Source organism: Advenella sp. RU8, from assembly GCF_048381675.1.
GTDB lineage: Bacteria > Pseudomonadota > Gammaproteobacteria > Burkholderiales > Burkholderiaceae_B > Advenella.
On record NZ_JBLWIS010000001.1, the window covers coordinates 115,344 to 173,014 of the forward strand.

50 protein-coding genes and 1 tRNA gene (2 of these 51 cut by a window edge) are annotated in these 57,671 nt (G+C 50.2%); 37 read left to right on the forward strand and 14 right to left on the reverse strand.

The window, feature by feature from the left end:
- Nucleotides 1–944: the 3' portion of a LysR substrate-binding domain-containing protein gene (locus ACM5Q9_RS00520; RefSeq protein WP_418142788.1), read on the forward strand. 13 nt of this gene lie to the left of the window's left edge; the window shows 944 of its 957 coding nt (coding positions 14–957); the start codon falls outside the window, past its left edge; it ends in the stop codon at nucleotides 942–944.
- Nucleotides 945–1,613: 669 nt separating this feature from the next.
- On the opposite strand, the gene ACM5Q9_RS00525 is transcribed toward ACM5Q9_RS00520, so the two are convergent.
- From ACM5Q9_RS00525 to ACM5Q9_RS00535, 3 genes are read right to left on the reverse strand one after another with little or no spacing between them, the layout of a single operon-like run.
- Nucleotides 1,614–2,768, reverse strand: a complete 1,155-nt coding sequence (locus tag ACM5Q9_RS00525) for an acyl-CoA dehydrogenase family protein (protein WP_418142789.1) — start codon at nucleotides 2,766–2,768, stop codon at nucleotides 1,614–1,616.
- Nucleotides 2,765–3,520, reverse strand: coding sequence for an enoyl-CoA hydratase-related protein (locus ACM5Q9_RS00530; protein ID WP_418142790.1), 756 nt, complete (start codon nucleotides 3,518–3,520; stop codon nucleotides 2,765–2,767). Before ACM5Q9_RS00530 ends, ACM5Q9_RS00525 begins: the two co-directional genes overlap by 4 nt.
- Nucleotides 3,521–3,574: 54 nt before the next feature.
- Entirely contained in the window at nucleotides 3,575–4,540 is a 966-nt protein-coding gene (locus ACM5Q9_RS00535) for an NAD(P)H-dependent flavin oxidoreductase (RefSeq protein ID WP_418142791.1), read from the reverse strand.
- Between the two features lie 379 nt (nucleotides 4,541–4,919).
- Between ACM5Q9_RS00535 and ACM5Q9_RS00540 the strand changes: the two genes are divergently transcribed.
- The gene (locus tag ACM5Q9_RS00540) at nucleotides 4,920–5,747 is read left to right on the forward strand and encodes an IclR family transcriptional regulator (RefSeq protein WP_418142792.1); all 828 of its coding nucleotides are present in this window, start codon (nucleotides 4,920–4,922) and stop codon (nucleotides 5,745–5,747) included.
- 506 nt (nucleotides 5,748–6,253) lie between these two features.
- Here the strand turns inward: ACM5Q9_RS00540 and ACM5Q9_RS00545 are convergent.
- The 3 genes from ACM5Q9_RS00545 to ACM5Q9_RS00555 form a co-directional block, all read right to left on the reverse strand.
- A complete protein-coding gene (locus ACM5Q9_RS00545) occupies nucleotides 6,254–6,682 on the reverse strand; it encodes a PaaI family thioesterase (RefSeq protein ID WP_418142793.1) in 429 nt (142 codons plus the stop codon).
- Nucleotides 6,683–6,705: 23 nt separating this feature from the next.
- Nucleotides 6,706–7,854 (reverse strand): acyl-CoA dehydrogenase family protein, encoded by a 1,149-nt coding sequence (locus ACM5Q9_RS00550; RefSeq protein WP_418142794.1) that lies wholly within the window; start codon nucleotides 7,852–7,854, stop codon nucleotides 6,706–6,708.
- A gap of 63 nt (nucleotides 7,855–7,917) precedes the next feature.
- Nucleotides 7,918–9,111 (reverse strand): acyl-CoA dehydrogenase family protein, encoded by a 1,194-nt coding sequence (locus ACM5Q9_RS00555; RefSeq protein ID WP_418142795.1) that lies wholly within the window; start codon nucleotides 9,109–9,111, stop codon nucleotides 7,918–7,920.
- Between the two features lie 245 nt (nucleotides 9,112–9,356).
- On the opposite strand from ACM5Q9_RS00555, the gene ACM5Q9_RS00560 reads away from it, so the two are divergent.
- From ACM5Q9_RS00560 to pssA, 6 genes are all read left to right on the forward strand, one after another.
- A complete protein-coding gene (locus tag ACM5Q9_RS00560) occupies nucleotides 9,357–11,447 on the forward strand; it encodes a 3-hydroxyacyl-CoA dehydrogenase NAD-binding domain-containing protein (protein ID WP_418142796.1) in 2,091 nt (696 codons plus the stop codon).
- Between the two features lie 171 nt (nucleotides 11,448–11,618).
- Nucleotides 11,619–12,299 carry a 3-oxoacid CoA-transferase subunit A gene (locus ACM5Q9_RS00565; RefSeq protein ID WP_169294022.1) on the forward strand — a complete coding sequence of 227 codons (681 nt, stop codon included), beginning with the start codon at nucleotides 11,619–11,621 and terminating at the stop codon, nucleotides 12,297–12,299.
- A 13-nt stretch (nucleotides 12,300–12,312) separates the two neighbouring features.
- Complete coding sequence (locus tag ACM5Q9_RS00570; RefSeq protein WP_418142797.1) at nucleotides 12,313–12,948, forward strand: 3-oxoacid CoA-transferase subunit B; 636 nt, start codon at nucleotides 12,313–12,315, stop codon at nucleotides 12,946–12,948.
- Nucleotides 12,949–12,987: 39 nt separating this feature from the next.
- Nucleotides 12,988–14,190, forward strand: a complete 1,203-nt coding sequence (gene pcaF, locus ACM5Q9_RS00575; RefSeq protein WP_418142798.1) for a 3-oxoadipyl-CoA thiolase — start codon at nucleotides 12,988–12,990, stop codon at nucleotides 14,188–14,190.
- Nucleotides 14,191–14,364: 174 nt separating this feature from the next.
- Nucleotides 14,365–15,018: a phosphatidylserine decarboxylase gene (locus ACM5Q9_RS00580; protein WP_418142799.1), complete on the forward strand. Its 654-nt coding sequence runs from the start codon at nucleotides 14,365–14,367 to the stop codon at nucleotides 15,016–15,018.
- 9 nt (nucleotides 15,019–15,027) lie between these two features.
- Nucleotides 15,028–15,777: a CDP-diacylglycerol--serine O-phosphatidyltransferase gene (gene pssA / locus ACM5Q9_RS00585; RefSeq protein ID WP_418142800.1), complete on the forward strand. Its 750-nt coding sequence runs from the start codon at nucleotides 15,028–15,030 to the stop codon at nucleotides 15,775–15,777.
- Nucleotides 15,778–15,902: 125 nt separating this feature from the next.
- Here the strand turns inward: pssA and ACM5Q9_RS00590 are convergent, their stop codons facing one another.
- Complete coding sequence (locus ACM5Q9_RS00590) at nucleotides 15,903–16,424, reverse strand: hypothetical protein (RefSeq protein WP_418142801.1); 522 nt, start codon at nucleotides 16,422–16,424, stop codon at nucleotides 15,903–15,905.
- 238 nt (nucleotides 16,425–16,662) lie between these two features.
- On the opposite strand from ACM5Q9_RS00590, the gene rpsO reads away from it, so the two are divergent.
- Entirely contained in the window at nucleotides 16,663–16,932 is a 270-nt protein-coding gene (gene rpsO / locus ACM5Q9_RS00595; protein WP_418142802.1) for a 30S ribosomal protein S15, read from the forward strand.
- Nucleotides 16,933–17,087: 155 nt separating this feature from the next.
- Nucleotides 17,088–19,241 (forward strand): polyribonucleotide nucleotidyltransferase, encoded by a 2,154-nt coding sequence (pnp, locus tag ACM5Q9_RS00600; RefSeq protein WP_418142803.1) that lies wholly within the window; start codon nucleotides 17,088–17,090, stop codon nucleotides 19,239–19,241.
- A 192-nt stretch (nucleotides 19,242–19,433) separates the two neighbouring features.
- On the opposite strand, the gene gdhA is transcribed toward pnp, so the two are convergent.
- The 3 genes from gdhA to ACM5Q9_RS00615 all read right to left on the reverse strand — a co-directional run bounded on the left by gdhA (nucleotide 19,434) and on the right by ACM5Q9_RS00615 (nucleotide 25,136).
- On the reverse strand, nucleotides 19,434–20,786 hold the full coding sequence (gdhA, locus tag ACM5Q9_RS00605) for an NADP-specific glutamate dehydrogenase (RefSeq protein WP_418142804.1): 1,353 nt from the start codon (nucleotides 20,784–20,786) through the stop codon (nucleotides 19,434–19,436).
- A gap of 261 nt (nucleotides 20,787–21,047) precedes the next feature.
- Entirely contained in the window at nucleotides 21,048–21,452 is a 405-nt protein-coding gene (locus ACM5Q9_RS00610) for a GlcG/HbpS family heme-binding protein (RefSeq protein ID WP_418142805.1), read from the reverse strand.
- A 126-nt stretch (nucleotides 21,453–21,578) separates the two neighbouring features.
- Nucleotides 21,579–25,136 carry an indolepyruvate ferredoxin oxidoreductase family protein gene (locus tag ACM5Q9_RS00615; protein WP_418142806.1) on the reverse strand — a complete coding sequence of 1,186 codons (3,558 nt, stop codon included), beginning with the start codon at nucleotides 25,134–25,136 and terminating at the stop codon, nucleotides 21,579–21,581.
- 192 nt (nucleotides 25,137–25,328) lie between these two features.
- On the opposite strand from ACM5Q9_RS00615, the gene ACM5Q9_RS00620 reads away from it, so the two are divergent.
- Nucleotides 25,329–26,231: a LysR family transcriptional regulator gene (locus tag ACM5Q9_RS00620; protein ID WP_418142807.1), complete on the forward strand. Its 903-nt coding sequence runs from the start codon at nucleotides 25,329–25,331 to the stop codon at nucleotides 26,229–26,231.
- The gene (locus tag ACM5Q9_RS00625; RefSeq protein ID WP_418142808.1) at nucleotides 26,222–26,497 is read left to right on the forward strand and encodes a hypothetical protein; all 276 of its coding nucleotides are present in this window, start codon (nucleotides 26,222–26,224) and stop codon (nucleotides 26,495–26,497) included. The genes ACM5Q9_RS00620 and ACM5Q9_RS00625 overlap by 10 nt, the downstream gene beginning before the upstream one ends.
- 67 nt (nucleotides 26,498–26,564) lie before the next feature.
- Here the strand turns inward: ACM5Q9_RS00625 and ACM5Q9_RS00630 are convergent, their stop codons facing one another.
- The 4 genes from ACM5Q9_RS00630 to ACM5Q9_RS00645 all read right to left on the reverse strand — a co-directional run bounded on the left by ACM5Q9_RS00630 (nucleotide 26,565) and on the right by ACM5Q9_RS00645 (nucleotide 29,849).
- Nucleotides 26,565–26,939: a tautomerase family protein gene (locus ACM5Q9_RS00630; RefSeq protein WP_418142809.1), complete on the reverse strand. Its 375-nt coding sequence runs from the start codon at nucleotides 26,937–26,939 to the stop codon at nucleotides 26,565–26,567.
- A 76-nt stretch (nucleotides 26,940–27,015) separates the two neighbouring features.
- Nucleotides 27,016–28,152 (reverse strand): outer membrane protein assembly factor BamC, encoded by a 1,137-nt coding sequence (gene bamC, locus ACM5Q9_RS00635; RefSeq protein WP_418142810.1) that lies wholly within the window; start codon nucleotides 28,150–28,152, stop codon nucleotides 27,016–27,018.
- Between the two features lie 18 nt (nucleotides 28,153–28,170).
- Nucleotides 28,171–29,073, reverse strand: coding sequence for a 4-hydroxy-tetrahydrodipicolinate synthase (gene dapA / locus ACM5Q9_RS00640; RefSeq protein WP_418142811.1), 903 nt, complete (start codon nucleotides 29,071–29,073; stop codon nucleotides 28,171–28,173).
- A gap of 152 nt (nucleotides 29,074–29,225) precedes the next feature.
- The gene (locus tag ACM5Q9_RS00645) at nucleotides 29,226–29,849 is read right to left on the reverse strand and encodes an L-threonylcarbamoyladenylate synthase (protein WP_418142812.1); all 624 of its coding nucleotides are present in this window, start codon (nucleotides 29,847–29,849) and stop codon (nucleotides 29,226–29,228) included.
- Nucleotides 29,850–29,952: 103 nt separating this feature from the next.
- Here ACM5Q9_RS00645 and ACM5Q9_RS00650 point away from each other — a divergent pair.
- The 25 genes from ACM5Q9_RS00650 to ACM5Q9_RS00770 form a co-directional block, all read left to right on the forward strand.
- Nucleotides 29,953–30,029, forward strand: a tRNA-Arg gene (locus ACM5Q9_RS00650).
- A gap of 321 nt (nucleotides 30,030–30,350) precedes the next feature.
- Nucleotides 30,351–31,706, forward strand: coding sequence for an esterase-like activity of phytase family protein (locus ACM5Q9_RS00655; protein ID WP_418142813.1), 1,356 nt, complete (start codon nucleotides 30,351–30,353; stop codon nucleotides 31,704–31,706).
- Between the two features lie 582 nt (nucleotides 31,707–32,288).
- Nucleotides 32,289–33,782 carry a copper-containing nitrite reductase gene (gene nirK, locus ACM5Q9_RS00660; protein WP_418142814.1) on the forward strand — a complete coding sequence of 498 codons (1,494 nt, stop codon included), beginning with the start codon at nucleotides 32,289–32,291 and terminating at the stop codon, nucleotides 33,780–33,782.
- 185 nt (nucleotides 33,783–33,967) lie between these two features.
- Nucleotides 33,968–34,852: a formylglycine-generating enzyme family protein gene (locus ACM5Q9_RS00665; protein WP_418142815.1), complete on the forward strand. Its 885-nt coding sequence runs from the start codon at nucleotides 33,968–33,970 to the stop codon at nucleotides 34,850–34,852.
- A gap of 487 nt (nucleotides 34,853–35,339) precedes the next feature.
- Nucleotides 35,340–36,689 (forward strand): porin, encoded by a 1,350-nt coding sequence (locus ACM5Q9_RS00670; protein WP_418142816.1) that lies wholly within the window; start codon nucleotides 35,340–35,342, stop codon nucleotides 36,687–36,689.
- A 667-nt stretch (nucleotides 36,690–37,356) separates the two neighbouring features.
- Nucleotides 37,357–37,716, forward strand: coding sequence for an NADH-quinone oxidoreductase subunit A (locus ACM5Q9_RS00675; RefSeq protein ID WP_169294040.1), 360 nt, complete (start codon nucleotides 37,357–37,359; stop codon nucleotides 37,714–37,716).
- A 21-nt stretch (nucleotides 37,717–37,737) separates the two neighbouring features.
- Entirely contained in the window at nucleotides 37,738–38,223 is a 486-nt protein-coding gene (locus ACM5Q9_RS00680; RefSeq protein WP_169294041.1) for a NuoB/complex I 20 kDa subunit family protein, read from the forward strand.
- Nucleotides 38,224–38,255: 32 nt separating this feature from the next.
- Complete coding sequence (locus ACM5Q9_RS00685) at nucleotides 38,256–38,864, forward strand: NADH-quinone oxidoreductase subunit C (protein ID WP_418142817.1); 609 nt, start codon at nucleotides 38,256–38,258, stop codon at nucleotides 38,862–38,864.
- A 2-nt stretch (nucleotides 38,865–38,866) separates the two neighbouring features.
- Nucleotides 38,867–40,123, forward strand: coding sequence for an NADH-quinone oxidoreductase subunit D (locus ACM5Q9_RS00690; protein WP_418142818.1), 1,257 nt, complete (start codon nucleotides 38,867–38,869; stop codon nucleotides 40,121–40,123).
- A 26-nt stretch (nucleotides 40,124–40,149) separates the two neighbouring features.
- The gene (gene nuoE / locus ACM5Q9_RS00695; protein WP_418142819.1) at nucleotides 40,150–40,641 is read left to right on the forward strand and encodes an NADH-quinone oxidoreductase subunit NuoE; all 492 of its coding nucleotides are present in this window, start codon (nucleotides 40,150–40,152) and stop codon (nucleotides 40,639–40,641) included.
- The gene (gene nuoF, locus ACM5Q9_RS00700; RefSeq protein ID WP_418142820.1) at nucleotides 40,638–41,996 is read left to right on the forward strand and encodes an NADH-quinone oxidoreductase subunit NuoF; all 1,359 of its coding nucleotides are present in this window, start codon (nucleotides 40,638–40,640) and stop codon (nucleotides 41,994–41,996) included. Before nuoE ends, nuoF begins: the two co-directional genes overlap by 4 nt.
- Nucleotides 41,997–42,005: 9 nt before the next feature.
- Nucleotides 42,006–44,315 carry an NADH-quinone oxidoreductase subunit NuoG gene (nuoG, locus tag ACM5Q9_RS00705; RefSeq protein ID WP_418142821.1) on the forward strand — a complete coding sequence of 770 codons (2,310 nt, stop codon included), beginning with the start codon at nucleotides 42,006–42,008 and terminating at the stop codon, nucleotides 44,313–44,315.
- Nucleotides 44,315–45,409, forward strand: coding sequence for an NADH-quinone oxidoreductase subunit NuoH (nuoH, locus tag ACM5Q9_RS00710; RefSeq protein ID WP_169294047.1), 1,095 nt, complete (start codon nucleotides 44,315–44,317; stop codon nucleotides 45,407–45,409). Before nuoG ends, nuoH begins: the two co-directional genes overlap by 1 nt.
- Before the next feature lie 14 nt (nucleotides 45,410–45,423).
- The gene (nuoI, locus tag ACM5Q9_RS00715; protein WP_169294048.1) at nucleotides 45,424–45,912 is read left to right on the forward strand and encodes an NADH-quinone oxidoreductase subunit NuoI; all 489 of its coding nucleotides are present in this window, start codon (nucleotides 45,424–45,426) and stop codon (nucleotides 45,910–45,912) included.
- Nucleotides 45,913–45,930: 18 nt separating this feature from the next.
- On the forward strand, nucleotides 45,931–46,557 hold the full coding sequence (locus ACM5Q9_RS00720) for an NADH-quinone oxidoreductase subunit J (RefSeq protein WP_418142822.1): 627 nt from the start codon (nucleotides 45,931–45,933) through the stop codon (nucleotides 46,555–46,557).
- Nucleotides 46,554–46,880, forward strand: a complete 327-nt coding sequence (gene nuoK / locus ACM5Q9_RS00725) for an NADH-quinone oxidoreductase subunit NuoK (RefSeq protein WP_200235295.1) — start codon at nucleotides 46,554–46,556, stop codon at nucleotides 46,878–46,880. Before ACM5Q9_RS00720 ends, nuoK begins: the two co-directional genes overlap by 4 nt.
- Nucleotides 46,881–46,893: 13 nt before the next feature.
- Nucleotides 46,894–48,903: an NADH-quinone oxidoreductase subunit L gene (gene nuoL / locus ACM5Q9_RS00730; protein ID WP_418142823.1), complete on the forward strand. Its 2,010-nt coding sequence runs from the start codon at nucleotides 46,894–46,896 to the stop codon at nucleotides 48,901–48,903.
- Nucleotides 48,904–48,913: 10 nt separating this feature from the next.
- A complete protein-coding gene (locus tag ACM5Q9_RS00735; protein ID WP_418142824.1) occupies nucleotides 48,914–50,395 on the forward strand; it encodes an NADH-quinone oxidoreductase subunit M in 1,482 nt (493 codons plus the stop codon).
- 9 nt (nucleotides 50,396–50,404) lie between these two features.
- Entirely contained in the window at nucleotides 50,405–51,889 is a 1,485-nt protein-coding gene (nuoN, locus tag ACM5Q9_RS00740) for an NADH-quinone oxidoreductase subunit NuoN (RefSeq protein WP_418142825.1), read from the forward strand.
- Nucleotides 51,890–51,899: 10 nt separating this feature from the next.
- Nucleotides 51,900–52,403 (forward strand): DUF2818 family protein, encoded by a 504-nt coding sequence (locus tag ACM5Q9_RS00745; protein ID WP_418142826.1) that lies wholly within the window; start codon nucleotides 51,900–51,902, stop codon nucleotides 52,401–52,403.
- A gap of 160 nt (nucleotides 52,404–52,563) precedes the next feature.
- Complete coding sequence (locus ACM5Q9_RS00750) at nucleotides 52,564–53,229, forward strand: hypothetical protein (protein ID WP_418142827.1); 666 nt, start codon at nucleotides 52,564–52,566, stop codon at nucleotides 53,227–53,229.
- A gap of 15 nt (nucleotides 53,230–53,244) precedes the next feature.
- Nucleotides 53,245–55,770, forward strand: coding sequence for a trimethylamine-N-oxide reductase TorA (gene torA / locus ACM5Q9_RS00755; protein ID WP_418142828.1), 2,526 nt, complete (start codon nucleotides 53,245–53,247; stop codon nucleotides 55,768–55,770).
- Between the two features lie 89 nt (nucleotides 55,771–55,859).
- Nucleotides 55,860–56,546, forward strand: coding sequence for a molecular chaperone TorD (gene torD, locus ACM5Q9_RS00760; RefSeq protein ID WP_418142829.1), 687 nt, complete (start codon nucleotides 55,860–55,862; stop codon nucleotides 56,544–56,546).
- Nucleotides 56,547–56,588: 42 nt separating this feature from the next.
- Nucleotides 56,589–57,233 carry a heme ABC exporter ATP-binding protein CcmA gene (ccmA, locus tag ACM5Q9_RS00765; RefSeq protein ID WP_418142830.1) on the forward strand — a complete coding sequence of 215 codons (645 nt, stop codon included), beginning with the start codon at nucleotides 56,589–56,591 and terminating at the stop codon, nucleotides 57,231–57,233.
- Nucleotides 57,230–57,671: the 5' portion of a heme exporter protein CcmB gene (locus tag ACM5Q9_RS00770; RefSeq protein ID WP_418142831.1), read on the forward strand. The gene runs 224 nt beyond the window's last position; the window shows 442 of its 666 coding nt (coding positions 1–442); the start codon lies at nucleotides 57,230–57,232; its stop codon lies beyond the right edge, outside the window. The genes ccmA and ACM5Q9_RS00770 overlap by 4 nt, the downstream gene beginning before the upstream one ends.

A 57,671-nucleotide genomic window follows, 5' to 3' on the forward strand; every position in this document is an offset into this window, starting at 1 on the left:
GTCTGGATGCCTTGCATTTGCTGGATGCAATCGATAGGCATGGTTCGTTTGCCGGTGCTGCCAAGGAGTTGTTCCGGGTGCCTTCCGCTGTTTCTTATACGGTACAGAAGCTGGAAGAAAACCTGGACGTTAAATTGTTTGAACGCAGTGGTCCTAAAATCAGCCTGACCCGTGCTGGCAGTGAGTTGTTGAAAGAGGGGAGGGTGCTCATGCAAGCGGCAGCCGAGCTTGAGAACAGGGTGCAGCGCGTTGCCAGCGGATGGGAAACCGAGTTGCGAATTGGTATCAATACCATGTTTTCTTCGCTTTGCCTGAAGGATGACTTGCAGGCTTTTCATCAGGAAACCAGCCAAACGGGTATTCGGATTTCCGAAGAGGTGCTGTCTGGTACGTGGGAATCCCTTCAGGATGGGCGGACCGATATTTTTATTGGTGTCACGATTGATAACATTACAATAAGTGGCGGGTTCCATACGCATTTGATTGGGCAGATGCCATTTGGTTTTGTGGTGTCACCCAGCCATCCGCTGGCGCAACTTGATCGTCCATTGACGCAGGCTGATTTGCTGGCCCACCATGCCATTGTGGTGTCCGATTCTGCCAGAAGGTTGCCTGCCCGAACAGTAGGTGTGCTTTCGGGTCAGTCCAGTATTACGGTGCCTAATTTGTTAAGTAAGTTTGAGTATCAGTTGGCAGGCCTTGGGTTTGGGTTTTTGCCAGCGCCTTATGTCGAAGAGGCGGTACGGCAGCGCTTGCTGGTTGAAAAGGAAGTGAATATTCCGAAGCCAATTGAGACTTTTTATGTTGCGTGGCGAAATGAGTCGCCAGGGAAGGCATTGGCTTGGTGGCAGAAAAGGCTGACAAGGCCCGATTTGTTTGAGCGTATGGTGGCTTTTACCAGAATGCAGTTGTATAAACGGCCGCAGCTTTTTCAGATTGCTTGACGGATTTTTAATTGGTTGTTGTTTTTTTTGATGGTTTTGGGTTCTTGGCTGGCGGCGCGCAATCACCCTGCAGCTTTGCTCCGACGCCGCTGCGCGCCGAAGTCGCTGCATCTGCAGGATGATTGCGCTTTTTATGTTTCATAGGTATGAGTTCTATTAGCCACCGGTACTATAAACAAGCAAATTTCAGTATAAAAATGGCTGTGTGCATAATTTCCTAAAACTGGCAAAAGGTGTGGAGAGTGCTGTCCCCTGCAGCGACTTCGGCGCGTAGCGGCGTCGGAGCAAAGGGGACAGCACTTTCCGCACCGCTATAAAAATAGAATTCAGAAAAATATTCGCCAAGAAATTATTCAATCAGCCCGTTGCTATATGCAACCATCCTGTCGCTTCGTTTGAATGTTTGATTGTTTTATGCAACCACCCTGTCGCTTCGTTTGAATGTTTGATTGTTTTATGCAACCACCCCGTCAGGCTTCGCCTGCCACCCCTCCACAGAGGGGAATGGAAAACGCAGTCTGGACATGAAGTCACAGACTGCGCATCAACATCTAATCAGGTTAATGTATCTAGTCAGGTTAATGTATCTAGTCAGGTTAATGTATCTAGTCAGATTAATGGCTCTAACCAGGTTAATGCCTCTAACCAGATGAATGCATCCAATCAGACTCAGATAGAATCATTCCTGATCAAATCCTTGGCAATAATCACTTGCTGGATCTGTGAAGTACCTTCATACAATCTGAACAAACGAACATCGCGGTAGAAACGTTCGATGCCATATTCAGATACATAACCGGCACCACCAAAAATCTGAACGGCACGGTCGGCTACGCGGCAGCACATTTCGGTAGAGAAATACTTGGCACAAGAAGCCAATGCAGAAACATTCTCACCGGCATCACGACGACGGGCGGCATCAAGAATCATGCACTCGGCAGCGTAAATTTCGGCTTTGCTGTCTGCCAGCATGCCTTGAATCAATTGGAAATTGGCAATAGGCTGACCAAATTGCTTACGGTCTTTTGCATAATTCAGGGCATCGCGCAGCATGCGTTTGGCGGCACCGGTTGCAATAGAAGAAATATGCAGGCGGCCTTTATCCAGCACCTTCATCGCTGTTTTAAAACCAACGCCTTCCACGCCACCAATCAGTTGGCTGGCAGGAATACGGCAGTTTTCAAAAATCACGTCACAAGTATGTGCGCCTTTCTGGCCCATTTTCTTGTCGATTTTGCCTAATGACAAGCCGGGGGTGTTGGCTTCAACGATAAAGGCGGAAATGCCACCAGCGCCTTTGATTTCGTTGGAAGTACGTGCCATGACCGTGAAAATACCGGCATGGGGAGCGTTGGTAATATAGCGTTTGGTGCCGTTCAGTACGTAAAAATCACCATCACGAACCGCAGTGGTGCGCAGGGAGCCTGCATCGGAACCTGCTTCAGGCTCGGTCAGGGCAAATGAACCAATGAGTTCACCGGCTGCCATGCGAGGCAGGTACTTTTCTTTCTGCTCTGGTGTGCCGTCGATAATAATACCAGAGCCGCCAATGCCGTTATTGGTACCGATGAAAGAACGGAAAGCAGGAGAAGTTTGGCCCAGTTCAAAGCCAATGCGCACTTCCTCTTCCATTGTCAAACCCAGGCCACCGTACTCTTCGGGCAAGGTCAGGCCAAAAAGGCCCAGTTCTTTCATTTGCTCAATGATTTCCGCGGGGATTTGATCAGTTTCCGCGACTTGCTCCTCGGCTGGGACGAGTACTTCGTTAATAAAGCGACGAAGGCTGTCCTCTAATAATGTCTGGGTTTCTTGATCTCTAATCATGATTTCAACTTCTCTGGTTTAGTAAAAAACTGCTGGAATGCTGCTTGTGCCTCGTCAGAAACAAGGCATTTGATGAAAGCCTCACGTTCGCAGTCAAGGGTTTCGTTAATCAACGGGATTAAAGTCCTTTTTAACAGGGACTTGGTGGTTTTTAATGACAACAAAGACTGTGCAGCCATCGTACTTGCTATTTTACTTGCTTTAGCCAGGGTTTCGCCCGGAGGAACAAGCTCATTAATGAATTTGCTCTCAAAGGCCTCTTGGGCGCTAAAGGGCTGGCCGAGATACAGCCACTCGTTGGCTTTGCGGATACCGACATACTGTGCCAATAATACACTGGAAGCGCCTTCCGGACACAATCCCAGCGGGACAAACGGAATCCGGAAAGTCGTGTCGCTGGCGGCAATAATAAAATCACAGTGCATCAGCATGGTAACACCAATGCCGATGGCTGCGCCTTCCACAGCGGCAATCACGGGGATATCTGTTTTGACCAGCGCTTTCAGGAAACGCAGACCAGGACTTTCTCCTGCGGGTTTGCTTTGGAAATCACGCAGGTCATTGCCAGCCGTAAAGTATTGCTGTGCGCCTTGCAGGATAATCGCATGCAAGTCATTGCGTCCGGTAGCGGATGCAAATGCCTCGGTAAGGGCGTCATAGGTTGCCGAGTCCAGGGCATTGCGCCGCTCGGGGCGATTAATGGTAATCGTCAGCACCTTATTGTGCTCGGATAACAGAACAGTTGGGCTCATGGGTTCTCCGCCAGGGGTATGGATGACAGTCTCGCGAACGGGTTGTTCATAAGATTACAGTTCTGCCATGATGCGCTGCCGGGCGGCCGCATATTCTTGTTGCATGTTCTTAACGATGTCAGCAGTGCTCTCAATTGAGTCAATACTGCCTACGCCCTGGCCGGCGCCCCAGATGTCTTTCCAGGGCTTGACCCGGGTAGAACCAAAGTTGGTGGCCAGTTTTTCTTCTTCGGTCAGGTTTTCGGGGTTCAGGCCTGCGGCAATAATGCTGGGGGTAAGATAGTTGCCAGGAATGCCGGTAAAAAACGGGGTGTATAAAATATCTTTGGCCGCAGACTCGACGATCATTTTTTTGTAGCGCTCATCGGCATTGGCTTCATGGCTGGCAATAAAGCGGGTGCCAATATAGGCGAAGTCAGCGCCCAGGGCACGGGCGGCCAGAATGCTGCTGCCATTGGTAATTGAACCGGATAGCGCAATCGGGCCATCAAAAAATTTGCGTACTTCGGGCAAAATCGCAAAAGGACTTAATTTCCCGGCATGTCCTCCCGCACCGCTAGCCACCAGGATAAGGCCGTCTACACCGGCTTCCAGGGCTTTTTCCGCGTGGCGGATTGTGGTTACGTCGTGGAAAACCAGACCGCCCCATTCATGCACATGCTTAACCACGTCATCGGGCGCCCTTAGGCTGGTAATGATCATGGGAACCTTGTGCTTGGCACAGGTTTGCATGTCGCTGTCCAGCCGGTCATTTGACGCGTGAATAATTTGGTTGATGGCGAAAGGCGCTACTTTGCGTTCGGGCTCTTTGGTTCGCACATCATCAAGGGTTTCGGTGATTTGTGCCAGCCAGTCATCAAGCAGTTCTGCTGGGCGGGCGTTTAAGGCAGGCATAGACCCAATGACACCACTTTTACATTGTTCAATGACCAGTGTGGGGCTTGAAACGATGAACATGGGCGAGCAAATAACGGGGAGTGTCATTTGTTGGTGAAGTTTTTCAACGATGGGGTTTGTCATTAGGTATGCCTCAAAATAAAGTTGTTGTTTTGCAATGCGGTATAGAATAGGGTATGGGAAACCAGGATAACTGTTGGCTAGCCGGCCACGGAATACTGTTTTTTTCACCTAATCAACTATTCTGATAGCTGATTTTAACGGTTTATATCACCCTACGCTAATCAGATTTCATGAATGCCATAATCGGGTGAGATGAAGTTGAAAGGGTGTGCCGGTTTTTCCGTAACTATCCATAATTCCGCATGGCAAAATATATTTTCATTATTGTTACTGTGTGGTAGCATGCATTAAAAAATTACAGGGCACCGGCAAGCGGTTCAAATTTGTGTTTTTCCGTGTTTGCCAAGGCCAATTGTTTCCTGATTATAAATAAAAGAACATGACATTATCCAAACTTTCCAACAGCTCAGTCAGCCTGACTGATTCCGTTATACAAAAATATAAAGATGACCGCCATTTTGTGACTGCCCTGGCCCGTGGCCTTGAGGTCCTGGCCTGTTTCCGTTCGGGCAACAAGGTGCTCAGCAACCAGGAAATTGCCCTGCGCTGCGGTTTGCCCAAGTCAACGGTTTCACGGCTTACTTCCACGCTGATTAAACTGGGTTATTTAACCCAGGATGAAACCAGTGGCAAATATCGTCTGGGCATGGCGACTTTGTCGTTAGGGGTGGGTATGCTGGCCAAACTGGATATTCGCCAGTTGGCGCGTCCGCTGATGCAAGAGGTGGCTGATTTTTCCCAGGGTATGGTAACGCTGGGCGCGCGTGACCGGCTTTCAATGCTGTATATAGAAAATTGTCGCAGCCGCTCGGCGCTTACGCTAAGTCTTGATGTGGGGGCCCGCATTCCAATTGCCACGTCATCGATGGGAAGGGCGTATTTGGCTGAGTCTAGCCAGGCCGAGCGTAACGAGATTATAGAGCGTGTGCAAGAGCTGGATGAGCAGTCAAGTGAAGCGATTATTGCCGGGATTAACCAGGCAATGCAAGATTATGAGCGCTTGGGGTGCACGTGTTCTTTTGGCGATTGGTTAAAAGACGTGAATGCGATTGCTGTGGGTGTGAATTTGGGTCCCAATTATCCCATTATGGCGCTTAGCTGTGGCGGGCCGTCTTTTAGCTTGTCTGCTGATTTCCTGCTTGAAGAAGTCCGTCCGCGGCTGCAGGGAATTGTGCAGCGGCTGAAAGAATCCATGGGGCAGGTGTAGGGGGCTTCAAGCCAGGGCTTCGTTGCCACACTCCTGCGTGGTAACGCCTGGTTTCTTAATAAACAGCGCGGGGATTCATCTTGCAGGTTTGCTCCGACGCCGCTACGCGCCGAAGTCGCCGCACCTGCAAGATGAATCCCCGCTTTGTCAGTTTCAAGAAGGCTGACTCACAGATCAATTTCTTTTTTGGCTGTAATCCAGTTCCCGTGCTATGCGTGTGAACTCCCTAGGCATTTCAGAATAGGCAGTGCGGCTTAAGATAAATTTTCTTCTGAACTCTGAAGTAACGCAAGTGCGCCAAGCACCACCCCCACTGCAGCGACTTCGGCGCGAAGCGGCGTCGGAGCAAAGTGGGGGTGGTGCTTGGCGCACGTTGTTTGCAACGAGTTTGATTTATGTATGCCCGAGTGAGAGTCAACTGATTATGAGTTCCCACGCTAAAGCATTGGAACTAGTGGGCTCTCACGCTGGAGCATGGGAGCTACCGGTACGAGACGCTGAATCGCTTAAGCTGGGCGCTTTTCAATCAGTGAAAACACCCCGCTGGCATTAAACACATTCTTGCCTTCAACCGTTAGCGCACAGCTGGCAAAAATCATCCGTTTGCCGGCACGATGAATCTTGACCCGTGCCTCCACCCAATCGCCTTCCCTGGCCGGTGACATAAACTCGCTGTTTAACGTCACCGTCACAAAAGACACCGGATGGTCATAATGGGCCAAAATCGCATCACCGAAAGCATTATCGGCAATCGTCATCATCGTGCCACCATGGGCTACCCCGATCTTATTCAAATGCTCATGAGTCAGGCGGACACCTAAAACAGTATGCTTGCCATTCTCATCAACCTGTTCGAAATAAGGACCCGTCAAATCTGAAAAAGGGCTGTTCCTGTTCAACAAACGGAACCCGCTGGGAATATCGTGATTGCTCATGGTGTTATTAGTATGTAAAAAAGTTAATTCAAAGGGACATCAAGCATATCACTATAGCGTTGCATATGGAAATCGTGATCGCCAAACATCGTGTTAATCAAATTAACACGCTTGTAAAAATGCGCCACATTCAGCTCATCGGTCACCCCCATGCCGCCATGCATCTGCACCGCTTCCTGGCTAACCTTGCGAGCCAGCTGACTAATATAAGCCTTCGCACCTGATGCCTTGAAAATCCGGTGCTGCAGGCTTTCGTTTTGCATCTCAATCGCAGCCAGCAGCGCCATTGAATTGGCCTGTTCAGCGGCAATTGCCATATCTGCCATGCGGTGCTGCAAGGCCTGGAAAGTGCCAATCGCCACGCCAAACTGCTTGCGGGTTTTCAGATACTCAAGGGTGGCATCATTCAAAGCTTTAATTAATCCAACCAGTTCGGCGCACAAGGCCACGTTGGTTTGGGCAATTGCATCCATAATCGCGGGCAGGGCCTGTCCTTCTTCTCCCAGCAGGGCACTGGCGGGTACTTCGGCATTGTCCAGAACGATATCGGCGGCATAATGGCCGTCATGGGTTTTATACTTTTTCAGTGTCACGCCGGGGGTGGCCGGATCCAGCAGGAAAACGCTAATCCCTTGCTCATCGCCGGTTGCGCCACTGGTGCGGGCTGATACCAACAGCTGGCTCGCGCTGGGAGCGTCAATAACCATGGCTTTGTGTCCGTTCAGCACCCAGCCATTGGCCGACTTCGTGGCGGTAGTGGACACCATTTTTTCCAGGTAACGGAAGCCGGGTTCGTAATGGCCAAAGGCATAGGTGACGGAACCGTCGGCAATCCCGGCAATGAGTGTTTCTTTTTGCTCCGCTGTGCCTAGCGCGTTAATCAGGCCGCCTGAAAGCACGACGGTGCTTACATAAGGCTCTAAAATCAGACCGGGTGCCAGGGCTTTCATGACCAGATAAGTATCCAGCGGCGTGCCGTTCAGGCCACCCAGGTCTTCATGAAATGGCAGGGCTAAAATACCCAGCTCGGCGTAGGTATTCCAGGCATTGCGGTCATAGGCCTCGTCACTGGCGACCAGTTTTCTTCTTGCTTCAAAAGCATAGTCTTTGTTAATAAACCGGCTGATGGTATCTTCCAGCGCCAGCTGTTCTTCTGTGAAATTAAAATCCATGGAAAAGCTCCAGATATTCGTTTACTAAGTTCAGGTAAGTGGGTTCAATATTGCCGTTATGCCTTACAGGCCAAGAATCATCCGGCAAATAATGGATTTTTGCACTTCACTTGAGCCGCCATAAATGGTTGTTTTGCGTACGTTGAACGAATTGCCCGTTAAATGATAAAAATCGGCCGGGAATGCGCTGCTGATATCTTCGTGGGAAGCGTCCAGAATATGGGCAGGTGCGTAATTGCCCAGGGCCAATGAGGCCAGCTCAGCGATGTCCTGCTGGATTTCCGAGCCTTTTACCTTAAGAATGGATGCCTCAGGGCCGGGCGTGTGCTGCTTGCCATCGGCCGAGACCACTTTCAGGTTGGTGATTTCCAGCGCCATCAGGTCCAGTTCAATCTGGGCCAGGCGATCACGGAAACGAGGGTCTTCAATTAGTGGCTTGCCATTGTTGCCAGGCTGTTTGCGGGCCATTTCCTTAACGCGGGCAAGGGCAGCCTTGGAGCGACCTACCCGGGCGATATTGGTACGTTCATGGCCCAGCAGGAATTTGGCGTATGTCCAGCCCTGGTTTTCTTCACCCACCAAATTGGATACGGGTACCCGTACATTTTCAAACCACACCTCGTTCACTTCGTGGCCATCGTCTAGCATAATGATGGGGCGCACGGTAATGCCGGGGGTTTTCATGTCGATCAGCAAAAAGGAAATGCCCGCCTGTTTGCGTACTTCAGGGTCGGTACGAACCAGACAGAAAATCCAGTCGGCGTGCTGGGCCAGGGTGGTCCAGGTTTTTTGGCCATTCACGATATAGTGATCGCCATCGCGTACGGCAGTGGTTTTCAAAGAGGCCAGATCCGAGCCGGCGCCGGGTTCGGAATAGCCCTGGCACCACCAGTCTTCGCCTGAAATAATGCGGGGCAGGAAACGGTCCTTGATTTCCTGTGAGGCATATTTCTGGATAACCGGTGCTACCATTTTCAGTCCGAAAGACAGCTGTTCAGGCGCACCGTAAGTAGCGCATTCTTCTTCAAAAATATGACGTTGCACGGCATCCCAGCCAGTACCACCATATTCAACCGGCCAGGCGGGTGCACCCCATCCCTGACGGTATAAGGTTTTTTGCCATTCCACCCGTTCCTGTTTGCCTAGCGGTTCGCAGTTGAAGATTTTTGCCCTGATGCTGTCACTGACGTTATTTTTCAGGAAAGTCCTGACTTCTTCCCGGAACGCGAGCTGTTCCGCATTGAAATTGATATCCATGGTTATATCTCTGTAGTGTTTAAGAAGAATAGTTAATTCTGCATTGCAAAATGAAAATCTTTAAAATGGAATTATGATACCTTGAATTCGCGCTCATTAAAAGCATCGTGTTTTAACCGACATATGATTAAGAATAAGGTATTTGGCGAATAATATGGTGTATTATTATTGGAATCCGTTATTTCCGCATTGCGGAATTGTTAATAACAAAGTAGTTTGAATAGCCCTTTGGAGCCAGATTAAGAATGAGTCACGCAACTTATGAAATTAAAGATCGTGTAGCTTTAATTACGTTTCAGAACCCTCCCGTCAATGGCATGAGCTACGCGCTCAGGAAAAGCCTGGTTGTTTTTGTTGATCAGGCCGAAGCGGACAGCGGGGTTGATGCCATTGTGATTACCGGTTCCGCACGCGCGTTTTCGGGCGGTGCCGATGTGACCGAGTTTGGCACACCCAAGGTTTTGCAGCAACCCATTCTGCGCGTGGTGATTGAAGTACTTGAAAATGTGACCAAGCCGGTTGTGGCCGCCATTGACGGCGTTTGCCTGGGTGGTGGCCTGGAGCTGGCCCTGGGTGCCCACTACCGTGTGGCCGCAGCCCATGCGCAAATCGGTCTTCCCGAAGTGAAGCTGGGCCTGTTGCCTGGCGCGGGTGGCACACAACGCCTGCCACGCGTGGTCGGGCTGGAAAAAGCCTTGCACATGATTACCACCGGGCAAATCATCAAGGCCAAGGCTTTGGCCGATACCGCTTTGCTTGATAAAGTGGTTGAAACTGACGTGGTTGGTGCTGCCATTGAGTTCGCCAAAGAAGTGGTTGCACAAAACCTGCCGCTCAAGCGTGTGCGTGATATTGAAATCAGTCCCGAGGGTGCCCGTGAAATCCTGGATGCCGCCCGTGAGAAGCTTGAAAATGGCAAAAAAGGCCAAATCGCTCCGCTGAAATGCCTGGATACCGTACAAGCCAGTGTTTTCATGTCATTCGATGAAGGCCTGAAATACGAGCGTGAATTGTTCCTGCAACTCATGAGCTCTCCCGAGTCTGCGGCCATGCGTCATATTTTCAGTGCCGAACGTGCGGCCACCAAGATTCCTGATGTGCCGGCCGATACCCTGTTGCGCAAGGTTGAAAAAGTGGGTGTGATTGGTGCCGGTACCATGGGTGGCGGCATCAGCATGAACTTCCTGAACGTCGGTATTCCGGTGGTGTTGCTTGAGCAGAAACAGGACGCCCTGGACCGTGGTGTGGCCACGATTCGCCGCAACTACGAAAACACCATGAAAAAAGGGCGTATTACGGCAGCGCAGGTTGAAGAAAGAATGGCATTGCTGTCAACCACCCTCAGCTACGATGATTTTGCCGATGTCGACCTGGCGATTGAAGCGGTATTTGAAAACATGGATGTCAAAAAAGCCGTATTTTCAGAGCTGGACCGTGTCATGAAAAAAGGCGCGATCCTGGCTTCCAATACGTCTACCCTGGATCTTAATGTGATTGCCGGCTTTACCAGTCGCCCCGAAGACGTCATTGGACTGCACTTTTTCAGTCCTGCCAATGTCATGAAATTGCTGGAAATCGTGCGTGGTGAAAAAACCGCTAAAGATGTGCTGGCCACTTCGATTGCATTGGGCAAGAAAATCGGTAAAAAACCGGTGGTGTCGGGTGTTTGTGACGGCTTCATCGGCAACCGCATGCTGTATGCCTACCGTGATGCGGCCGACAACGCCATGCTGGCTGGTGCCTCACCTTCACAAATTGATAAAGCCCTTGAGAACTTCGGTTTTGCCATGGGTCCATACCGCGTGGCTGACTTGGCTGGCCTTGATATTGGCTGGGCCGTGCGCAAGCGTCGTGCCGAGGCCAACCCCGAGGCCTATGTGCCTGTTGTGGCAGACCGTATTTGTGAAGCGGGTCGCTTTGGTCAGAAAACAGGTGCTGGCTGGTATAAGTATGAAACCGGTAACCGCACCCCTATCGTTGACCCAATGGTAGAAAACATCGTCAAGGAATTCCGCGAAGCCCGTGGCATCACACCGCGTGAAGTCAGTGACCAGGAAATTGTTAACCGCTGTGTGTATGCGCTGGTTAATGAAGGTGCCAAGATTTTGGAAGAGGGCATTGCCCTACGTGCTTCCGATATTGATATCGTTTACCTGAATGGTTATGGTTTCCCTGCCCATCGTGGCGGCCCAATGCATTATGCCCAGCAGGTTGGCCTGTTTAATGTGGTTCGTGCCATCAAGCGCTTTGCCGCCGCTTCAGAATCCGAGGCTAAATTCTGGCAGATTTCTCCATTACTGGAAAAACATGCGGAATCCAACGAGCCCCTGAAATAAGCAACTTGTACAGCGGGATACGTTAAAATTAACGATCTCAAAGACAAGTTGAAGATCCTGAATGGCAGGTTGTCTGCCATTCAGGTTTGAAATCTATGGCGTAAAAAATTTTATGCTGTCTTTGTGCTGATTGATCACATTTACATTAGTCGCAAACTTAAGGCTTTAGATATGATAAATAAAATTTGTGGCAGCGTTGAAGAAGCTGTCGCGGACGTGTTTGACGGAGCAACCGTGCTGATTGGCGGTTTTGGTGGGGCTGGTCATCCTACTGAATTGATTCACGCCCTGATTGACCAGGGAGCCCGTGACCTGACTGTAGTCAATAACAATGCGGGTAATTTCGAAACCGGTCTGGCAGCCCTGATTAAGGCAGATCGTGTTCGTAAAATCATCTGCTCATTTCCGAAGTCATCCAATTCGAATGTTTTCAATGAAAAATACAAGGCAGGTAAAATCGAGCTTGAATGTGTGCCTCAGGGTACCATCGCCGAGCGCCTGCACGCAGCCGGTGCTGGCTTGGGCGGTTTCTATACCCGCACCAGCTATGGCACCGATTTAGCCAAAGGCAAGGAAACCCGTGAAATCAATGGTCAGCACTATGTGTTTGAATATCCCATTCACGGTGATTTTGCATTTGTCCTGGCCGAAAAGGGTGACCGCTGGGGTAACCTGGTCTATCGCAAGGCTGCGCGAAATTTTGGTCCGGTCATGTGCCAGGCTGCCAAAACCACGATTGTTCAGGTCAAGCAAATTGTTGAACTGGGCGAACTGGATCCCGAGCATATTATTACGCCCGGCATTTTCGTGAACCGTGTGGTTCAGGTTGAAAATCCTCATATCTCTAGCTAAGGAAAATAATAAAATGGAAAAAATCACACGCGAGCAAATGGCTGAACGCCTGGCAAAAGATATTCCTCCTGGCAGCTACGTTAACTTGGGTATTGGCATTCCCGTCCTGGTGGCCAATTACCTTAATCCAGAAGACGAAGTGCTGCTGCACAGCGAGAATGGTATTCTTGGAATGGGCCCAAACCCGCCAAAAGGTGAGGAAGATTTTGAACTGATTAATGCCGGCAAACAGCCGGTTACCCTGTTAACGGGCGGTTCTTTCTTCCATCACGTGGATTCTTTCGCCATCATGCGTGGCGGTCACCTTGACTTATGTATCATGGGTGGCATGCAGGTTGCTGCCAACGGTGACCTGGCCAACTGGTCCTTGGGCCGTCCCGGTGAGCCACCAGCAGTGGGTGGTGCCATGGACTTGGCGGTAGGTGCCAAGAAAGTGTTTATCCTGATGGAACACAACTCCAAAGACGGTTCTCCCAAAATCCTTGAAAAATGCACGTTGCCGGTAACGGGTCTGGGTGTGGTAAGCCGCATTTATACCGATATCGCGGTACTTGAAATTACCCCAGAGGGCGTAAAGGTCATCGAAAAACTGGTTGATATCAGTGATGAAGATTTGCAAGCCCGTACAGGCGCGAAACTCATTTTCTAATTATTTTTAATTTTTTCTCTTTTTCCGGAAATCAGCAAAATGACTAATGCTTATATTTGTGATGCCATTCGTACCCCCATCGGCCGTTACGCCGGTGGTTTGTCTACCGTTCGTACCGATGACCTGGCAGCATTGCCCATCAAGGCTCTGGTAGAACGTAATCCATCAGTCAACTGGGCTGAGCTGGACGATATTATTTATGGTTGTGCCAACCAGGCTGGTGAAGATAACCGTAACGTAGCCCGCATGGCTGGTTTGCTGGCAGGTTTGCCGGTCGAAGTGCCCGGTGCAACGATCAACCGTTTGTGCGCCTCCAGTCTTGATGCGATTGGTACCGCTGCCCGTGCCATCAAATCCGGTGAAGTTGACCTGATGATTGCCGGTGGTGTAGAAAGCATGTCTCGCGCTCCATTCGTGATGGGCAAGGCCGAAACTGCCTTTTCACGTTCAGCCAAAATTGAAGACACCACGATTGGCTGGCGTTTTGTCAATCCTAAAATGAAAGAGCAGTACGGTATTGACTCCATGCCTGAAACTGCTGAAAACGTGGCTGATGAGTTCAAGGTTTCACGTGAAGACCAAGACGCTTTTGCCCTGCGTAGCCAGGAACGTGCCGCCCGCGCGATTGCCGAAGGTGCTTTCAAGGAAGAAATCATTCCGGTTAGCGTAGCACAGAAAAAAGGCGATCCTAAAATCGTTGACACCGACGAGCATCCCCGTGCAACCACTGCCGAGACATTGGCTAAACTGAAAGGTGTAGTGCGTCAGGGTGGTTCCGTTACTGCCGGTAACGCATCAGGTGTTAATGACGGTTCTTGCGCTGTGTTGTTGGCTTCTGATGAAGCGGTCAAGAAATACGGCCTGACACCCAAAGCACGTGTGGTTGCCATGGCAACGGCAGGTGTTGCACCTCGCATTATGGGTTTTGGTCCTGCGCCTGCTATTCGTAAAGTATTGGACAAAGCCGGCCTTACGCTTGACCAAATGGATGTGATTGAGTTGAATGAAGCGTTTGCCGCACAGGCATTGGCTGTGACTCGTGACCTGGGTCTGCCTGATGATGCCGCGCATGTCAACCCTAATGGTGGTGCGATTGCCTTGGGTCACCCCCTGGGTGCATCAGGTGCCCGTCTGGTAACCACTGCCATGTACCAATTGCAGCGCACAGGTGGCCGCTATGCCTTGTGCACTATGTGTATTGGTGTTGGCCAGGGTGCCGCCGTTATTATCGAACGCGTTTAATGGTGGTATGGCAGGCCAGATTCGCGATCAGCGGGCCAGTCTGCCAACATTAGTGTTCAATAATCAAGAAACCCAATCCTGTGTTATATACGGGCTTGGGTTTTTTGTTTGTACGCGACGCATTTATTTTTATTACAATGGGCAATTATTATTTGCCTTGCTTAAAAAAATCGAATGAACAAACCTCATTACCCTCATCCATTTATCGCCAAAGAGGGTTGGCCTTTTCTGGCAATCTCAGTGGTTGCCGCATTGATTGTTTCCCTTTGGTCATTTGCGGTATCTATCCCGTTCTGGATCATTGCCCTGTTTGTGTTGCAGTTTTTTCGCGACCCCCAGCGGGTTGCTCCTGAAGGAGATAATCTGGTGCTGTCTCCTGCCGATGGCCGTATTGTGGCCGTCGAAGAGGTGTATGATATTTATGCGCAGCGCGATGCCATCAAAATCAGTGTTTTCATGAATGTGTTCAATGTGCATTCCAATCGTTCACCGGTCGATGGCACGGTTAAAAAAGTGCAGTATTTTTCAGGCAAGTTTTTCAATGCCGCCCTTGATAAGGCTTCTTTGGAAAATGAACGCAATGCCATGGTGCTTGAAACCCCTGGCAAACATACTGTTACCGCTGTACAGGTGGCTGGCCTGGTTGCCAAGCGCATTTTATGTTATGCGCAGGCTGGCAACGAACTTAAGCGTGGCCAGCGTTATGGTTTTATCCGTTTTGGTTCCCGGGTAGACGTTTACCTGCCTTTGGGTTCCCGTCCAAGAGTTGTTATTGGTGATAAAGTCAGTGCCACCAGCACGGCCTTGGCCGAATTACCTGCTGAATAGTAAAACATCATGAATGATCTTCATCGCCGTCGCAGCGTTTACCTGCTGCCCAACGCTTTTACCACCGCCAATTTATTTGCCGGGTTTTATGCCATTGTGCAGGCCATGAATGGCCAATTTGAGGTGGCGGCCATTGCCATTTTTGCTGCGATGGTGCTTGATGCCATGGATGGCCGGGTGGCCAGGATGACCAATACGCAATCGTCCTTTGGCGAGCAATATGACTCGATGTCCGATATTGTGTCTTTTGGGGTGGCGCCCGCCTTGGTCATGTACGAGTACCTGCTGCAGGATATTGGTCGATGGGGCTGGATTGCCGCCTTTATTTACGTGGCCGGAGCGGCTATCCGTCTGGCCCGTTTTAATACCAATATCGCGGTGGTGGACAGCCGCTTTTTCCAGGGCTTGCCCAGTCCTTCGGCTGCCGCGCTGGTAGCGGGGTTTGTCTGGCTGTCGGTGGATAATAAAATTCCCAATTATGAATTCCAGGCCTGGATTGCCTTTGTGATTACGACTTATACCGGTATCACCATGGTGTCGAATGCGCCGTTTTTCAGTGGCAAGTCCATGTCACTAGAGAGAAAGCTGTCGCCCGCTTCGGTTATGTTGGCGGTCGTATTGGTTTTTGCGATTGTGTCTGTGAATCCGCCCGTTGTCCTGTTTGGCCTTTTTATTATTTATGGCCTGTCGGGTTGGGGCGTATGGTTTATTCGCTGGCGTAAAATTCGCCAGCATTACAATAGTCGTCAGGCACCCTGAAGTCACCTTGGTGTTGTAAATTTTTTGCGGTTTGTCTTTGCGGGGCCGCAAGTTTGCTGTTTATTAACCGCTGCAATCTTATTCCATTTAAATGGATCGGGTGCAGCGGTTTTTTAATGCCGGGTTTAATCAACGTCCCACCAGCGCTCATAGCGCGGGTCGGGGCCGGAGTGATAGTGGGTGACCGCATCGCCATTACGGCCGAAATATACAAACATCACGGAATTCCAGGCATTGCTTTGTTTGTAGCGGTAAGTCCAGACCAGTTCATTTTTTTCGCCCAGGCCAGCCCGGTCAATTTCAGCGGGTGGGCCAAATTCGCAGGCAACATCGTTTTGTGTCCAGCGGCCTTCGTTAAGCCGCTTGAAATGACTGTCGGTAAGGAGCGACTGGACTTTGTCGATATTGCCATTCTGGTCTACATTGGCACCGTAGGCATATTGTCCTTGGGGTTGCTGGCTCCAGACCAGTCTTTGGCGGCCATCAGGCAGGGTGCAGCGGTAAGTAGGGGTACCCATTTGGTTTTCAACCTGGGCAATAGGGCTGTTGGGCGGGATGTCCCGGTAGGTAGTGCAGGCCGAGAGTGTCAGCAAGGAGCCGGCCAGCAGCGCCAGTTTAAGTCGCTTATGTTGTGCCAGAGTAAACATTTTTATTTCCTTTTGGGAGCCAAAGATAAATTGGGCATTATTTATCGGAATAAGATATAATAGCAAACTTGTCTTGTTTTTATTCTGTAAAAAGTCATGAAATACATGCATTTACCTGTTTTTGCATAGGTTCAGGTGTTGGTAGCTCATGCCTTAATAATAACAAGCATTATCAAATTTTCTTTTATTTTCACGGTAATGCCCCTCAGTATTACCGCATGTCCAAGAGGAACATATTATGTCAGTAGCAGATATCAAAAAATCAGAAATCGTTTCAGAATTTGCCCGCAAGGCAGGCGATACAGGTTCTCCTGAAGTTCAGGTTGCCCTGTTAACCGCCCGTATCAACGAGTTGACCGGTCACTTCAAAACACACATGAAAGACCATCACTCACGTCGCGGTTTGTTGCGTATGGTTAGCCGTCGTCGTAAATTGCTCGATTACCTGAAAGGCCGTAACCCTGATTCTTACCGCGCCCTGATCGAAAAGCTCGGTCTGCGTAAGTGATTTCCGGGGTTTTTGCCCAAGGATAAAACCGTGCACAGTACTTTTATGGTACTGTGCACGGTTTTTTTATTGTTGTTTATTTGTCAAATTTGAATGCATGGGATCATGGTGCATTTTTGTAGTGAACCGGCAAATAATTATTGTAAGGAATACAAATGTTTAATAAAGTGACTAAGTCATTTCAGTATGGTGCCCACACAGTCGTTTTGGAAACGGGTGAAATCGCCCGCCAATCATCCGGTGCCGTTATTGCATCTATGGGTGATACTGTTGTGCTGGCCACTGTAGTGGCTGCCAAACAGGCAAAAGCAGGTCAGGACTTCTTTCCCCTAACGGTAGATTATGTAGAAAAAACCTATGCAGCCGGCCGCATTCCGGGTGGTTTTTTCAAACGCGAAGGCAAACCCTCCGAAAAAGAAACCCTGACTTCCCGCCTGATCGACCGTCCATTGCGTCCACTGTTCCCCGAGGGCTTTTATAACGACGTCCAGGTTATCATTCATGTTCTGTCGGTAGATCCTGAAATTGATCCCGATATTGTTGCCATGATTGGTGCATCGGCTGCTCTGTCTATTTCCGGTATTCCTTTCAATGGCCCTATTGGTGCCGCCCGGGTTGCCTATATCAATGGCCAGTATGTATTAAGCCCAACCGCAGCCCAATTAGAGCACTCTGAGATGGACCTGGTGGTTGCCGGTACCGAAACTGCGGTGCTTATGGTTGAGTCAGAAGCTAAGCAACTTAGTGAAGAAGTCATGCTGGGTGGTGTGGTGTTCGGTCATGAGCAAATGCAAGCGGCTATCAATGCAATTCATGAGCTGGTTGAAGAAGCCGGCAAGCCTGAATGGGATTGGGAACCTGCCCCTAAAAACGAACCGTTAATTGCTGCGGTTACCGCATTGGCTTCAGAGGGCCTGAAAGCCGCTTACGAAATTCGCCAAAAGCAGGAACGCACCAGCAAACTGAAAGAAGTGTATGCCAGCGTGAAACAAGCACTGGTAGAGCAGGCTGCTGAAAAAGGTGAAGACGCGCCTGATATGGTTGCCGTAGAAAACATCTTGTTTGACTTGGAATCAGCCTTGGTTCGTGGTCAAATCCTGAATGGTGAGCCCCGCATCGACGGCCGTGATACTCGTACCGTGCGTCCCATCAGCATCCGTCTGGGCGTATTGCCCCGTACTCATGGTAGCGCCTTGTTTACCCGTGGTGAGACACAGGCCCTGGTAGTGGCTACGCTGGGTACCAAGCAAGACGAGCAAATCATTGATTCTGTCATGGGTGAATACCGTGACCGTTTCATGTTGCACTACAATATGCCTCCGTTTGCAACGGGTGAAACCGGTCGTTTCGGTTCTCCCAAACGTCGTGAAATCGGCCATGGTCGCCTGGCCAAACGTGCCCTGGTTGCCACATTGCCTAAACACGAAGATTTCCAGTACACCATTCGCGTCGTATCTGAAATTACCGAGTCTAACGGTTCCTCATCCATGGCTTCCGTGTGTGGTGGCTCTTTGGCCATGATGGACGCCGGTGTGCCAGTACAGGATCACGTGGCCGGCGTTGCCATGGGCCTGATCAAAGATGGCGGCAAGTTTGCCGTGTTGACCGATATCCTGGGTGATGAAGATCACCTTGGCGATATGGACTTCAAAGTGGCCGGTACCCAGAACGGTATTACCGCTTTGCAAATGGATATCAAGATCCAGGGCATTACCAAGGAAATCATGCAAGTTGCACTGGCCCAGGCCCGTGAAGGCCGCCTGCATATCCTGGGTAAAATGAACGAAGCCCTTACCGGCTCACGTACCGAACTGTCCAGCTTTGCACCACGCATGCTGACCATGAAAATCAATCCTGATAAAATCCGTGACGTTATTGGTAAAGGTGGTGCAACCATCCGCGCCCTGACCGAAGAAACCGGTTGCCAGATTGATATCAGCGATGAAGGTGATGTGGTTATTTCCAGCGCAGACCTTGAGAAGGCCAAAGAAGCCGAACGCCGTATTGCTGAATTGACCGCTGTGGTTGAAGTTGGCCAGGTGTATGAAGGTACTGTTCAGCGCTTGCTGGATTTTGGTGGTATTGTACAAATCCTGCCAGGTCGCGATGGCTTGCTGCACATCTCTGAGATTGCCAATTACCGTATTGCCAATATCAATGATGTTCTTACCGTTGGTCAAAAAGTCAAAGTTAAAGTAATCGAAGCCGACGACCGTGGTCGTTTGCGCTTGTCTGCTAAAGCTTTAGGCGGTCTTGAAGGCCTGGAAGGTTCTGTTGCACCAACAGAAGCACCTGCCGAAGGCGAATAAGTAAGCTGATTAGCCAGGCGGCTCGCTTATCCTAGTTACTCGTTCCCACGGAGCGTGGGAACGAGTAAACGAGTAACGAGTAGTCCTGAACAATAGGCTGAAAGCCAGCTTGCCATATAAAAAAACGCTATCCGGTGAAGGATAGCGTTTTTTTGTTTAGCTGGATGTATTAATAAGCGATAGTGCGCTTTATTAAAGAACGCCCTGGTCAATCATGGCGTCAGCCACTTTGCGGAAACCGGCAATGTTGGCACCCAGCACCAGGTTGTGGGGTTGGCCAAATTCCATCGCAGTTTCGGAAGCGGTGAGGTAAATGTTTTTCATGATCGTTTTCAGGCGAACATCTACTTCCTCAAAGCTCCATTGAACCATGCTGGCGTTCTGGGCCATTTCAAGCTGGCTGGTGGCAACACCACCTGCGTTGGCAGCCTTGCCGGGTGCGTACAGGATTCTTGCGTTCAGGAACTCTTCAACAGCTTCTGGGGTAGAAGGCATATTGGCGCCTTCGGCAACCAGGATGCAGCCGTTTTTAAGCAGTTCACGGGCATCAGCCTGGTTCAGTTCGTTCTGGGTTGCGCAAGGGAAGGCCAGGTCGCAGGGAACAGACCAGACTGCATTGCGGCCTGCAGGGTAACTGCCAACCGGAGTGTAAACCGCATCGGGGTGGATCTGGGTGTATTTGGACAGGCAGGCGCCTTCAACTTCTTTAAGCTGTTTAAGGGTTTCCAGATTGATGCCTGATTTGTGGTAAATAAAGCCACGCGAGTCGCTGCAAGTAACCGGCAGGGCGCCGTTTTGGTACAGTTTTTCGATGGTGTAGATGGCAACGTTACCGGCACCTGATACCACGCAGGTTTTGCCTTCAAGGGCTTGGCCTGTGGCTGTAAGCATATTTTGGGCAAAATAAACGGTGCCGTAACCGGTGGCTTCGGTGCGGGCTAATGAACCGCCCCATGGAATTTTTTTACCGGTGAAAACGCCTTCGTAGCGACCAGTGAGTCGTTTGTATTGGCCAAACAAATAACCAATTTCACGACCGCCAACCCCAATATCACCGGCGGGAACGTCGGTGGTGGGGCCAATGTGGCGATAAAGTTCATTCATGAAAGACTGGCAGAAACGCATGATTTCGTTATTGGACTTGCCTTTGGGGTCGAAGTCACTGCCACCCTTGCCGCCGCCAATAGCGAGGCCGGTTAATGAGTTTTTGAAAATCTGCTCGAAGCCGAGGAACTTGATGATGCCACTGGAAACGCTGGGGTGAAAGCGCAAGCCGCCTTTGTAAGGGCCGATGGCAGAGTTGAATTCGATACGATAACCCTTGTTGACCTGTACTTTGCCCTGATCGTCGATCCAGGCGACCCGGAACATGAATTGACGCTCGGGTTCAACGATGCGCTCGATAATGTTGTGCTCGAGGTATTTGCTTTCTTTGGCAAACAGGGGCTCAAGGGAGTCCAGGACCTCTTCAACAGCTTGATAGAATTCAGGCTGTCCAGGACTGGATTTTTGCAGTTTCTTTAAAGTTTGTGCTTTATATGACATGATTGCGGCGATGTGTGAGTTTTTAGAATAAATAATATTTTTTGTGCGTTTATTATAAAAAAAAATGCTGCTGCATGGTTGATAATTGTGCATTGCGGTAACGAAAAAGAAACATGTTTATGCAAGCAGGTTGTTTTAACGCAAAAAAAGCCTTGTCCCGCTTTGGGCTTCCCTCAAAAGCTGGCAAAGTGCCGGGTTGTTTTTTTGGGAGGCCTACTTCAGGCAAGGCTGTTTTGCAATAAATGGCAGCAATATCAAGGATTATGACAGGGCATCTATGCCAGCTTTGGCTATTTCGGCGTCTTCGCTGGCCTTTACGCCTGAAACCCCAACGGCACCAATAAACGCACCGCTAATGACTATTGGCACACCGCCTTCAAGCATGCCATCCAGTACAGGAACCGACAAAAAAGCAGTGCGGCCATGATTAATGACTTCTTCATAGCCTTTGGACTCGCGGCATCCCAGGGCGGCGGTTTTGGCTTTGGCCGGTGCAATATGGGCTGAAATGGGCGCTGCGCCGTCAAGGCGTTCAAGTCCCAGCAAATGCCCACCATCATCCACAATTGCAATCGTTACCGGCCAGTTGTTTTTTTGCGCATGGGCAACGGCTGCCGTCATTATTCTCTTTACGTCAGCGTGTTCAAGTACGGGTTTGGTTTTCATGATCGTCCTTTGCGGTGGGCAGGTGATTGCCTGCGGGGCGTTATTTACAGGGTATGACCGTTATATTATAGGGAGCTTTACCCAAAACCGGAAATGTTGCCAGTTATGGGTAAAACTGTTTTTTTGCTAAGCCACTTTGCCAAGTGATGCCGTGGCATAGTCTTTTAGCAATTGCGCTTTTTTGGCGGCTGCCTTGCGAATATTGTCCTCTTTGATATGGCCATAGCCACGAATGTCATCGGGAAGCCGGGCCAGTGCAATGGCAATATCCAGATTGTTTTCATTCAGGCTGGTTGCAAATTCGCGCAGCATGTCCAGATAGTCTTCTATCAGCTGCCTTTCCATTTTGCGTTCTTCGGTGTTACCGAAAGGGTCCAGTTTGCTGCCACGCAAGCCTTTGAAGTGTTGCAACAAGCCAAACGCCTTCATCATCCATAGCCCATATTTTTTCTTGATCAAGTGGCCATGGCGGTCTTTTTGGCTGAAGGCCGGTGGCGCCAGATGGAATTGCAGCTGGTAATCCTTGCCGGGTTCGCCTTCAAATTCATGGCGCAGTTTGTTCAGGAACGCCGGGTCGGCATACAGCCGGGCCACTTCGTATTCATCCTTGTAACTCATTAATTTGGCCAGGTTGCGGGCAACGGCTTCAGTCAGTTGTTGCGATCCCTGGCCAAGTCCCTGTTCCAGCTTGCGAATATGGCCAACCGCTTCGGTAAAGCGGCGGGCGTATTTTTTGTTCTGGTAGTGGGTCAGGTGGGTTTCAAGACGGTCAAGCAACTTGTCCAGGCTTTCGGGCATATTCACTAATACACCCGGTTCCTTGTCTTGCTGGCCGTTAAGCGGCAGGGAGGCCGTACCATGATGAGCCAGGTAACGGCCCCATTCAAAGGCATCCAGGTTTTTTTGTACGGCCACACCGTTCAGTTCGATGGCACGCAGGATATTTTCTTGCTTGAGCGGAATTTTGCCTTTTTGCCAGGCGTATCCCATCAGCAATGGGTTGGCAAAAATCGCATCGCCCAGCAACATGACAGCGTAGCCATTGGCATCCAGGAATTCGCAATGATCCTGGCCCAGGATTTCAGTCAGTTCATGGGTGGTGGTAGCGGTAGGGTAGCGCCATTTCGGGTCCTTGAACAGCTCGGCAGTAGGTGATTTGGCGCTGTTAATGGTGGCAAAAGTAATGCCGTTACGGGTTTTTGAGGTGATTTCCTTGGAAGCGGCCACAATCGCATCGCAGGCAATGATCAGGTCTGCTTCGCCCATGCCGATGCGGGTGGAATGCAGATCAGAGGGCTGGTTGCCGATCTGGATATGGCTGACTACGGCACCGCCTTTTTGTGCCAGGCCGGTTACGTCAAGCACGTTAACCCCTTTTCCTTCAATATGGGCTGCCATGCCTAGCAAGGCACCAATCGTTACTACCCCGGTGCCTCCTACACCCGGTACCAGAATATTACAGGGGCGTTCAAGACGAAGTTCGGCGGGCAGGGGAATGCTGCCCGCTTTCTTTTCTAGGTTGGGCAGGTTGATGACTGGCTTGCGTACCTGCGCACCTTCGGCAGTTACAAAGCTGGGGCAAAAGCCCTTAAGACAGGAGAAATCTTTGTTGCAGCTGGATTGGTTGATACGGCGCTTGGTGCCCATGGGGGTGTCGTGTGGCTCAACCGACAGGCAGTTGGACTGTACGCTGCAATCACCGCAACCCTCGCAAACCGCTTCATTAATGAAAACACGGCGGGCCGGATCGGGGTAGGTGTGGCGTTTGCGGCGACGGCGTTTTTCAGTCGCACAGGTCTGGTCATAAATAAGTGCTGTGGTGCCAACCGTGTCGCGCAGCGCAATCTGGACCTCGTCAAGTTGGTCGCGATGGTAAACCGCCGGGTTTTTCTGCATGACGACGCCTTTGTATTTTTCCGGCTCATCGCTCACGATAACCACGCGCGTAATACCTTCGGCCACCAGTTGGTCATTGATTTGCGGTACGCTAAGGGTACCGTCGATGGGCTGGCCACCGGTCATGGCCACGGCATCGTTGTACAGGATTTTATAAGTGATATTGGCCTTGGCGGCAATAGAGGCGCGTATGGCCAGGATGCCAGAGTGGAAATAAGTGCCATCACCCAAGTTAGCAAAAATATGTTGGGTGTCGGTAAAGGATTTTTGTCCGATCCAGGCCACGCCTTCACCGCCCATTTGCGAGAAGGTGTTGGTTTCGCGGTCCATCCAGATGGTCATGTAATGGCAACCAATCCCGGCCACCGCACGCGAGCCCTCGGGGACCCGGGTAGACGTATTGTGCGGGCAACCAGAGCAAAACCAGGGCTTACGCTCAACCACCACCGACAGGCGCTGGTTTTCTTTTTCCTTGGCTTCTATCACGGCAATACGTGCCTTGATGCGTGCCTGGACGGCTTCGGGCAAGGGGTGTTTTTCCAGGCGCTTGGCAATGGCCTTGGCAATAATGGAAGGTGACAGTTCGTGGTTGGGTGGTAATAGCCATTTGCCACGGGGCACTGACCATTCCCCACCGCCGTCATCGCGGGCATCAAATTTGCCGTACACGTCGGGACGGACATCATCGCGCCAGTTATACAGTTCTTCTTTCAGGGCGTATTCCATGATCTGGCGTTTTTCTTCCACGACCAGGATCTCTTCAAGCCCTTCGGCAAAATTGCGTGCGCCATGGGCTTCAAGTGGCCATACACAGCCTACTTTATACAGTCGTATGCCAATCGCGGCGCAGGTTTCATCATCCAGCCCCAGGTCTACCAGGGCCTGGCGCACATCCAGATAAGCCTTGCCCGCCGTCATAATGCCAAAACGGGCATTGGGTGAATCAATCACGATTTTGTCCAGCTTATTGGCCCGTACATAGGCCAGAGCGGCATACCATTTGTAATTGTTTAGGCGTGCTTCCTGCTCTAGCGGGGTGTCGGGCCAGCGTATGTTCAATCCGCCAGGGGGCAGCTCAAAATCACTGGGAATCACGGTTTGGATGCGGTCAGGGTCAATATCAACCGAAGAACTGGATTCAATCACGTCGGTGACGCATTTCAGGCTGACCCACAGGCCTGAATAGCGGCTCATGGCCCAGCCGTGAAGACCAAAATCCAGGTATTCCTGCACATTGGACGGATATAGCACCGGTATGCCGGCCGCCTGCAAGTCGTGTTCGGACTGGTAGGCAACGGTGGAGGATTTGGCAGCGTGGTCATCGCCGGCGATCAGCAAGACCCCGCCATATTGGGCTGTGCCGGCGTTATTGGCATGCTTGAAAACGTCCATGGAACGGTCAAGGCCTGGCCCCTTGCCATACCACATGGCAAAGACGCCCTGTTTTTTCGCCTCGGGGAAAAGGTTCAGCTGTTGCGAGCCCCAGATAGAGGTGGCCGCCAGTTCCTCATTGACACCGGGCTGGAACACAATATCGTTTTTATCCAGGTACTTTTGCGCTTTCCACAGGGATAAATCCACATTGCCCAGCGGAGAGCCCCGGTAGCCCGAGATAAAACCGCCGGTATTCAGTCCGGCTTTCATGTCCCGGCTTTTTTGAAGCATGGGCAGTCTGACCAGTGCCTGGGTTCCGCTCATGTAAACCCGGCCTTTTTCAAGGGTATATTTGTCATCCAGGGTAATGGAATCAAGTGCCGCTTGAGCCGCTTTGGATAGGGGGGCATTCATTGTGTTTGTCTCCAGAATCTTTGTCTGTGAATTATTTCTATAATGATCAGCCAAAAACGCATTGCATGTTTATACATACAATACCCCTTGTGGAGGTAAAAAGCGAATTGCACTGATGCTTGATGCAAAGTTTATCTTTTTTACCGGGTATCGTAAAATTAAAAAAATCATTAACAGGTATCTGAAAAACAAATGTCAAAGCAGGTAACAATCAGACAGTTCCGGTATTTTGCGGCAGCGGCCCGTACGGGGCGGTTTTCCATGGCCGCCGCCGAGGAGCACGTGTCGCAATCGGCCATTACCAGTGCGGTGCTTAGTCTTGAAGCGCATCTTAAAGTACCGCTGTTTGACCGTTTGCAGCACGGGGTTGCCTTAACGGCGGCCGGGCATGATTTTTACCGTCACGTGCGTTTTGTACTGGATGCTTTTGATGAGGCCCTGCATCAGCCCGGCCGGCAAAATGACGGGGTTTCCGGTGTGTTGCGAGTGGCTGCTTCTTATACTGTATTGGGATATTTTTTGCCTGAACTGGTGTTGCGCTTTAAAAAAGCCAATCCAGGGGTTCAGTTTGACCTGGTGGATATGGAGCTGGCTCAGATGGAGCAGGCGGTGTTGAACGGTGATATAGACATGGCGGTGGGTTTAACCTCCAATCTTAAGGATATTGGCCGTTTTGAGCACCAGGTTTTGTTGCGTTCGGCCCGTAAATTGTGGGTTTCCCCTTCACATCCGTTGGGCATGCGTGCTTCGGTTACACTACAGGAAATAGCTCCATACCCTTATATCCTGATTTTGGTGGATAATGCGGAAGAGTCTGGCTTGCGGTTCTGGCGCCAGCACCGGCTTGAGCCCAATGTGGTGCTGAAAACCCGTTCCATGGAGGCCGTGCGCGGATTTGTTGCACAGGGGCTGGGGGTCACGATTCTGTCTGAAATGGTGTACCGGCCCTGGTCCCTGGAGGGGAAGAAAATCAATGCCGTGCCCATTGAAGGTGGTGTGCCGGTGATGGAGGTCGGCATGTTCTGGCACAAATCAGTGCCTTTATGCGAAACGGCACAGGCCTTTAAACATTTTTTGGTGTACGCATGTCATTAGTCAAGTTCAAAAGTAAGTTGAAAACATTGAAAAGCAGGCTGGGAAAGCTGTTGTTTGCCATGGGCAGTGCGCCTATGGGCGTGGCGTTGTTGTTGTGGCTGCCGCTTTGGTTTGTGCTGGATAATTTCCTGGTCGCTGGTATGGTGGCCATTTTTGTTTCATTTTTATTGGCCATGAGCGTTAGCCTGTACCGGCTGAATACGGAAAAGCGGGAAGAGGGTGAGCAGGATGCAGACGTTACCACGCGGGAGCATGGGAACGAGTAATTTATTTGCTCCTATGCTCTCGCGCAGGAGCAGGAATGGTTATTTGCCAGTCGTGTGATGAAAGCGTTTACCGGCCTGCCGCTTTGGCACTAATGCCACCGGCCACACCCATGTTTTCTTTGGGTACATCAATAGCCATCACCCGGATTTCTTCTTGCGAAATACCCAGACTTTCACTGGCTGCCTGGCTTAAGGCGGCAATCAGGGCGGCTTTCAAGGCTTCGGTCCTTCCTTCAATCAGGTGCACCTGAATGGTGGCAAAAGCCTTGCCTTCCTGGCCGGCAACCATGACTTCATGGGGTTGGAAGTCCTGAAGGGTAATGCGGATGCTGGCCTCGGGGGCGCCAATGCTTTCCTGTACCGCCTTGTTGGCGTTTTTCAAGAGCGCCTGTTTTTGTTCCGTGCTGTGACCGGCAAGAATTTGTGCGTGAATAAATGGCATGATTTTCCTTTGGTGTTGGGCAAAAAATTCCCCTTGGCAGGCAAGGGGAAGGAATGTAAAACTGATTAAAAACGAATTAATTCATTTTTTGGGCAATCACCGTCAGGATGCGGCGCGCCGTATTGCTGTTGTCGGGATTTCCGTTTTGGTCGCGTACGGTCACCAATGATTGGGCACCCTGATTGTTGACTTCAATGGTGTAAGGCAGCGGGGTCAGGTTGCCTTTATCACCCCATAAACGGCTAATGAAATTGGCTTCCTGGCGTTTTTCTCCGGTATCGGTATCCAGGTAGCGAATGACGTAAGTGCCGTTTGTGGCATTTGAGTTTTCAATTTTGAAGCCCGAGGCAGACAAGGCATTGCCTACCCGACGCCATGCCAGGTCTTGAGGTTCGTTAACCGACAAGGCTGCGGAACCTTCAACTAAACTGGCGATCCTGGGTTGGCTGACTGCAGGTGCCGCGGCTGCGGACTGTCTGATTTGTTGTTCGGCCCGGGCTTTATCAGCACCCAGATAAACCATCAAGCGAGACATCATGGCCGCGTTCAGGCCTGGGTCTTCGTTGGCAGGCAACCATTTGAATTGGGTGCCATCGCGGTCCATTTGGGTTTCTACCATGCGTTCATGGTTAATGTAAACTTCGGTTTTGCCATTAACGCGCTCAATACGGGTAGTAAAGCGCTCACGCTCGCCACTGTCTGATACCGCGTCTACAATAGAACCCAGTGCGCGACGCAAGAAATTGCCAGGAATCTTGGCACGGTTTTCGGCCCAGTCGGTTTGAATAATACCGGCTTTAGGATTGTCACGGTTAATGGTAAAGCCTTCGTCTGTCCAGAAACCAACCAGCTTGGGATAGATGACATTAGGATCCTGATTGATTTCCAGCCAACGCAGGTCTCCGTTGCGGCGCACTTCCATGCCATCAATGGCAGGCAGTACGTTAGCACCTTTGGCGTTTGCAGCATTGGCGGCTGCAAGCGATTTATTATAGGAGGCTGCCGAAGCAACACCACCTGGTGCCGTGTATTGGGGTTTGATATCGGCACTGGACAGATCGGGTGGAATGCTTAACGGGTCTCCGCGAACGGTGCTTTTGTAATCAACCTGTTCTCCATCTCCCATGATTTCAGAAACGGCGTTACATCCGGCAAGCAGGGTTGCGGCTGCAATTAAACCCGATGCTGTAAGATGGCGTGCATTGATGCGCATAAATCTTGATCCTTGATATTAAATAAGGCCCAGGCTTTCAAGGGCTTGGGTAACCGGAATCTTGTTTTGTTCACTGAGCCCGCACAGGGGGAGACGATAGCCCAATTGTGACAAACCAAGCTGGGCAACCGCCCATTTAACGGGAATGGGGTTGGCTTCAATGAAGAGTACTTTGCTTAATTGAGCCAGTTTGGCATTGAGGGCACGTGTTGTGGGTACATCACCCTGGCGGGCGGCAACGCACAGCTCGTGCATGAGTTTTGGGGTGACATTGGCAGTGACCGAAATATTACCATTGGCGCCCAGCAAAATAAGGGCGGCGGCGGTTGGGTCATCACCACTGAAAACCTGGAAGTGATCGGGCTTGTTGGCCAGCAGCAGGGCGCCACGCGCAATGTCGCCAGTGGCATCTTTGATGCCGATAATGTTTTGTACATTGGCCAAACGCAGAATGGTTTCGTTGCTCAGGTCGGCAACAGTGCGACCGGGTACGTTGTACAGAATGATGGGTAACCCGCCTTCCTGTGCAATGGCGCTGAAGTGCAGGAAAAGTCCTTCCTGAGTAGGCTTGTTGTAGTAGGGAACCACCGAAAGGCCAGCATGTGCACCTACTTTTTTGGCCTGCTTGGTCAGGTAAATCGCTTCATCGGTTGCGTTGGCCCCCACACCGGCAATAATTGGAATGCGGCCGGCTGCATGTTCGACAGCGATGCGAATAAGCTCGGTGTGCTCTTCAAAATCCACAGTTGGCGATTCGCCAGAAGTACCCACTACAACCAGCCCGTCAGAGCCTTCCTGTACATGCCAGTCGATCAGCTTCTTGTAGGCTTCATAGTCAATCTTGCCGTTGGGCAACATGGGGGTAATTAGTGCAGGAATGCTGCCTGTAAAAATAGGATATGAAGAACTGTCGACTGCCATAATTAAAAAGTCCTGAACAGGGATGAATATAAACCACTAAGCATAACGCTTTTTTGCCAATAGTTTAATAGAATTACAGAAGATGAATGGGAAAATTGTTGAAAAAAAACACAAACAAAGGTTTTGCCGGTGTTTTACCGGCTTTTTTCTGATTACAGTCCCAGGCTGGCGGGATTGCCGGAGCCTATTCGTACCACTTCAGGGGTGCCTGAAGACAGGTCGATCACGGTAGTTGGCGTACCAGGGCAGCTGCCGCTGTCAATCACGCCCGCCAGCTCGTGGCCGTAATGGGCCATGATTTCTTCGGGGTCATTCAATGGTTCGGTTTCGTCTTTGGGAATAAAGGTGGTGGATAGCAAGGGTGAGCCAACCGCCTCGATCAGGGCCAGTGTAATGGGGTGGTCGGGCACGCGAATGCCAATGGTTTTGCGTGAAGGGTGAGACACCCGGCGTGGCACGTCTTTAGTCGCTTCCAGGATAAAGGTCCAGGGGCCGGGTGTGGCCGCTTTCAGCAAGCGGTATTGCTGGTTATCGACTCGGGCAAAATGGCCGATTTCAGCCAGGTCACGGCAAAGCAGGGTAAGGTGATGACGTTCGTCAAGGCCGCGAATGCGTCGTAAATGTGCGGCGGCGTCCTTGTCGTCAAGGCGGGCCAGGATGGCGTAGCTGGAATCGGTGGGCACCGCGATAAGCCCACCATCGTTAATCATTTGTGCCGCTTGTTTCAGCAGGCGGATTTGCGGGTTTTGTGGATGAACATCAAATAAAATTGCCATATCAGACCCTCTTGGTTGGAATTATCAGTGATAAATTTATGGGTTATTGTAGCTAAATTAATGCAAATATTATTTACTCGGGTTAGAATAGCGGGCTTGTGTTGTCTCCGTAGCTCAACTGGATAGAGCACCCGCCTTCTAAGCGGGGGGTTGTGAGTTCGATTCTCGCCGGAGGCACCATAAATATTCAATAGAAATATTCAAACAAACATAAAAAATTCAGTACGGCATGTTGGCGATATGCCCCTGCTTTAATGGGTTTCACGCCGTTTGAATTTGCATTATGCCGAATTAGGCCTGCTTTGTATATGTCAGCCATCTTCAAAATATAACAAGCTGTTTTATAAGCCTGGCAGGCTAACGCTTACAGCAACAGGCACATAAACAGGCACGGCAAATCAAATAATAAAAATTACCAGCATCTGCCTGGATTCTTTAATATACCAGTCATAAAGCTTGGCTATCCTTCCCGTACCTTGTAAACAACTCAAAGGAATTATTGTGAAGAAGCCATTTCGTTTATCTATATTAAGCCTGGTCTTAAGCGCTATTTCTTTTTCTGCCCATGCGCAGCAGGAAATGCCTGCCGTACTGGAAGGTCATGCCGTTTTGCCAGCCAACAGTGTGATCCAGGCCCCCGAGAACGCACCCCAAGACCTGAAAGTAGCCGGAAAATATACCACCCGCGCCCGTATTGAAGAGCTGGGCAGTGTCATGGGCAAGTCCAAGGACCGTGAGACTGGTCATAAAGTGCCATTCAAGGGTCAGCCTTTGCAGGGTCATTCGGGCATTCAGGTCATGGACGATGGCAGTGTATGGATTGTGACGGACAACGGTTTTGGCAACAAGGCCAACTCGCTGGACTCCATGCTGTACGCTAACCAGTACACGATCGACTGGAAAACCGGAGAGTTCAAACATCTGCAAACGGTATTCCTGAGCGATCCCGACAAGAAAGTGCCTTTCCGTATCGTTCATGAGGATACCAAAGAACGTTACCTGACCGGTTCCGACTTTGATCTGGAAAGCATGCAAATTATTGGCGACCATATCTGGTTTGGTGAAGAGTTTGGTCCTTTCCTGATCAAGGCCGACAAAGCCGGGAAAGTACTGGCTGTCTATGAAACTGAGGTGGATGGAAAAAAAATCCAGTCGCCTGACAACTACCTGGTTGCCACGCCCGGCGCACCCGGAGAAACCTATAAAACCGTTAACCTGAAGCGCTCCAAGGGCTATGAAGGCATGGCTGCCTCGGTGGATGGCAAATTCCTGTACCCGCTGATGGAAGGCCCGGTTTGGGATGAGAACACCAAAGACTGGGAAAAGTCCGGCGATAAAACCGCTTTGCGCGTACTTGAATTTGATGTGGGGGCAGAAAAATGGACGGGCCGTTCATGGCTTTACCCGTTGGAGGCCAGCCACCACGCGATTGGCGACTTCAACATGATTGATGCCACCACTGCCCTTATTATTGAGCGTGACAATGGCGAGGGTACGCCCGACAAGGCCTGTAAAGACGGTGAAGATACAAGCAAATGCTTTTCTGATTTGCCCAAGTTCAAGCGGGTCTATAAGGTTGAGTTCAGCCCCGAAACCGCCGGCAAGGACGTACGTAAAATTGCCTATATTGATTTGCTGAATATTCAGGACCCTAATAAACTTGCGCGCAAGCCCCTGACCAATGGGGTGCTGCAATTCCCGTTCTTTACCATTGAAAACGTGGATGTGATTGATGGAGAGCGTATTGTGGTGGGTAATGATAATAACTATCCGTACTCTTCAAGCCGCGAGCCCAACCAGCAGGATGATAATGAATTGATTTTGCTGAATGTAAAAGAATTGTTGCAAGCCAAATAATTATTTGCACGATAACGGGTAGGCAGGGCATTGGACAGTTAATGCCTGTGCCTGCTGTTTAAGGGGCCAGGTGAAAACCTGGCCTTTTTCATGTGGCGTTTTTTGACTTTTCCGATCCTTATGTTTCAGCTTGTATCTTGTGGGGTTTTTCATGGATAAAACATGGCTTTTTCTGCCTACAATCTATATTATCGTGGTTGTACACCTTAAAAACGGCTGAGTGCTTTTTTTCAAAAATTTATCTATTTATAATCAAAGTGTTATACGGTCTTTTATTATTTTAATAATATCAGAGAGACTGCAAAACCCGATTCCTTCATAATTTTTTTATTGCATTTGAAAATTTTGTATCTAAAACAACACAGGATTAGTCATTAAAGCATTTTTAAAATCAACACAGATCAAGAAGTTCTTAAAAGGTACATGTTAAATATATCTTATAAGGTGGGTATTTGATTTAAATCAGAAGTTGATCAGGTTTAACCCGTAGAATTTCCATTAACGGATGCCCGAATATGAATAACGGGAAATTATTCACCAGGGCGCTACCCGGAAATTTTATTTTTTATCCAGGAGAAGTCTATGAAAGTGAATAAATTGGTTGCCGCCGTCTCTATGGCCTTAAGCATGGGCCTGGTGTCAGGTGCCGTGATGGCTAAAGAGGGTAATGTTGTTAATGTTGCTTTAGAGCAGCCCGCCTCCGAAGCGATCAAGAAATTGCCCATTGAAAAGGCGGTGCGTGTAGCGCCCCCAATGGTGCCGCCTCCAATTACCCGCAAACACCCTGCACGGGTGGTGGTTGAAATGGAAACCGTTGAAAAAGTCATGAAAATGGCCGATGGTGTAGACTACATGTACTGGACATTTGACAGTACCGTGCCGGGAACATTCCTGCGCGTGCGTGAGGGTGATACCGTTGAGTTCCACCTGTCCAACCACCCCAGCTCTAAAATGCCGCACAATATTGACTTGCATGCAGTAACCGGTCCTGGCGGCGGTGCAGCTTCTTCATTGACAGCGCCTGGGCATACCTCTGTGTTCAGTTTCAAAACCCTTAATCCCGGCTTATATGTTTACCACTGCGCCACCTCGCCTGTGGGCATGCACATTGCCAACGGTATGTACGGTCTCATTCTGGTAGAGCCGAAAGAGGGCTTGCCTAAAGTGGATCGCGAATACTATGTCATGCAGGGTGATTTCTATACCAAGGGTGGTTATGGTGAGCCTGGCCTGCAACCTTTTGACATGAAAAAAGCTATTGACGAAAACGCTGACTATGTCGTATTCAACGGTTCAGTTGGTGCATTGGCCGGTGAAAATGCCCTGAAAGCGGAAGTGGGTGAAAATATCCGCCTGTTCGTGGGTAACGGTGGCCCCAACCTGGTGTCTTCTTTCCATGTGATTGGCGAGATCTTCGATAAGGTCCATGTAGAAGGCGGCGATCTGGTTAACGAGAATATCCAGACCACCCTGGTGCCTGCAGGTGGCGCCACTATGGTTGAATTCAAGCTGGACGTGCCCGGTGACCTGGTCATGGTAGACCACTCCATCTTCCGTGCCTTTAATAAAGGTGCTTTGGGTAACATCAAGGTAACCGGCCCTGAAAACAAGGAAATTTATTCCGGCAAACAGATGGATGCGGTGTATCTGCCAGAGGGTTCTGCCATTCAGTCCGTGAGTACCGGTGCGGCGCCAGTGCCTGCCGTAGCACAGAACCTGGACGAGAAAATCAAGTTTGGCCAACGTGTTTATGAGGCCAACTGTCAGGCTTGTCACCAGGCGGGTGGTGTTGGTATTGCCGGCGCATTCCCTCCGCTTGCGGGCTCTGATTACTTGAATGCTGACCATAAACGTGCCGCCAACGTGATTGTGCACGGCTTGTCTGGTGAAATTACCGTTAACGGTAACAAGTGGAACAGCGTGATGCCGGCCATGTTGCTTAGTGATAACGATGTGGCCAACGTAGTTACCTATGTATTGAACAGTTGGGGTAACAAAGGTGGTGAAATTTCACCCGAAGATGTGGCCGAGCAACGCAAGGCAGCACCTGTGCAAGCCGTACCTGGTGCACACTAAGCGTATTGCCATAATGCGTGCAAAGCATCAATGGGGATTATAAGGCATAGGTGATCTATAAGGGCTTATAAGAAGACAGTATTCATAAGCTTAAGATATGTGCCATCTTCCCCAGTTAGTACACACTGTCTTCGGTGCCCAGCATTGAAGGCAGTGTTTTATTTATTATTTATAAAGAGCAAGCTATGACAATAATCTATTGCCAGCAGGCTTACCAAAATGCAAATGCCAGACGTGGCCACAAGAACCATACGCGCAAACCGGTTCTGGCCGCTATTGCAGCCGCCTTGTGTGCCATGGTTATGCCAGTGCAGGCGGTTGAAATGGCCAGATTGCCTCAGGGTGAATATCGTCCTTTATATTCCAGTCAGGCCAGTCCGCTGGAATGGGTTAAGGCATTCCGCTTGGACACTACACCGGTTACTAACCTAGAGTTTGCCGAATTTATCAAAAAAAACCCGCAATGGTCACCCGATAAAATCCAGAAAATGTTTGCTGAAGACGGTTACCTGAAGCATTGGGTAAAGGAAAATGATCAATGGGTGCCTAAAACCATTGATGCGCAAAGCCCGGTTAGTAACGTATCCTGGTTTGCGGCCCAAGCCTACTGCAAGGCCCAGGGTAAGCGCCTGCCAACCATTGCCGAATGGGAATATGCTGCACGAGCCTCTGAAGCCAAGGTGGATGCCACCAAAGACAAAGACTTTACCCAAAAAATCCTGAACTGGTATGCCAAGCCTGCGACCGCCAGCTTGCCTGCCATTAAGCAGGATAAGCCCAATTATTGGGGTATTTATGATATGCATGGCCTTATTTGGGAATGGACCCAAGATTTCAACGCCACGGTATCCAGCAAACTGCAGACTTCTAATGTTGAAAATGTAGAGGTGGATGGTCGTACCGTTACCCTTGACCTGGGGGCGTTCTGTGGTGCCGGCGCCGAAGGGGTGGCAGACCCCAGCGATTACGCCGCCTTCATGCGCTATGGTTTCAGGTCCAGCCTGAAAGCACCATTTACCCTGGATACATTAGGCTTCAGATGTGCCATGGACGGGGCCGAAACCCCATAGGGCCCTGATAAGCAATGGCAACAAGCCGTTTGCAGGTCTGTTTATGACATTCGCCGCCCGCATTGCCGGGCGGTTTTGTATTAAAACAACGGAAGTGTTATATTTTAACAACATGGAAAATGCGAGCCGCCTGATGTAGCCGTGTTGTAAACAACATAAGGTGCATTAACAATTGCAGTGCCGCCCAATCGGCAGTACAGTAAAGATTCATGCGGTTTCGGACGTATGTATTAAAGTGTTTAGTTGGGTGAGCTTAACAGTTTCGAAGGGAAAATGGCTTGCTTGATAATCGGTCTGTTGCATCAGCTTTGTTGCTCGGTACCAACATAAAAACCACAAAAAAGGGTTTTTATGAAGAAGTTGGTAGCCAGAAAGTCAAAAATTTGGTGCAATAACTACAACTTCCCTTCGCGGAGTTTTATAGAGCGGTAGAACATAATGTCTTGATCGCTGCTCTGATCACTCAAAATCTACGGAGATTTAACAAATGAAAAAGACTTTGCTAACTGCAGCTCTAGTTGCTGGCTTTGCTAGCGCAGCTCACGCAGAATCATCAGTAACACTGTACGGTGTAGTTGACGGTGGTGTTGGTTACAGCCAAACAAAAACTACCCTTGATGGTAATTTTTATGACCGTAATGGTGATTATGTTGGTAGTTTTTCCGGTTCTGCAAAAACAAGCAAAACTGGCGTAACATCAGGTAATCAGTCTGGTAACCGTTGGGGCCTGAAAGGTGTTGAGGATCTGGGTAACGGCACCAGCGCAATTTTCCAACTGGAAAGCGGTTTCGATCTGGGTAATGGTCGTTCAGGACAAGGTGGTCGTTTGTTCGGTCGTAAAGCTATCCTGGGTCTGACAGGCGAAAGCTGGGGTACTCTGACATTGGGTCGTCAGTACAACGTGGGTGATGACTTCCTGGCTTCTATCGATCCGTTCGGTACAGGTTTTGGTCAGGCAGGTGCTACTAACGTATTGGGTGCAAGCTGGTCAGGTCGTTATGACTCATCTATCAAGTACATGACACCTAACTTCAGTGGCTTCCAAGCTGCTCTTATGTGGTCTGGTTCTAACAGCAAAGATGATGTTGAGTATACAGTTAGTAATAGACTTGGTGCTACAGTCGACTCTGATGAGCTTAAGGTTAAAACCCGTAACAACCTGATCTCTTTGGGTCTTGCTTATAACAATGGTCCAATCCAAGCTGGTTTGGTATGGGATCACCAAAAAGCAAAAACCACAGTTAATGGTAATTCAGCAAGCAGTACTGTTAATGCATGGAACTTAGGCTTTGCTTATGACTTCGACGTTGTTAAGCTGCACTTGGGTCTGGGTCAACAAAAAGATGGTCTGATTCGCGACAGTGATGGTAGTTCAGGTGCCTATAACGATTTCGCTGAAGACTATGGTATCCTTGATTTCGGTAATTCCGTTGGTAAAGGCTACAGACAAACACATTGGTTAGTTGGTTTGTCAGCACCTGTTGGCGAAAATGGTAAAGTACTGTTCTCTTACACCGGTGCTCATGGTAAGAATCTGTTTGCTGATGCAAACGGTTTTGCATGGGAAGGCCGTCGTGTGTCAGGAGACTTTGACTTTGTTGGCGAAGGCAAACTGCGTTCAAACGTATTTAGCCTGGGTTATACACATAACCTGTCCAAACGTACTAACATCTATGCGGTTGCGTCTTATGGTACATACAAAACCACAGCTGATGGTAGTGTGATTGCTAACGTAGAAGGCCGTCGTGGTAGCTGGAGTCGTGAAGTTGGTAGTGCTGATGCTACGTACAAAGCAAAAGCAACTCAAATCAACGTTGGTATCCGTCACCGCTTCTAATCAATCGCATGGCTTGACCATGTAATTGAAAAGCTTAAAAACCACCTGTTTATGCGGGTGGTTTTTTTATGCTTGTTCGGTTTTTTTTGGGGGGGGCTTCAGGTTCTAGATGGGTAGCGTGCAATCACCTGGTAGCTTTGCTCTGACGCCGCTACGCGCCGAAGTTGCTGCATCTGCCAGGTGATTACACTTTTAAAGATTCAGGGGTTGCAATTCTATTTTAGAACGGCGTGCTGTGCTAGGCGCTGGCTTGGCTTTTGGTTAGAGGGTGCTTGCTGCACTGCTCCAAAATAGAACATACCTACCTGCGGGCCCCAATCGCTTGAATAAACCGGCCGGCCATGTTTTACTACGCAAAAGGCATCAATCCCATGCGCAAAACAGGGGTTAAAAAAATGTTTTTGAGCTTGAGGATGATATCAGCATTGCCACCGGTCATCCTAATCGTGACAGAGGAGTACGGATAATAGGAATTGGCAGATAAAATCAGGGTGTAAATAAAATTACTTGCTGTGTCAAGAAAATTTGCAAATATCCCTCATAATAAGAAAAAAACATGAAATATGTCGTTTTCCCTAAGTGATTGGGTATCAACCTGCCGATGAAATGATACAATCAGAAGGTTTAAGAAATTTAATCAAGTTTTCAATTTAGGTGGCTGCGTAACATGAATTTAGCTGAATATTTTCCAGTATTGCTGTTTATTCTCGTTGCGGGTGGTTTGGGTTCATTTCTGTTGCTGGCGGGGCGTTTTCTGGGCCCCAACCGGCCAGACCCTGAAAAAAATTCACCCTACGAGTGCGGATTTGAGGCCTTCGAAGATGCGCGCATGAAATTTGACGTGCGTTACTATCTTGTCGCCATCCTGTTTATTCTGTTCGATCTTGAAATCGCCTATCTTTTCCCATGGGCTATTGCCAACGGGCATGTCGGTCTGGTTGGTTTCTGGACCGTCATTGTGTTCCTGGCAGTCCTCACTGCCGGTTTTGTTTACGAATGGAAAAAGGGTGCACTTGACTGGGATTAATCCAAGTGGTGTGTAAAAACTATGTCTGATCAAAATGTATTAAATAAACAGGGCTTTCTGGTTACCAGTGCAGATGCCGTTATCAACTGGGCCAAAACCGGTTCCATGTGGCCAGCAACCTTCGGGCTGGCCTGTTGTGCGGTTGAGATGATGCACGCCGGTGCCGCCCGGTATGACCTTGACCAATTCGGTATCATTTTCCGCCCCAGTCCCCGTCAATCCGACGTCATGATCGTGGCCGGTACCCTTTGCAATAAAATGGCAGCTCCCCTGCGCAAAGTTTATGACCAAATGGCCGAACCCCGCTGGGTTGTTTCCATGGGCTCCTGTGCTAATGGTGGTGGCTATTACCACTATTCCTACTCAGTCGTTCGGGGCTGCGATCGTATCGTGCCGGTTGATATCTACGTTCCGGGCTGTCCGCCAACAGCAGAAGCCCTTATCTACGGCATGTTGCAACTGCAGAATAAAATCCGCCATACCAACACCATTGCGCGTGAAGCGTAAGATGTTGGCAAGCTAAGGTTCACGAAAATCCTATGTCTCGTTTACAAACTTTAAAACAAAATGTGCTTGCCCATCTGGGCGATCAGCTGAACCTGATCGAAGCCCATGGTGAGCTCACCCTGGAAATCCCGGCTAACAAATGGCAGGAAACCTGTACGCGTCTGCGTGATACCCCTGAACTGGGTTTTGAAACCGCCATAGACCTTGCCGGTGTCGACTACTTAACCTGGGGTGCTCCGGCTGTTAACGCTGCTGAAGCCTTTCCTTCACGCTTTGCGGTAGCCGTCCAGTTGCTGTCCTTAAGCAATAACTGGCGTCTGCGCATTCGTGCCTGGGTGCCCAACAACGAATTTCCCGTGCTGCCTTCTTTGGTCAGCGTCTGGCCCAGCCTGAACTGGTTCGAGCGTGAAGCTTTTGACCTCTTCGGTATCGTATTTGAAGGCCACCCCGACCTGCGTCGTATTCTTACCGACTACGGTTTCATCGGCCATCCATTCCGTAAAGACTTCCCCGTTTCCGGTCACGTTGAAATGCGTTACGACGAAGAAGCCAAGCGTGTCATTTACCAGCCGGTTACCATAGAACCCCGTGAAATCACGCCAAGGGTCATTCGTGAAGAAGGTTACGGAGTAGGACGTTAAAAATGTCAGAAATTAAAAACTATACCCTTAACTTCGGTCCCCAGCACCCGGCAGCCCACGGTGTGCTCCGTCTTATTCTTGAATTGAACGGCGAGGTTATCCAGCGGGCCGACCCGCATATTGGCCTGTTGCACCGTGCAACCGAAAAACTGGCCGAACAGAAAACCTATTTGCAGGCCTTGCCATACATGGATCGCCTGGATTACGTTTCCATGATGTGCAATGAGCATGCCTATGTTATGGCCATCGAGAAAATGTTGGGTATCGAAGTGCCACTGCGTGCACAGTATATCCGCGTCATGTTTGATGAAATTACCCGCATCCTGAATCACCTCATGAGCGTGGGTACCCATGCTCTTGACGTGGGTGCCATGGCCGTTATGCTGTACGCGTTCCGTGAGCGTGAAGACCTGATGGACTGCTACGAAGCCGTCTCAGGTGCCCGTATGCACGCAGCGTATTATCGTCCTGGTGGCGTGTATCGTGATTTGCCCGATACCATGCCTAAAAACACCATGGATACTAAATACCGCAGCAAGCGCGAAATCAATCAAATGAACGAAGACCGCGAAGGTTCGCTGCTGGACTTCATCGAGGCTTTCACCAAGCGCTTTCCGGGCTGTGTCGACGAATATGAAACACTGCTGACTGATAACCGTATCTGGAAACAGCGTCTGGTAGGTATCGGTGTGGTTGAGCCTGAACGCGCCAAGGCCCTGGGCTTTACCGGCCCCATGCTGCGTGGTTCCGGGGTTGAATGGGATTTGCGTAAAAAACAACCCTACGAAGTTTACGATCGCCTGGATTTTGATATTCCGGTTGGCGTCAATGGCGACTGTTACGACCGTTATCTGGTACGTGTGGCTGAAATGCGTGAAAGTAACCGCATTATTGCCCAGTGCGTGCACTGGCTGCGTAACAACCCAGGCCCGGTCATTACCGAAAACCATAAAATTGCCCCGCCCAAGCGCGAAAGCATGAAGACCAACATGGAAGAGCTGATTCACCATTTCAAGCTGTTCTCTGAGGGCTTCCAGGTGCCGGCTGGCGAGGTTTATTCTTCGGTAGAGCACCCTAAAGGCGAGTTTGGTATTTACATGGTGTCCGATGGCGCCAACAAACCTTATCGCCTTAAAATCCGTGCTCCCGGTTTTGTCCACCTGCAATCTCTTGATGAAATGTCTCGTGGCCATATGCTGGCTGATGCCGTAACCATTATCGGTACACAAGATATCGTGTTCGGTGAAATTGATCGCTAATACTGGCGAATAACTGGATAGTAAAAATGTTGCTTTCTGAACAGGCTTATACAAAGATTGATAAAGAGCTGGCAAAATATCCCGCCGATCAGCGTTCGTCTGCCATCATGTCTTCCCTTCGCATTGCACAAGAAGAGAACGGCTGGTTGTCAAGCGATCTGGTCGCCGAAGTAGCCCGCTATATCGGGGTGGAACCCATTGCAGTCCAAGAGGTTGCCACCTTTTACAATATGTTCGAGATGAAACCCGTGGGCAAATTCAAGATCACGGTCTGTACCAATTTGCCTTGTGCCTTGCGTGATGGCGTGAAAACCGCCGAATACCTCAAGGAAAAACTGGGCATCGGTTTTAATGAAACCACTCCCGATGGCGCCATTACCCTGAAAGAGGGCGAGTGCATGGGCGCTTGTGGCGATTCACCCGTTTTGCTGGTCAATAACCACCATATGTGCGTGCGCATGTCGCAAGAAAAAATTGATGAAATGCTGGCCGAGATGAGCAAGGAGGCACAGGCATGAGTTTTCTGGATAAATACTCCCACGGCTTGATTGCCAATCCTGGCAATGACCTGGCCAACAGCATGGCATTGCATGGCCGCCATATCAAACCGCAAATCCTTGATGGCATCAACGGCGAAAACTGGCGCCTTGAGGATTATGTCAAGCGCGGTGGCTACGAAGCCCTGCGTAAAATCCTTACAACCGGCCTGAGCCAGGAAGACGTGATTGCTGAAATCAAGGCATCCGGCCTGCGTGGTCGTGGTGGTGCGGGTTTCCCGACCGGTCTTAAATGGAGTTTCATGCCCCGTTCCTTCCCGGGCCAGAAGTACCTGGTTTGTAACTCGGACGAAGGCGAGCCTGGCACTTTTAAAGACCGCGATATCCTGCGCTTTAATCCGCATGCGGTTATTGAAGGCATGGCCATTGGTGCATATGCCATGGGCATTTCCGTTGGGTATAACTACATCCACGGCGAAATTTTTGAAATTTACCAACGCTTTGAAGAAGCGCTTGAAGAAGCCCGCAAGGCAGGCTTCCTGGGAGACAATATCCTGGGTTCAAACTTCAGCTTCCAATTGCATGCTCATCATGGCTATGGTGCCTATATTTGCGGTGAAGAAACAGCCTTGCTGGAATCCCTGGAAGGCAAGAAAGGGCAGCCACGCTTCAAACCGCCATTCCCGGCCAGTTTTGGCCTGTATGGCAAGCCAACCACCATTAACAATACCGAAACTTTCGCGGCCGTGCCTTGGATTATCCGTAACGGCGGGCAGCAATACCTCGAAGTAGGCAAGCCTAATAATGGTGGTACCAAACTGTTTTCCATCACGGGCGACGTAGAGCGTCCGGGTACCTACGAAATTCCCCTAGGCACGCCATTTGCCACCCTGCTTGAACTGGCGGGCGGCATGCGTAATGGCCGCAAGCTGAAAGCGGTTATTCCCGGCGGCTCCAGTGCGCCCGTCCTGCCTGCGGACATCATGATGGATTGCACCATGGATTATGACTCCATTTCCAAAGCCGGCTCAATGCTGGGCTCGGGTGCGGTTACCGTCATGGATGAATCCCGTTGCATGGTCAAGTCATTGCTTCGACTGTCTTACTTCTATTATGAAGAAAGTTGTGGGCAGTGCACGCCATGCCGCGAAGGTACCGGCTGGTTGTACCGCATCGTCAACCGCATCGAAAACGGTCAGGGCCGTCCTGAAGACCTGGACATGCTTGACACGGTTGCCGGCAACATCATGGGACGCACAATTTGTGCATTGGGCGACGCGGCAGCCATGCCCGTACGCGGTTTCTTAAAGCATTATCGCGACGAGTTCGCGCACCACATCGAGCATAAGCAATGTGTGGTTCCTCACTATCTGTAGGTCAAAGCAATGGTTGAACTTACCATAGACGGCAAACCCGTATCAGTGCCTGAAGGCAGCATGGTTATGCATGCCGCCCAGGAACTGGGGGTCTACGTGCCGCATTTCTGTTATCACAAAAAACTGTCTATTGCAGCCAGCTGCCGCATGTGCCTGGTTGAAGTGGAAAAAGCGCCCAAGGCATTGCCGGCATGTGCAACACCGGTTACGCAGGGCATGGTTGTCCATACCTGTTCCGCCAAGGCGGTTGCCGCACAAAAAGCGGTGATGGAATTCCTGCTGATCAACCATCCACTTGATTGCCCCATTTGCGATCAGGGCGGAGAGTGCCAGCTGCAGGACTTGTCCGTAGGTTATGGCCAGTCCGAATCCCGTTATAAAGAAGAAAAACGGGTTGTTTTCCATAAAGACGTCGGTCCCTTGATTTCCGCCGAAGAAATGAGCCGCTGCATTCACTGCACGCGTTGTGTCCGTTTCGGTCAGGAAGTGGGCGGCATCATGGAACTGGGCATGGTTGGCCGTGGTGAGCATTCTGAAATCACCACTTTCGTTGGTCACTCCATTGATTCCGAACTGTCTGGCAACATGATTGATGTCTGCCCGGTTGGCGCGCTGACGTCCAAGCCTTTCCGTTACTCTGCGCGTACCTGGGAACTGGCCCGCCGCCGTTCAGTCAGCCCGCACGACAGCGTTGGTAGCAACCTGGTCGTACAGGTCAAGGGCGATAACGTCAAGCGTGTGGTTCCGTTCGAGAACGAAGAAGTCAACGAATGCTGGATTACCGACAAAGACCGCTGGTCTTATGAAGGCCTGAACAGCGAAGACCGCCTGCAAACCCCCATGATCAAGGGTGACGACAATGTATGGCGCGAGGCTTCCTGGAATGACGCGTTAACGGCAGCGGCACAAACACTGGGTCGTATCAACGAAACCCAGGGAATCGGCCAGATTGGTGCTTTGGCAACCGAGTATTCAACCGTTGAAGAGCTGGCTTTGCTGGGTCGGCTGGTGCGTGGCCTGGGATCTGAAAACATTGATTTCCGCCTGCGCCAGAATGATGCCGGTTTTGAGGCTGCCTTGAACGGTATGCCATGGTTGGGTATGCCGATTGCCGAACTCAACAACCTTGATCGTGTCCTGGTGGTGGGTTCATCACTGCGTAAAGATCATCCTTTGTTTGCACAGCGTCTGCGCCAGGCTGCCAAGAAGGGCACACAAATTGTTTTCATTGACAGCTTTGGTGATAACCCGCTGTTCCCGGTTGCCGCGCGTATTACGGTAGCGCCAAGCCAGTTGGCCGCAACATTGGCCAAGGTAGGCAATGCACTGGTTGCCCAAAAAGAGGGCGCGCAGGCCGATGAGAAAGATCCTGTGCAGAAGATTGCCGCGATCCTGGCAAGTGGCAGTAATAGTGCTGTCCTGCTGGGCAACACGGCTGTTTCAGCTCCCGATGCTTCCAATATTGCCGCTTACGCCCAGGCAGTTGCCAATGGCATTGGTGGCAAGCTGGGCTTCCTGACCGCTGGTGCCAATACGGTAGGTGGTTATCTGGCTGGTGCAGTGGCGGGTGAAAACGGCATGAATTTGCCCAAAATGCTGCAAAATCCGCTTAAAGCATTCATTGTGTTGCATGCTGAGCCAAAACTTGATTGCGATAATGGCATCAAGGTTCAGGCAATGCTGGCCAATGCATTTTCAATTGCCTTGACACCCTTCAAGTCTGCAGCCCAAGACTGGGCCCGGATCATGTTGCCGGTGGCACCGTTCACTGAAACCTCCGGTACTTTTGTCAATGCAGAAGGCCGTGCCCAAAGCTTCAAGGGTGTGGTCGCCGGAAAAGGCCAAAGCCGTCCGGGCTGGAAAGTGCTGCGTGTACTGGGCAATATCCTGAAACTGTCAGACTTTGACGACGAAACCTCAGAAACCATTCGTGATGCCGTGCTCCAGAATGGTTATGTTTCCCGTCTGGACAATAAGGTTATTGCACAACCCAAGGCACCTGCCGTTGCACCGGTTGGCCTGGAGCGTGTGGCTGATGTGCCTATTTATCGTACCGATGCTATCGTGCGTCGTGCTGAGTCCCTGCAACAGTCTCCGGCCAGTGCTGCACCCAAGGCCCGCATGAATGCGGAAACCATGGGTTCATTGGCATTGGTTGCCGGCAATCAGGTAAAAGTGAAATCCGCCAGTGGCGAAGTCACCCTTGAGGTTCAGCAAGACGACACGCTGGCTAACAATACCGTGCGTATTTCCCACGCATTCGAACAAACAGCAGCATTGGGTAGTGCCTTTGCTCAACTTACTGTGGAGCGCGTCTAATGGATATCTGGTCTTGGTTCACTGATGGCGTTGCCGCATTTGATGCCTGGGGCGCCGGTCTGATCGGTGCAACACCGTGGCTGGTGTTGTGGTCAATCATCAAAATCCTGATTATTGCCCTGCCAATCATTATCTGTGTGGCTTTCCTGACTTTGTGGGAACGTCGCATGATTGGTTACATGCACGTTCGCCGTGGTCCCAACCGTGTGGGTCCCGGCGGATTGTTGCAGCCTTTTGCAGACGTGTTCAAGCTTCTTACCAAAGAAGTGATTGTTCCTGAAAAATCCAACAAGGTGCTTTATATTCTGGCACCCGTCATGACTTTGCTGCCGGCACTGGCTGCATGGGCCGTTATTCCTTTTGGCCCGGAAACCGTACTGGCAAACATCAATGCCGGTTTGCTGTATGTCATGGCCATTACCTCACTGGGTGTTTATGGCGTTATTATCGCGGGCTGGTCATCCAACTCCAAATATCCGTTTTTGGGTGCCATGCGTGCTTCGGCACAAATGATTTCCTATGAACTGGGTATGGGTGTCGTGCTGGTTACCGTGCTGCTGGTATCAGGTACTTTAAACATGAATGGTATCGTGCAGGGCCAATTAAGTGGCTGGTTTGCCGATCGTGGCCTGACTTTCCTGTCATGGAACTGGTTGCCCCTGTTGCCTCTGTTTGTGGTGTATGTGATTTCAACGGTTGCCGAAACCTGCCGTCATCCCTTTGACGTGGTCGAGGGTGAGTCTGAAATTGTGGCCGGTCACATGGTGGAATACTCTGGTATGGGTTTTGCCATGTTCTTCCTGGCCGAATACGCCAACATGATCCTGTTGTCAGCCATGGCTTCCATCATGTTTCTGGGCGGCTGGTCATCTCCGCTGGATTTCGCACCGTTTACCTGGGTGCCGGGCTGGTTGTGGCTGGGCCTTAAAACATTCTTTGTCGTGTCCTTCTTTATTTGGTTCCGGGCTTCGTTTCCCCGCTATCGTTATGACCAGATCATGCGTCTGGGCTGGAAGATCTTCCTTCCATTAACGGGTGTGTGGTTCCTGATTGTTGCCATTTGGATGCAGACACCGTTCAATATTTGGAAATAGGCTAGAAGAAAATTATGAGTGCTATTAAAGATTTCTTCGGCAGTTTCATGCTGACCGAGATGTTAAAGGGAATGGCCCTGACCGGCAGGTATTTCTTCAAGCGCAAGATTACACTGCGTTATCCTCACGAGAAAACGCCCATGTCTCCACGTTTTCGGGGTTTGCACGCGTTGCGCCGTTATCCCAACGGTGAAGAACGCTGTATTGCCTGTAAACTGTGCGAGGCCGTGTGTCCCGCGATGGCCATTACTATCGAATCCGAAGAGCGTGACGATGGAACACGTCGCACCACGCGCTACGATATTGACTTAACCAAATGTATCTTCTGCGGTTTTTGTGAAGAAAGCTGTCCGGTGGATTCCATCGTGGAAACCCATATCCACGAATACCACGGTGAGAAACGGGGCGATCTGTATTTCACCAAAGATATGTTGCTTGCAGTAGGTGATAAATATGAATCCGAGATCGCTGCACGTCGTGCAACCGATGCGCCCTACAGATAATCGGCAGGTGAGCAAACTATGACTTTTACTACTGTTTTGTTCTATATATTGGCCGCAATCCTGGTGGTGGCCGGTGCGCGGGTGATTACTGCACGCAGTCCCGTTACGGCTGTGTTGCATCTGATCCTGTCTTTTGTGACAGCAGCTTTGCTGTGGATTCTGATCGGCGCAGAGTTCCTGGGCCTGGTGCTGATCGTGATTTACGTAGGTGCCGTGATGGTCATGTTCCTGTTTGTGGTCATGATGATTGACGTGGTACCCGAGGCCTTGCGTGCCGGTTTCCGTACTTACCTGCCTTTGGGTCTGGTGGTCGGCGGCATTATGGTTCTGGAAATTGCCTTTGTGCTGGGTACGGTATACTACGGTTCGGGTGATCCGGTTGCCTTGCCTGATTCCTATAACAACACGCTTGAGCTGGGTGTGGCGATGTACAGCGAGTATTCGTTCCCGATTCAGGTGGGCGGACTGGTGCTGCTGGTTGGCATGATTTCAGCCATTGCACTTACCCTGCGTGAACGTCGCAATAGAAAATACGTTGTTGCCAGTGATCAGCTGCATGTCAATGCCGCAGACCGCGTAAGACTTGTCAGCATGAAATCTGAAAAAGAAGAAGCTGCGCCAGTAAAAGAAGGGGATTCAGAATGACGCTAACTTTGGCACATTATCTGATTTTAGGGGCAATCATGTTTGCCCTGGGTGTATTTGGTGTTTTTCTGAATCGCCGTAATCTTATTAGTCTGTTGATGTCCATCGAGCTTATGCTGTTGTCGGTGAATATCAATTTCGTGGCATTTTCCATGTGGAATCCGGGTGCCAATGGCTTGCCCGAAACGTCAGGGCAGATCTTCGTGTTCTTCATCCTGACCGTTGCCGCCGCAGAGGCCGCCATCGGCCTGGCTATCCTGGTCCTGTTGTTCCGCAGAATCAATTCCATTAACGTTGACGACATCGGTCGTTTGAAAGGGTAAGGGGAATATAAGCATGACACCAACATTCTCTAGTGCCTTTTTACTTATGATCGCATTGGCCCCGCTTGCGGGTGCCATTATTACCGGTCTGTTTGGCACAGGATTCTTCGGGCGTTCAGTCAGTCGCAAAGGCGCACACAGCCTGACGATCCTGCTTGTTGCCATTTCATTCCTTGGTTCACTTTATGCTTTGTATGAAGTAGCCATGAATGGCGCCTATTATGACCAGGCTATCTATACCTGGACATTGGTCGGTACCAAAGTGTTTGAAGTCGGTTTCCTGATAGACCCCTTAACCGCCCTCATGATGGTAGTGGTTACATCGGTTTCATTAATGGTTCACATATATACCATTGGTTATATGGTTGATGATCCGGGTTATCAGCGCTTCTTTTCCTACATCTCATTGTTTACCTTCTCAATGTTGATGCTGGTCATGGCCAACAACATGCTGCAGCTGTTTTTTGGCTGGGAAGCCGTGGGTCTGGTTTCTTACCTGCTGATCGGTTTTTGGTATACCCGTGACACGGCTATTTTCGCCAACATGAAAGCGTTCATCATGAACCGTGTAGGTGACTTCGGTTTCGTATTGGGTATTGGCCTGCTGTTTGCCTATACCGGCTCCATGCGCTATTCAGAGATTTTTGCCCAGGCAGGTTCCCTGGATACCCTGATTTTCCCGGGTACCGACTGGAAACTGCTCACGGTTGCATGTATCTGCCTGTTCATCGGTGCAATGGGTAAATCCGCTCAAGTGCCTCTGCACTCATGGCTGCCAGACTCCATGGAAGGTCCTACACCTATCTCCGCATTGATTCACGCGGCGACCATGGTTACTGCTGGTATCTTCATGGTTGCCCGTTTCTCTCCGCTGTTCGAGTTGTCCTCAACCGCCTTGTCCTTCATCATCGTGATTGGCAGTATCGGTGCACTGTTCCTGGGTATTCTGGGTATTATCCAAACCGATATCAAACGCGTCGTTGCTTATTCAACCCTGTCACAGCTGGGCTACATGACGGTTGCACTGGGTGCGTCAGCCTATCCGGTTGCCATTTTCCATCTAATGACACACGCTTTCTTCAAGGCACTGCTGTTCCTTGGCGCAGGTTCCGTGATTATCGGCATGCACCATGATCAGGACATCCGCAATATGGGTGGCCTGCGCAAATACATGCCCATTACTTGGATTACCTTCCTGATCGGTACGCTGTCATTGGTGGGTACACCATTCTTCTCTGGTTTCTATTCCAAAGAAAACGTGATTGAAGCGGCTGGCCTGGCCAATATCTGGGGTGCCAATTTTGCTTATTGGTCTACGCTAATTGGTGTGTTTGTTACCTCATTGTATTCATTCCGCCTGTACTTCCTGGTTTTCCACGGAAAAGAGCGTTTTGATACCAAGCCTGCGCATGGCAAGAAACATGATGACCACGGTCACCACGGTGGCGTTCCGCATGAGTCTCCATGGGTAGTCACCTTGCCCCTGATCCTCTTGGCAATTCCTTCGATTGCTATTGGTGCATGGGCCATCGATCCATTGCTGTTCAAAGGGTTCTTTGGTGATGCCATCGTCATTTCTCCCGAGCATCCTGCCATGGCAGAACTGGCCAGCCATTACCACGGCTGGGTAGCTTACGCCCTACATGCTTTCCAAACTGCTCCATTCTGGCTGATGATTGCCGGCCTGGTAACGGCTTGGTACTGCTATATCGTCAATCCAAAACTTCCTGCCAAAGTGTATCAGGCGTTTTCAGGTATCAACCGTATCCTTGAGAACAAATACTACGCAGACTGGTTTAATGAAAACGTGATTGCCCGTGCAGTTCGTGCACTGGGTGGCGTTTTCTGGAATGTTGGCGATAAGGGTATTATTGATGGCGCAATTATTGGTGGAAGTACAAGGCTGGTAGGCTGGATTGCCGCCATCAGCCGCTACTTGCAGTCCGGCTATATCTATCACTACGCGTTTGCGATGATTGCTGGCGTGATTGCATTAATTACTTTATTTGTGCTGGTAAACTAAGATGGGCGAAATGACTACTACTATTCCTTGGCTCTCCTTGTCGATATTCGTGCCGATTGTTGCGGGTATACTGGTGTTGATATTCGGTCGAGATGACCGTGCCGACTATACTCGCAAGATGGCTTTGGTTGGCGCTATCGTCAGTTTTCTGGTTACCCTGCCTATTTACCTCGGGTTTGACTCATCAACTGCGAATATGCAGTTCGTCGAGAATATTTCCTGGATTGCGGCCTTCAACGCTTCCTACCATTTAGGGGTGGATGGCATTTCCATCTGGTTTGTGCTGTTAACCGCTTTCATCACTATCATTGTGGTGCTTGCTGGCTGGGAAGTCATTACCAATCGGGTAGCCCAATACATGGCGGCTTTCCTGATCCTGTCAGGCCTCATGGTAGGTGTGTTTGTGGCACTTGACGGCTTGCTGTTCTACGTGTTCTTCGAGGCAACCCTGATCCCGATGTATATTATTATCGGTGTCTGGGGGGGGCCTAACCGCGTTTATGCCGCTTTCAAGTTCTTCCTGTATACCTTGATGGGTTCATTGCTTACCCTGGTTGCCTTTATCTATCTGTATACCGTTACCGGTACTTTTGATATTGCTGCCTGGCAGGCTGCCAAGCTGGGTTACACACCGCAGGTACTCATCTTTATCGCCCTGTTTGCCGCATTTGCCGTGAAGGTGCCCATGTGGCCAGTACATACCTGGTTGCCTGACGCCCACGTTGAAGCACCTACCGGTGGTTCTATCGTGCTGGCGGCCATCATGCTGAAGCTGGGTGCTTACGGTTTCCTGCGCTTTTCCCTGCCAATTGCTCCTGATGCCTCACAAAGCCTGTCTGGCATCATGATTGCCCTGTCCCTGATTGCGGTAATCTATATTGGCCTGGTTGCGATTGTTCAGGATGACATGAAAAAACTGGTGGCCTATTCATCAGTTGCCCACATGGGTTTTGTAACACTGGGCTTTTTTATGTTCAATGTTACCGGCCTTGAAGGTGCGATGGTCCAGATGATTTCCCACGGTTTCGTTGCTGGCGCCATGTTCATGTGTATCGGTGTGCTGTATGACCGCGTCCACAGCCGCCAGATTTCCGCTTACGGTGGTGTGGTCAATGTCATGCCCAAGTTCGTTACTTTCTTCGTGCTGTTTTCCATGGCGAATGCCGGCTTGCCAGCCACCAGTGGCTTTATTGGCGAATTCCTGGTTATCCTGGGTGCCGTCGAATATAACTTCTGGATTGGCTTGTTGACTGCGACTGCCTTGTTGTGGGGTGCTTCGTACTCCCTTTGGATGGTCAAGCGCGTGGCTTATGGCGAAATCAAACATGACCATGTCCGTGAAATGAAAGACATCAATTGCCGTGAATTCCTGATTCTGGGCTTGCTGGCTATTTTTGTGCTGTACATGGGTATTCATCCGAAACCCTTCACCGATGTGATGCACGTTTCTCTCCAACAATTGTTGGAGCATGTTGCAATTTCTAAACTGTAAGTCTGGACAATGATGGAAAATCAATTTAATTTTGCACTCGCCTTGCCGGAAATTACATTATGTGTTCTGGCAACGCTGATCCTGCTTCTGGATGTGTTCATTCCCACCAAAAACAGGGTACTTACTTATATGCTCTCGCTGGGCGCCCTGGTCATTGTCACGTTAGTGTCTTTGTATCAGTGGAATGCCGGTGTGATTGGCCAAACTTTTTACGGTCATTACGTCACCGATCCCCTGGCTCATCTCATGAAAGTGGCTTCTTACCTGGCGGTCATGGTGACACTGATTTACAGCCGCCAATATGTGATTGATCGTGATATGGTCAAGGGTGGAGAGCTTTATTCACTGACGTTGTTTGCCCTGGTTGGCCAAATGGTCATGATTTCCGCCTCTAGCATGCTCACGATCTATCTGGGTCTGGAACTCATGTCACTGGCGCTGTATGCATTGGTTGCCGTTCGTCGTGATTCCCTGATCGCGGTTGAATCTGCCATGAAATACTTCGTGCTGGGTTCACTGGCATCCGGGTTCATGCTGTATGGTATTTCCATGGTTTACGGTGCTACCGGTCATATCGACCTGGCGGGTGTAGCTGCGGCGATCAAGGCTGGCAATGTCAGCTATATGGCGATGGTTCTGGGTACGGTATTCGTGGTTTGCGGCCTGGCATTCAAATTGGGTGCCGTGCCGTTCCACATGTGGCTTCCCGATGTTTACATGGGTGCACCTACTGCCATCACCTTGACGATTGGTGCAGCACCCAAGCTGGCTGCCTTGACAATGGTGCTGCGTTTCCTGATCGAAGGCTTGCACGGTGTTGCCGAAAGCTGGCAGCAAATGCTGATGATTCTGGCTGTTTTGTCGCTGGCTATCGGTAACCTTACCGCCATCATGCAAACCAACTTCAAGCGCATGCTGGCTTACTCCACCATTTCACACGTCGGCTTTGTCCTGCTGGGACTGTTGTCGGGTGTGAATGCGGATGGTACCCTGGCGATTGGCGCTTACGGTTCAGCCGTGTTTTACATGATTACTTACGTGTTAACCACGCTGGCCAGCTTTGGCATTATCCTGTTGCTTAGCCGTCAAGGTTTTGAGTGCGAGGAAATCAGTGACCTGAAAGGTCTTAACCGTCGCAGTCCAATGATGGCGTTTGGGGTCCTTGTCCTGATGTTCTCATTGGCAGGTATTCCCCCGCTGGTTGGTTTCTATGCGAAACTGGTTGTCCTGCAGGCAGCGATTGCCGCCGGTTACCTGTCCCTGTCTATTATTGCCATTCTGTTCTCCTTAATTGGTGCGTTCTACTACCTGCGCGTGGTCAAGGTCATGTACTTTGACGAGCCGGCAGCTGATGCCCCCGTTATTGGCAACCAACTGTCTTTCCGTAGTGGTGTCATGTCTGTAAACGTATTGCTTATTATTCTGTTGGGTATTTTGCCTGGCGGTTTAATGACACTGTGTGTACAGGTTATTGATGCATCATTGAAATTCTAGGGTTTTAAATATGTTTCCTGCTTCTTCCATCTGGTTACTGATTCTTTTGGCTTTTGCGACGGCACTGTTGCCATTTCTGACTGAAAGGGCTTTTGCCTTTGTGCCATGGAAGCAGCAGGGTGAGCCCGATAAAAATGGCCTGTTTTACTTCTTGCGGGCCTTGTTGGTTTATGTGGCAGTAGGGGCAGGTTGTTATTTGCTGTCACAACCTGCTTCAGATGCCTTGATGCTGGCAGTCGGGGGGATATTGATCCTGCTTGGCGTTTACCTGCCGGGACAGGTAATGGCCAAAAGTCTTAAGGTAAAAACCTTTGTAAATCGGCTTATAGAAGTGATCGTGTTTTTCTTTGTGGTTGCTGCGGTGGGTTTTGCACTAGAGGCTTACTATACCAACCCCATCGTTCAGGGCTGGGAGTTCTGGGCCATTTTTGCCTGTTTGTATGTTGTGATGGCATATCCTGGGTTTGTCTTCCGGCATTTACTAAAACACCCCAAAAAACATAAACATGCCTAGTTATTGATAAATATGAATAAAAAAACCGGTTATTGCAAAATAACCGGTTTTTTTTATTTAATTTCAGATGAAATGTTTTGTTTGATGCACGTCAATAGTCATGTTTATTCTTGTGCAAGTCTGGAAAAATGTACGTCTGGATCATTTTTTTTGAATTGCCTTGAAAGGAGCGCGTAACCCGGCCTTTGATACCCTCATGTCCGAGGCACGCAGTGTTTCTGTGGAACCCGGTGTTACTTACTATAGCGCTTCACCACAAGATTTTTTTGCCGATGAAGGCCTGACCCAAAAACTGGGTAGCCTTGAAGTGGCAACGCCTGTCCGTGTGGTAGAGGTCAAGGGTGATGCACAAAAAATAGAGCTTGATTTGTGGCGTAAGAACAAAGGTTTTGGGCGCGTCCTGAATAGTGACTTTGGCCTGAATATTACCAGCGCCATCCTTGAAAAAACCGCTTCCCAGGATACCAATCTGATTGAAGTGCTGGAAACCAAGGTTGATGACCTGACGGGGCTTGAGTGGCAAAAAGTGGCGGTTCAGGGGTGGGTCAGCACCGGTGCGGTTCTGGAAACGCCCGAGACAATCTGGAATGTCGCCCGCACCAGCTATCAAAACAGTTGCAGTGTTTGTCACCGTCAACCGGTTGAATCTGGACACGATACCAACCAATGGCCCGGCTTGTTTGCAGGGATGGTTGGCTTTACAAACATGGATACAGATACTTCGAAATTGGTCCTGAAATATTTACAAATGCACTCTTCTGATTTTGCCACTGGCTCACAAGCCCCAGGCTCTCCAGAAGGTACTGTGCAATCGGCTCGACCATAAGGATAAGAGGTTATTATGAATAAAATTAGCAGAAGGGGCTTTCTGACCGGTATGGTTGGTTTTGGTGCAACCGCTATGTTGCCGTCCGCCTTAATTAATACCTTAATGGTTAAACCTGCCAAGGCAAGTACTGCGGCAGCACAGGATTTTAAAGGTTGGAAAATGTCGGGGGCTCACTGGGGCGCTTTCCGTGCACGGGTCGAAGCCGACCGCGTGATGGAAATTCGTCCCTTCGAGTTTGACAAGCATCCCACCGATATTTTAAAAGGCACCATGGGCGTTATTTATAGCCCGTCACGCGTGCGTTACCCTATGGTTCGTCTTGACTGGTTCAAGAACCGTCATCGCAGCAATACCGCCGAGCGTGGCGATAACCGCTTTGTGCGCGTTTCCTGGGATGAAGCCCTGGACATGGTTTATGAAGAATTGGAGCGGATTCAAACGAACTACGGCCCGTGGGCCTTGCATACGGCCAACGTGGGCTGGCGTTCGGTAGGGCAGATGCATAGTTGCGGCAACCATATGTTGCGTGCCGTGGGCATGCATGGCCGTAGCGTTGGTACTGCCGGTGACTACTCCACCGGTGCCGGGCAAATGATCCTGCCGTATATCCTGGGTTCTACCGAAGTGTACTCACAAGGCACTTCATGGGATATTATCCTTAAGGAAAGTAAAGTCATTGTGCTGTGGGCCAGTGACTTGAATAAAAACTTGCAGGTGGGCTGGAATACCGAAACCCATGAGGCCTATGCCTACCTTGAACAGCTCAAGGAAAAAGTCGCCAACAAGGAAATCCAGGTCATTTCCATCGATCCGGTCAAGAGCAAAACCCAAAATTATCTGAATTGCGACCATCAGTACGTCAACCCCATGACTGACGTTGCCCTGATGCTGGCACTTGCCCATACCTTGTGGAAAGAAGACCTGTACGATAAAAAGTTTCTGGAACTATACACGCTTGGGTTCGAGGATTTTCTGCCTTACCTGAAAGGCGAAAGCGAAGATATGGTGGAAAAAACACCCGAATGGGCGGCGCCCATTTGTGGTGTGAGTGCCGACCGTATTCGTGAGTTGGCCCGTCTGTTTGCCAAAAACCGGACGCAGCTTATCTTCGGCTGGGCCATTCAGCGCCAGCAGCACGGTGAACAGCCGTACTGGATGGGGGCTATCTTGGCGGCCATGCTGGGACAGATTGGCTTGCCAGGTGGTGGAGTCAGTTATTCCCATCACTATAGCTCGGTGGGTGTTTCCAGTTCGGGCGCTTCCATGCCCGGGGCTTTCCCGCTTAACCTGGATACCGGTCGCACACCCAAGCACGATAACACCAACTATAACGGTTACAGCTCGGTCATTCCGGTGGCGCGTGCCATTGATGCCTTGCTCGAACCGGGCAAGGAAATTGATTTCAACGGCCACAAGGTTAAACTGCCACCGTATAAAATGGGCATTTTTACCGGTAGCAACCAGTGGCATCGCCACCAGGACCGCAACCGCATGAAGCTGGCCTACCGTAATATTGAAACGGTGGTGGCCGTGGATTACAACTGGACGGCCACCTGCCGTTTTGCCGATATCGTGTTACCGGCATGTACCCCTTATGAGCGTAATGATATTGATGCCTATGGTTCTTACAGTAACCGCGGTATTATTGCCATGCACAAACTGGTGGATCCGCTGTACCACTCCCGTTCGGACTTTGATATTTGGCGTGAGTTCTGCAAACGATTCAAGCGTGATATTGAGTACTCGCGCGGCATGACAGAAATGCAATGGGTTGCGCAGCTTTATAATGATTGTCGCATTGATAACGCGAAAAAAGATTTCCCCATGCCCACCTTCGAAGAGTTCTGGGAAACGGGTTATGTCCTGTTCCCCGAAGGCAAACCATGGGTTCGGCACGCCGATTTCCGTGAGGACCCCGAGGTGAATGCCCTGGGTACGCCATCAGGTTTTATCGAGATCTTCAGCCGCAAGATTGCGCGCTACGGATACGATGATTGCAAGGGGCACCCGATCTGGATGGAAAAAGCCGAACGCTCCCATGGTGGTCCCAACTCTGACAAATACCCCTTGTGGCTGCAGTCCTGTCACCCCAATGAACGGCTTCACTCGCAAACCTGCGAGTCTGAGCAAAGGCGTGCTGAATATACGGTGCAAGGTCGTGAACCTGTGTATATCGGCCCCGTAGATGCCGAGCGTCGCGGTATTAAACATGGTGATCTGGTGCGTGTCTTCAATGACCGTGGCCAGCTGCTGGCCGGTGCCGTGGTTTCTGATAATTTCCCCGAAGGGATTATCCGGATTGAAGAGGGTGCATGGTATGGTCCGGTCGGCCCTGAAATTGGCTCGCTGGATACTTACGGTGACCCCAATACCCTGACGCTGGATGTGGGTACTTCCAAGCTTGCCCAAGGGCCAAGTGCAAATACCTGCCTGGTGGAAATAGAGAAGTTTGAGGGTGTGGCACCACCGGTCACGTCGTTTGGAGGACCCCAAGAGGTCTTGCCTGATGGCTCTCCGGCACCTAAAGACCGCACTTAGTCACTCACCTGTGCGGGCAAAGTGCCCGCACTGTTTTTGCCCGCACTATTTGTTTGGCAGATCAATTTTACTCAGGATAAAAAACCTTTATGGTCAATGTTGTAGATAGCTGGACGTCTGTTAGCCAAAGCCGCGCCTTGTTGTATCGCTGGTTTTCCAATCTTTTATCATTGGAATTAACGGAAGAACAGGTGAAGTTGTACCAGGGCAATCAACTTGAGGGCTTATACGCAAGCCTTGAGCAAAGCGGTCTGGCCACCGAGGTGAAACGGATGCGTCAGGCCATTGCGGCCTGGCCGGCTTTCTCCCACTTGCGCATTGAACTGGCAGCGGATTTTGCGCAGCAGTTTTTGCTTGGTGCCAAGTCTGCCGCGATTCCTTATGCCTCCGCTTACCAGGACGAAAAGCAAATGTATGGTTCTGTCGAGTTGTTAATGCGTGATGTTTTGCGTGACAATGGCCTGGAAATTCCGCGTGAATTTAACGAGCCGGCCGATCACCTAGCTGTTATTCTGGCCACCATGGCACAGTGGATTGAGCGTGAGCAATCGCATGACAAGCCGTCCGCTCAATGGTGTAAGACCGTGCAGGACCAGTATGATTTCGTGCAGAAAATGCTATTGACCTGGTTGCCTGAATTCACCCGGCGCAGTCAGGCAATTCCCACCAGCAGTGATTTTTATCCGGCCATCACACAGCTCCTGCTTGCTTTTGTAAGAGTAGATGCCGATTACCTGTTATCTTGCCTGCAAGATGAGGGTGTTCAGACCGGGTAGAGCTTTTTTATTTTTTTATGGTGGGTTGTGGTAAGAAGCTGTATGACTCCTGTTGCCTTATCGGTTGATCATTTTTCTCTTATGCGAGGACAGTTGATGCTTTGCCATCAATGGCAGATGCGTTTGCAGGCTGGGCAGTGTGTTCACTTGGCCGGTGCCAATGGATGTGGCAAGACCAGTTTTTTCCAGGCGGTCACAGGGCTGTTGCAGCCCGAGCAGGGTGAGGTTTATTGGCACGGTCAGGCATTGGCCAAGGCAGGTAATGCGGTACGCCGGCAATGGCACTACTGCACCCATGACAATGCCCTTAAAGAGGCCCTGAGCGTGACTGAAAATGCCTTGCTGACTGCCCGGCTTTGTGGGGTAAGCGTGACCGATCATCTCCTTGAAGCAGCCCTGCAGGAAATGCAGCTGGTTTTCTTGGCGGATACCCCGGTGATGCAGTTGTCGCAGGGGCAAAAACGGCGCGCAGCCTTATTGAAACTTAAGCTGGTCCAGCGTCCTGTATGGTTGCTGGATGAACCCTTTAATGCCCTGGATGAAGCCGGTCGCCATCAATTGGCACATTGGATGAACCGGCATTGTGAAAAGGGTGGCAGTGTATTGTTTACCAGTCATTTTGCCTGGCCCGATCATTTGAAGGTAAGTCATCATGTGGTTTTTGGCAAACCATCGGGGGCCGCATGACCATGGCAGTTTTTTTCCGCTTGATACAACGGGATATTCGCCTGGCTTGGCGCAATCGCCTGGATGTAAGTATTGGCCTGGTTTTTTTCCTTGTCGTGGCAGCCCTGTTTCCTTTGGCCATTAAGCCCAGCCCCGAGTTGCTTGAGCAGATTGGGGTAGCCGTGATCATGGTGTGCGGATTGTTGGCCAACTTGCTGACGCTTAACCGCCTGTTCGAGGAAGACTGGTCGGACGGGAGCCTGCTGCAATTATTGTTGTTACCGATTCCCAATGCCCTGATGGTATTGGCTAAAATGATTGCGTATTGCCTGACTATCGGTATTCCCCTAAGCCTGGTTTCTTTGCTGCTGCATACGCAATATCAGCTGGAGCCCGGTTTGATGTGGCCTATTTTTGCAGCCATTGTCTTGATGATGGGCATTTTATCGGCGCTGGGGG

Coding starts and splice junctions, on each gene's coding strand:
- pssA (WP_418142800.1), top strand. CDS start 15,028: ATGAATGATCTTCATCGCCGTCGCAGCGTTTACCTGCTGCCCAACGCT.
- nirK (WP_418142814.1), top strand. CDS start 32,289: ATGAAAGTGAATAAATTGGTTGCCGCCGTCTCTATGGCCTTAAGCATG.
- ACM5Q9_RS00580 (WP_418142799.1), top strand. CDS start 14,365: ATGAACAAACCTCATTACCCTCATCCATTTATCGCCAAAGAGGGTTGG.
- ccmA (WP_418142830.1), top strand. CDS start 56,589: ATGACTCCTGTTGCCTTATCGGTTGATCATTTTTCTCTTATGCGAGGA.
- ACM5Q9_RS00540 (WP_418142792.1), top strand. CDS start 4,920: ATGACATTATCCAAACTTTCCAACAGCTCAGTCAGCCTGACTGATTCC.
- ACM5Q9_RS00570 (WP_418142797.1), top strand. CDS start 12,313: ATGGAAAAAATCACACGCGAGCAAATGGCTGAACGCCTGGCAAAAGAT.
- ACM5Q9_RS00680 (WP_169294041.1), top strand. CDS start 37,738: ATGTCTGATCAAAATGTATTAAATAAACAGGGCTTTCTGGTTACCAGT.
- nuoN (WP_418142825.1), top strand. CDS start 50,405: ATGATGGAAAATCAATTTAATTTTGCACTCGCCTTGCCGGAAATTACA.
- ACM5Q9_RS00535 (WP_418142791.1), bottom strand. CDS start 4,540: ATGACAAACCCCATCGTTGAAAAACTTCACCAACAAATGACACTCCCC.
- nuoG (WP_418142821.1), top strand. CDS start 42,006: ATGGTTGAACTTACCATAGACGGCAAACCCGTATCAGTGCCTGAAGGC.
- rpsO (WP_418142802.1), top strand. CDS start 16,663: ATGTCAGTAGCAGATATCAAAAAATCAGAAATCGTTTCAGAATTTGCC.
- ACM5Q9_RS00625 (WP_418142808.1), top strand. CDS start 26,222: ATGTCATTAGTCAAGTTCAAAAGTAAGTTGAAAACATTGAAAAGCAGG.
- ACM5Q9_RS00550 (WP_418142794.1), bottom strand. CDS start 7,854: ATGGATTTTAATTTCACAGAAGAACAGCTGGCGCTGGAAGATACCATC.
- ACM5Q9_RS00525 (WP_418142789.1), bottom strand. CDS start 2,768: ATGATTAGAGATCAAGAAACCCAGACATTATTAGAGGACAGCCTTCGT.
- ACM5Q9_RS00530 (WP_418142790.1), bottom strand. CDS start 3,520: ATGAGCCCAACTGTTCTGTTATCCGAGCACAATAAGGTGCTGACGATT.
- torA (WP_418142828.1), top strand. CDS start 53,245: ATGAATAAAATTAGCAGAAGGGGCTTTCTGACCGGTATGGTTGGTTTT.
- nuoK (WP_200235295.1), top strand. CDS start 46,554: ATGACGCTAACTTTGGCACATTATCTGATTTTAGGGGCAATCATGTTT.
- ACM5Q9_RS00610 (WP_418142805.1), bottom strand. CDS start 21,452: ATGAAAACCAAACCCGTACTTGAACACGCTGACGTAAAGAGAATAATG.
- ACM5Q9_RS00670 (WP_418142816.1), top strand. CDS start 35,340: ATGAAAAAGACTTTGCTAACTGCAGCTCTAGTTGCTGGCTTTGCTAGC.
- ACM5Q9_RS00645 (WP_418142812.1), bottom strand. CDS start 29,849: ATGGCAATTTTATTTGATGTTCATCCACAAAACCCGCAAATCCGCCTG.
- ACM5Q9_RS00555 (WP_418142795.1), bottom strand. CDS start 9,111: ATGGATATCAATTTCAATGCGGAACAGCTCGCGTTCCGGGAAGAAGTC.
- nuoF (WP_418142820.1), top strand. CDS start 40,638: ATGAGTTTTCTGGATAAATACTCCCACGGCTTGATTGCCAATCCTGGC.
- torD (WP_418142829.1), top strand. CDS start 55,860: ATGGTCAATGTTGTAGATAGCTGGACGTCTGTTAGCCAAAGCCGCGCC.
- ACM5Q9_RS00560 (WP_418142796.1), top strand. CDS start 9,357: ATGAGTCACGCAACTTATGAAATTAAAGATCGTGTAGCTTTAATTACG.
- ACM5Q9_RS00690 (WP_418142818.1), top strand. CDS start 38,867: ATGTCAGAAATTAAAAACTATACCCTTAACTTCGGTCCCCAGCACCCG.
- ACM5Q9_RS00735 (WP_418142824.1), top strand. CDS start 48,914: ATGACTACTACTATTCCTTGGCTCTCCTTGTCGATATTCGTGCCGATT.
- gdhA (WP_418142804.1), bottom strand. CDS start 20,786: ATGTCATATAAAGCACAAACTTTAAAGAAACTGCAAAAATCCAGTCCT.
- ACM5Q9_RS00545 (WP_418142793.1), bottom strand. CDS start 6,682: ATGAGCAATCACGATATTCCCAGCGGGTTCCGTTTGTTGAACAGGAAC.
- ACM5Q9_RS00675 (WP_169294040.1), top strand. CDS start 37,357: ATGAATTTAGCTGAATATTTTCCAGTATTGCTGTTTATTCTCGTTGCG.
- nuoE (WP_418142819.1), top strand. CDS start 40,150: ATGTTGCTTTCTGAACAGGCTTATACAAAGATTGATAAAGAGCTGGCA.
- dapA (WP_418142811.1), bottom strand. CDS start 29,073: ATGGCAGTCGACAGTTCTTCATATCCTATTTTTACAGGCAGCATTCCT.
- ACM5Q9_RS00685 (WP_418142817.1), top strand. CDS start 38,256: ATGTCTCGTTTACAAACTTTAAAACAAAATGTGCTTGCCCATCTGGGC.
- ACM5Q9_RS00620 (WP_418142807.1), top strand. CDS start 25,329: ATGTCAAAGCAGGTAACAATCAGACAGTTCCGGTATTTTGCGGCAGCG.
- ACM5Q9_RS00590 (WP_418142801.1), bottom strand. CDS start 16,424: ATGTTTACTCTGGCACAACATAAGCGACTTAAACTGGCGCTGCTGGCC.
- pnp (WP_418142803.1), top strand. CDS start 17,088: ATGTTTAATAAAGTGACTAAGTCATTTCAGTATGGTGCCCACACAGTC.
- ACM5Q9_RS00720 (WP_418142822.1), top strand. CDS start 45,931: ATGACTTTTACTACTGTTTTGTTCTATATATTGGCCGCAATCCTGGTG.
- nuoI (WP_169294048.1), top strand. CDS start 45,424: ATGAGTGCTATTAAAGATTTCTTCGGCAGTTTCATGCTGACCGAGATG.
- bamC (WP_418142810.1), bottom strand. CDS start 28,152: ATGCGCATCAATGCACGCCATCTTACAGCATCGGGTTTAATTGCAGCC.
- ACM5Q9_RS00745 (WP_418142826.1), top strand. CDS start 51,900: ATGTTTCCTGCTTCTTCCATCTGGTTACTGATTCTTTTGGCTTTTGCG.
- ACM5Q9_RS00630 (WP_418142809.1), bottom strand. CDS start 26,939: ATGCCATTTATTCACGCACAAATTCTTGCCGGTCACAGCACGGAACAA.
- pcaF (WP_418142798.1), top strand. CDS start 12,988: ATGACTAATGCTTATATTTGTGATGCCATTCGTACCCCCATCGGCCGT.
- nuoL (WP_418142823.1), top strand. CDS start 46,894: ATGACACCAACATTCTCTAGTGCCTTTTTACTTATGATCGCATTGGCC.
- ACM5Q9_RS00565 (WP_169294022.1), top strand. CDS start 11,619: ATGATAAATAAAATTTGTGGCAGCGTTGAAGAAGCTGTCGCGGACGTG.
- nuoH (WP_169294047.1), top strand. CDS start 44,315: ATGGATATCTGGTCTTGGTTCACTGATGGCGTTGCCGCATTTGATGCC.
- ACM5Q9_RS00665 (WP_418142815.1), top strand. CDS start 33,968: ATGACAATAATCTATTGCCAGCAGGCTTACCAAAATGCAAATGCCAGA.
- ACM5Q9_RS00615 (WP_418142806.1), bottom strand. CDS start 25,136: ATGAATGCCCCCCTATCCAAAGCGGCTCAAGCGGCACTTGATTCCATT.